54 protein-coding genes and 1 pseudogene (1 of these 55 only partly in view) are annotated in these 57,433 nt (G+C 43.1%); 38 read left to right on the top strand and 17 right to left on the bottom strand.

The features are described from left to right. On the bottom strand, positions 1–722 hold the 5' portion of the coding sequence (htpX, locus tag ACTF5Q_RS02230) for a zinc metalloprotease HtpX (protein WP_438953068.1). 154 nt of this gene lie to the left of the window's left edge; 722 of the gene's 876 nt are visible here — the first part of the coding sequence; its start codon is at positions 720–722; its stop codon lies beyond the left edge, outside the window. Positions 723–1,096: 374 nt separating this feature from the next. On the opposite strand from htpX, the gene ACTF5Q_RS02225 reads away from it, so the two are divergent. From ACTF5Q_RS02225 to ACTF5Q_RS02210, 4 genes are all read left to right on the top strand, one after another. Continuing rightward, positions 1,097–1,354 (top strand): DUF3303 domain-containing protein, encoded by a 258-nt coding sequence (locus ACTF5Q_RS02225; protein WP_438953067.1) that lies wholly within the window; start codon positions 1,097–1,099, stop codon positions 1,352–1,354. Between the two features lie 9 nt (positions 1,355–1,363). Continuing rightward, positions 1,364–1,528 carry a hypothetical protein gene (locus ACTF5Q_RS02220; RefSeq protein WP_153697382.1) on the top strand — a complete coding sequence of 55 codons (165 nt, stop codon included), beginning with the start codon at positions 1,364–1,366 and terminating at the stop codon, positions 1,526–1,528. Positions 1,529–1,843: 315 nt separating this feature from the next. After that, entirely contained in the window at positions 1,844–2,029 is a 186-nt protein-coding gene (locus ACTF5Q_RS02215) for a hypothetical protein (RefSeq protein WP_438953066.1), read from the top strand. A 92-nt stretch (positions 2,030–2,121) separates the two neighbouring features. Then, positions 2,122–2,442, top strand: a complete 321-nt coding sequence (locus ACTF5Q_RS02210; RefSeq protein ID WP_438953065.1) for a hypothetical protein — start codon at positions 2,122–2,124, stop codon at positions 2,440–2,442. A gap of 43 nt (positions 2,443–2,485) precedes the next feature. Here ACTF5Q_RS02210 and ACTF5Q_RS02205 read toward each other — a convergent pair whose 3' ends face one another. The 3 genes from ACTF5Q_RS02205 to ACTF5Q_RS02195 form a co-directional block, all read right to left on the bottom strand. Continuing rightward, complete coding sequence (locus ACTF5Q_RS02205; RefSeq protein WP_438953082.1) at positions 2,486–3,094, bottom strand: amino acid synthesis family protein; 609 nt, start codon at positions 3,092–3,094, stop codon at positions 2,486–2,488. A gap of 147 nt (positions 3,095–3,241) precedes the next feature. Beyond that, positions 3,242–4,045, bottom strand: coding sequence for an alpha/beta fold hydrolase (locus tag ACTF5Q_RS02200; protein ID WP_438953064.1), 804 nt, complete (start codon positions 4,043–4,045; stop codon positions 3,242–3,244). Beyond that, positions 4,042–4,443 (bottom strand): RidA family protein, encoded by a 402-nt coding sequence (locus tag ACTF5Q_RS02195; RefSeq protein WP_438953063.1) that lies wholly within the window; start codon positions 4,441–4,443, stop codon positions 4,042–4,044. Before ACTF5Q_RS02195 ends, ACTF5Q_RS02200 begins: the two co-directional genes overlap by 4 nt. A gap of 141 nt (positions 4,444–4,584) precedes the next feature. Between ACTF5Q_RS02195 and ACTF5Q_RS02190 the strand changes: the two genes are divergently transcribed. From ACTF5Q_RS02190 to ACTF5Q_RS02175, 4 genes are all read left to right on the top strand, one after another. Continuing rightward, positions 4,585–6,066, top strand: a complete 1,482-nt coding sequence (locus ACTF5Q_RS02190; RefSeq protein ID WP_438953062.1) for an aldehyde dehydrogenase — start codon at positions 4,585–4,587, stop codon at positions 6,064–6,066. A gap of 70 nt (positions 6,067–6,136) precedes the next feature. Further along, positions 6,137–7,183 carry an LLM class flavin-dependent oxidoreductase gene (locus tag ACTF5Q_RS02185; RefSeq protein WP_438953061.1) on the top strand — a complete coding sequence of 349 codons (1,047 nt, stop codon included), beginning with the start codon at positions 6,137–6,139 and terminating at the stop codon, positions 7,181–7,183. After that, entirely contained in the window at positions 7,183–7,986 is an 804-nt protein-coding gene (locus tag ACTF5Q_RS02180) for a carnitinyl-CoA dehydratase (RefSeq protein ID WP_438953060.1), read from the top strand. Before ACTF5Q_RS02185 ends, ACTF5Q_RS02180 begins: the two co-directional genes overlap by 1 nt. Further along, a complete protein-coding gene (locus ACTF5Q_RS02175; RefSeq protein WP_438953059.1) occupies positions 7,986–8,933 on the top strand; it encodes a 3-hydroxyacyl-CoA dehydrogenase NAD-binding domain-containing protein in 948 nt (315 codons plus the stop codon). The genes ACTF5Q_RS02180 and ACTF5Q_RS02175 overlap by 1 nt, the downstream gene beginning before the upstream one ends. Here ACTF5Q_RS02175 and ACTF5Q_RS02170 read toward each other — a convergent pair. Next, complete coding sequence (locus tag ACTF5Q_RS02170; protein ID WP_438953058.1) at positions 8,915–9,985, bottom strand: GlxA family transcriptional regulator; 1,071 nt, start codon at positions 9,983–9,985, stop codon at positions 8,915–8,917. The genes ACTF5Q_RS02175 and ACTF5Q_RS02170 overlap by 19 nt on opposite strands. A gap of 116 nt (positions 9,986–10,101) precedes the next feature. On the opposite strand from ACTF5Q_RS02170, the gene ACTF5Q_RS02165 reads away from it, so the two are divergent. From ACTF5Q_RS02165 to ACTF5Q_RS02110, 12 genes and pseudogenes are all read left to right on the top strand, one after another. After that, positions 10,102–10,992 carry a 3-keto-5-aminohexanoate cleavage protein gene (locus ACTF5Q_RS02165; protein ID WP_438953057.1) on the top strand — a complete coding sequence of 297 codons (891 nt, stop codon included), beginning with the start codon at positions 10,102–10,104 and terminating at the stop codon, positions 10,990–10,992. A 32-nt stretch (positions 10,993–11,024) separates the two neighbouring features. After that, a complete protein-coding gene (locus ACTF5Q_RS02160) occupies positions 11,025–12,179 on the top strand; it encodes an acyl-CoA dehydrogenase family protein (protein ID WP_438953056.1) in 1,155 nt (384 codons plus the stop codon). After that, positions 12,176–14,269, top strand: a complete 2,094-nt coding sequence (locus tag ACTF5Q_RS02155) for an acetate--CoA ligase family protein (protein ID WP_438953055.1) — start codon at positions 12,176–12,178, stop codon at positions 14,267–14,269. The genes ACTF5Q_RS02160 and ACTF5Q_RS02155 overlap by 4 nt, the downstream gene beginning before the upstream one ends. Before the next feature lie 261 nt (positions 14,270–14,530). Beyond that, a complete protein-coding gene (locus ACTF5Q_RS02150) occupies positions 14,531–15,505 on the top strand; it encodes a glycine betaine ABC transporter substrate-binding protein (protein ID WP_438953054.1) in 975 nt (324 codons plus the stop codon). A gap of 70 nt (positions 15,506–15,575) precedes the next feature. Then, on the top strand, positions 15,576–16,607 hold the full coding sequence (locus ACTF5Q_RS02145; RefSeq protein ID WP_438953053.1) for an ABC transporter permease: 1,032 nt from the start codon (positions 15,576–15,578) through the stop codon (positions 16,605–16,607). A gap of 12 nt (positions 16,608–16,619) precedes the next feature. Then, positions 16,620–17,669, top strand: a complete 1,050-nt coding sequence (locus ACTF5Q_RS02140) for a quaternary amine ABC transporter ATP-binding protein (RefSeq protein WP_438953052.1) — start codon at positions 16,620–16,622, stop codon at positions 17,667–17,669. A 146-nt stretch (positions 17,670–17,815) separates the two neighbouring features. Next, a complete protein-coding gene (locus ACTF5Q_RS02135; protein WP_438953051.1) occupies positions 17,816–18,403 on the top strand; it encodes a LysE family translocator in 588 nt (195 codons plus the stop codon). Positions 18,404–18,593: 190 nt separating this feature from the next. Beyond that, a complete protein-coding gene (locus ACTF5Q_RS02130) occupies positions 18,594–19,556 on the top strand; it encodes a carbohydrate kinase family protein (RefSeq protein WP_438953050.1) in 963 nt (320 codons plus the stop codon). A gap of 171 nt (positions 19,557–19,727) precedes the next feature. Continuing rightward, positions 19,728–20,642, top strand: coding sequence for a pirin family protein (locus tag ACTF5Q_RS02125; RefSeq protein ID WP_438953049.1), 915 nt, complete (start codon positions 19,728–19,730; stop codon positions 20,640–20,642). A 14-nt stretch (positions 20,643–20,656) separates the two neighbouring features. Next, a pseudogene (locus ACTF5Q_RS02120) lies at positions 20,657–20,812 on the top strand (glutathione S-transferase family protein); the annotation flags it as partial. 103 nt (positions 20,813–20,915) lie between these two features. Continuing rightward, positions 20,916–21,302: a carboxymuconolactone decarboxylase family protein gene (locus tag ACTF5Q_RS02115; protein WP_438953048.1), complete on the top strand. Its 387-nt coding sequence runs from the start codon at positions 20,916–20,918 to the stop codon at positions 21,300–21,302. A gap of 151 nt (positions 21,303–21,453) precedes the next feature. Further along, a complete protein-coding gene (locus tag ACTF5Q_RS02110) occupies positions 21,454–22,659 on the top strand; it encodes a multidrug effflux MFS transporter (protein WP_438953047.1) in 1,206 nt (401 codons plus the stop codon). Between the two features lie 14 nt (positions 22,660–22,673). Here ACTF5Q_RS02110 and ACTF5Q_RS02105 read toward each other — a convergent pair whose 3' ends face one another. From ACTF5Q_RS02105 to ACTF5Q_RS02095, 3 genes are all read right to left on the bottom strand, one after another. After that, complete coding sequence (locus ACTF5Q_RS02105) at positions 22,674–23,342, bottom strand: hypothetical protein (protein ID WP_438953046.1); 669 nt, start codon at positions 23,340–23,342, stop codon at positions 22,674–22,676. Positions 23,343–23,356: 14 nt separating this feature from the next. Then, the gene (locus ACTF5Q_RS02100) at positions 23,357–23,962 is read right to left on the bottom strand and encodes a hypothetical protein (protein ID WP_438953045.1); all 606 of its coding nucleotides are present in this window, start codon (positions 23,960–23,962) and stop codon (positions 23,357–23,359) included. Between the two features lie 261 nt (positions 23,963–24,223). Beyond that, entirely contained in the window at positions 24,224–25,561 is a 1,338-nt protein-coding gene (locus tag ACTF5Q_RS02095; RefSeq protein WP_438953044.1) for an aspartate aminotransferase family protein, read from the bottom strand. 96 nt (positions 25,562–25,657) lie between these two features. Here ACTF5Q_RS02095 and ACTF5Q_RS02090 point away from each other — a divergent pair, with 96 nt between their 5' ends. The 8 genes from ACTF5Q_RS02090 to ACTF5Q_RS02055 all read left to right on the top strand — a co-directional run bounded on the left by ACTF5Q_RS02090 (position 25,658) and on the right by ACTF5Q_RS02055 (position 33,338). Beyond that, positions 25,658–26,824, top strand: a complete 1,167-nt coding sequence (locus ACTF5Q_RS02090; RefSeq protein WP_438953043.1) for a CaiB/BaiF CoA transferase family protein — start codon at positions 25,658–25,660, stop codon at positions 26,822–26,824. Further along, positions 26,824–27,699, top strand: a complete 876-nt coding sequence (locus ACTF5Q_RS02085; RefSeq protein ID WP_438953081.1) for an SMP-30/gluconolactonase/LRE family protein — start codon at positions 26,824–26,826, stop codon at positions 27,697–27,699. Before ACTF5Q_RS02090 ends, ACTF5Q_RS02085 begins: the two co-directional genes overlap by 1 nt. 8 nt (positions 27,700–27,707) lie before the next feature. Beyond that, positions 27,708–28,607: a dihydrodipicolinate synthase family protein gene (locus ACTF5Q_RS02080; protein WP_438953042.1), complete on the top strand. Its 900-nt coding sequence runs from the start codon at positions 27,708–27,710 to the stop codon at positions 28,605–28,607. Beyond that, a complete protein-coding gene (locus ACTF5Q_RS02075; protein WP_438953041.1) occupies positions 28,604–28,894 on the top strand; it encodes a (2Fe-2S)-binding protein in 291 nt (96 codons plus the stop codon). The genes ACTF5Q_RS02080 and ACTF5Q_RS02075 overlap by 4 nt, the downstream gene beginning before the upstream one ends. A gap of 3 nt (positions 28,895–28,897) precedes the next feature. Beyond that, positions 28,898–30,319 carry an FAD-dependent oxidoreductase gene (locus ACTF5Q_RS02070; protein ID WP_438953040.1) on the top strand — a complete coding sequence of 474 codons (1,422 nt, stop codon included), beginning with the start codon at positions 28,898–28,900 and terminating at the stop codon, positions 30,317–30,319. After that, positions 30,316–31,410, top strand: a complete 1,095-nt coding sequence (locus ACTF5Q_RS02065) for an NAD(P)/FAD-dependent oxidoreductase (RefSeq protein WP_438953039.1) — start codon at positions 30,316–30,318, stop codon at positions 31,408–31,410. The genes ACTF5Q_RS02070 and ACTF5Q_RS02065 overlap by 4 nt, the downstream gene beginning before the upstream one ends. Before the next feature lie 2 nt (positions 31,411–31,412). Further along, a complete protein-coding gene (locus ACTF5Q_RS02060; protein WP_438953038.1) occupies positions 31,413–32,198 on the top strand; it encodes an SDR family NAD(P)-dependent oxidoreductase in 786 nt (261 codons plus the stop codon). A gap of 135 nt (positions 32,199–32,333) precedes the next feature. After that, on the top strand, positions 32,334–33,338 hold the full coding sequence (locus ACTF5Q_RS02055) for an aldo/keto reductase (protein WP_438953037.1): 1,005 nt from the start codon (positions 32,334–32,336) through the stop codon (positions 33,336–33,338). Between the two features lie 17 nt (positions 33,339–33,355). On the opposite strand, the gene ACTF5Q_RS02050 is transcribed toward ACTF5Q_RS02055, so the two are convergent. Together ACTF5Q_RS02050 and ACTF5Q_RS02045 are read right to left on the bottom strand one after the other, a co-directional pair. Next, positions 33,356–35,323 carry an FAD-dependent oxidoreductase gene (locus ACTF5Q_RS02050; protein ID WP_438953036.1) on the bottom strand — a complete coding sequence of 656 codons (1,968 nt, stop codon included), beginning with the start codon at positions 35,321–35,323 and terminating at the stop codon, positions 33,356–33,358. Positions 35,324–35,370: 47 nt separating this feature from the next. Beyond that, on the bottom strand, positions 35,371–36,513 hold the full coding sequence (locus ACTF5Q_RS02045) for an aminotransferase class V-fold PLP-dependent enzyme (protein WP_438953035.1): 1,143 nt from the start codon (positions 36,511–36,513) through the stop codon (positions 35,371–35,373). Positions 36,514–36,940: 427 nt separating this feature from the next. Between ACTF5Q_RS02045 and ACTF5Q_RS02040 the strand changes: the two genes are divergently transcribed. The 5 genes from ACTF5Q_RS02040 to ACTF5Q_RS02020 all read left to right on the top strand — a co-directional run bounded on the left by ACTF5Q_RS02040 (position 36,941) and on the right by ACTF5Q_RS02020 (position 40,170). Beyond that, positions 36,941–37,099, top strand: a complete 159-nt coding sequence (locus ACTF5Q_RS02040) for a hypothetical protein (RefSeq protein WP_164377323.1) — start codon at positions 36,941–36,943, stop codon at positions 37,097–37,099. Positions 37,100–37,147: 48 nt separating this feature from the next. Continuing rightward, complete coding sequence (locus ACTF5Q_RS02035; protein WP_438953034.1) at positions 37,148–37,348, top strand: hypothetical protein; 201 nt, start codon at positions 37,148–37,150, stop codon at positions 37,346–37,348. A gap of 198 nt (positions 37,349–37,546) precedes the next feature. Continuing rightward, positions 37,547–38,215 carry a hypothetical protein gene (locus tag ACTF5Q_RS02030; RefSeq protein WP_438953033.1) on the top strand — a complete coding sequence of 223 codons (669 nt, stop codon included), beginning with the start codon at positions 37,547–37,549 and terminating at the stop codon, positions 38,213–38,215. An 82-nt stretch (positions 38,216–38,297) separates the two neighbouring features. Next, positions 38,298–38,711 (top strand): VOC family protein, encoded by a 414-nt coding sequence (locus tag ACTF5Q_RS02025; protein ID WP_164377320.1) that lies wholly within the window; start codon positions 38,298–38,300, stop codon positions 38,709–38,711. 94 nt (positions 38,712–38,805) lie between these two features. Next, positions 38,806–40,170, top strand: a complete 1,365-nt coding sequence (locus ACTF5Q_RS02020; RefSeq protein ID WP_438953032.1) for an MFS transporter — start codon at positions 38,806–38,808, stop codon at positions 40,168–40,170. Positions 40,171–40,445: 275 nt separating this feature from the next. Here the strand turns inward: ACTF5Q_RS02020 and ACTF5Q_RS02015 are convergent, their stop codons facing one another. From ACTF5Q_RS02015 to ACTF5Q_RS02005, 3 genes are all read right to left on the bottom strand, one after another. Further along, positions 40,446–41,723, bottom strand: coding sequence for a glycerate kinase type-2 family protein (locus ACTF5Q_RS02015; protein WP_438953031.1), 1,278 nt, complete (start codon positions 41,721–41,723; stop codon positions 40,446–40,448). Further along, entirely contained in the window at positions 41,710–42,687 is a 978-nt protein-coding gene (locus ACTF5Q_RS02010; RefSeq protein ID WP_153693980.1) for an HpcH/HpaI aldolase/citrate lyase family protein, read from the bottom strand. The genes ACTF5Q_RS02015 and ACTF5Q_RS02010 overlap by 14 nt, the downstream gene beginning before the upstream one ends. 103 nt (positions 42,688–42,790) lie before the next feature. Then, on the bottom strand, positions 42,791–43,429 hold the full coding sequence (locus ACTF5Q_RS02005; RefSeq protein WP_438953030.1) for a LuxR C-terminal-related transcriptional regulator: 639 nt from the start codon (positions 43,427–43,429) through the stop codon (positions 42,791–42,793). Between the two features lie 177 nt (positions 43,430–43,606). On the opposite strand from ACTF5Q_RS02005, the gene ACTF5Q_RS02000 reads away from it, so the two are divergent. From ACTF5Q_RS02000 to glyA, 5 genes are read left to right on the top strand one after another with little or no spacing between them, the layout of a single operon-like run. Next, entirely contained in the window at positions 43,607–44,854 is a 1,248-nt protein-coding gene (locus tag ACTF5Q_RS02000; protein ID WP_438953029.1) for an aminotransferase class V-fold PLP-dependent enzyme, read from the top strand. Between the two features lie 34 nt (positions 44,855–44,888). Continuing rightward, positions 44,889–46,088, top strand: a complete 1,200-nt coding sequence (locus ACTF5Q_RS01995) for a malate--CoA ligase subunit beta (RefSeq protein ID WP_020044192.1) — start codon at positions 44,889–44,891, stop codon at positions 46,086–46,088. After that, positions 46,085–46,975 carry a succinate--CoA ligase subunit alpha gene (sucD, locus tag ACTF5Q_RS01990; RefSeq protein WP_153692411.1) on the top strand — a complete coding sequence of 297 codons (891 nt, stop codon included), beginning with the start codon at positions 46,085–46,087 and terminating at the stop codon, positions 46,973–46,975. The genes ACTF5Q_RS01995 and sucD overlap by 4 nt, the downstream gene beginning before the upstream one ends. Before the next feature lie 31 nt (positions 46,976–47,006). Further along, the gene (locus ACTF5Q_RS01985; protein WP_438953028.1) at positions 47,007–49,652 is read left to right on the top strand and encodes a phosphoenolpyruvate carboxylase; all 2,646 of its coding nucleotides are present in this window, start codon (positions 47,007–47,009) and stop codon (positions 49,650–49,652) included. A 23-nt stretch (positions 49,653–49,675) separates the two neighbouring features. Further along, positions 49,676–50,971 (top strand): serine hydroxymethyltransferase, encoded by a 1,296-nt coding sequence (gene glyA / locus ACTF5Q_RS01980; RefSeq protein ID WP_438953027.1) that lies wholly within the window; start codon positions 49,676–49,678, stop codon positions 50,969–50,971. Between the two features lie 63 nt (positions 50,972–51,034). On the opposite strand, the gene ACTF5Q_RS01975 is transcribed toward glyA, so the two are convergent. From ACTF5Q_RS01975 to ACTF5Q_RS01960, 4 genes are all read right to left on the bottom strand, one after another. Next, positions 51,035–53,410, bottom strand: coding sequence for a DUF1989 domain-containing protein (locus ACTF5Q_RS01975; RefSeq protein WP_438953026.1), 2,376 nt, complete (start codon positions 53,408–53,410; stop codon positions 51,035–51,037). Then, positions 53,410–55,380, bottom strand: a complete 1,971-nt coding sequence (locus tag ACTF5Q_RS01970) for an ABC transporter permease (protein ID WP_438953025.1) — start codon at positions 55,378–55,380, stop codon at positions 53,410–53,412. The genes ACTF5Q_RS01975 and ACTF5Q_RS01970 overlap by 1 nt, the downstream gene beginning before the upstream one ends. Before the next feature lie 2 nt (positions 55,381–55,382). Then, on the bottom strand, positions 55,383–56,405 hold the full coding sequence (locus ACTF5Q_RS01965) for a quaternary amine ABC transporter ATP-binding protein (protein ID WP_438953024.1): 1,023 nt from the start codon (positions 56,403–56,405) through the stop codon (positions 55,383–55,385). A 70-nt stretch (positions 56,406–56,475) separates the two neighbouring features. Beyond that, on the bottom strand, positions 56,476–57,393 hold the full coding sequence (locus ACTF5Q_RS01960; RefSeq protein WP_438953080.1) for an ABC transporter substrate-binding protein: 918 nt from the start codon (positions 57,391–57,393) through the stop codon (positions 56,476–56,478). Between the last annotated feature and the right edge of the window lie 40 nt (positions 57,394–57,433).

Below are 57,433 nucleotides of genomic sequence, written 5' to 3'. Positions count from 1 at the left end.
AACATGTGAGCTGTTGATGGGTTTCTTTCAGCATTATAGTTGTCAATTTTTTTTGCAAAGCCTTCGATGCGTTGTAATGCAGATGCTAGCCACATTGGATTGCCGCATATCTCAGCCCCAACCCTGTCTGCTTCATATTCTCGGCTACGACTAATAGCCATTTGAATAAGAGAAGCTGCTAATGGGGCAAGGATCATCATGGCTAAAATACCTAAGAAGCCCATCTGATTATTTCTTCTGTTTCCGAAGAACATCATAAAATTAGCAAGTAAGGAAATAACACCCGCAAACGTGGCTGCAACAACCATAATGGTGGTGTCTCTGTTCTTAATATGGGCTAACTCATGTGCCATCACGGCTGCTATTTCCTCTTTTGTAAGTTGGGAAAGCAGACCTGTAGTGGCCGCAACTGCAGAGTTTTCGGGGTTTCGTCCAGTTGCAAAAGCGTTGGGCTGTTCGCTTGGAATCTCATAGATTTTAGGCATAGGTAGATTTGCATTTTCAGCCAATTGTGCAACCATTTTATGTAATGGATCAGAGGATGGCAAAGGCGCTGCTTTATACATCCTGAGAACCATTCGATCTGAATTATACCAAGCAAATGCATTCATCGCTACAGCAAATAAAAGTGCTACTATCATGCCTTCTAGGCCGCCCATGGACACACCTGCGAAAGCAAATAGAGCTGTCATTGCAGCCATTAAGATGAAGCTTTTCATCATTGCAAATTCCTTGAAACTAATATCGATAGTTAGATATGAAGCTTTAAAAAGTTTTCAATCCTTAATATTATTTTGCCTTTGAAAGCTTCTTTTAGCAGAAACTAAATGACGGCCATTCTGGAATAGATTAGTAGGAACAATGCAGACATGGTAAAGGCGATTAATAAAAACTCTGTTACAAAAGGGTGTGGACTTTGCTCCGTCAAACTTGGAAAGAATGACTGAGTGAATAAGCAGTATCTTTCAATGAACGGACAAGTTTTTTCGCCACGTGTCGTCATATAGCCGCAACGCTATATGCGTAAACAAAAGTAGTTAACAAATTGTTATATTTAGCTGCTACGCTCCAAGCATAAACAACAGGAGTTAACAAAATGTTATTCATGATCCAGCACACGCACGACTATTCTACTTGCCACACTCATCATCCAGAAAAAGGCCAAGTGTTTTCTGACACTTTGGCAAACCTTGGTGATCATGGCGTTAGGGTACATAAGATGTACGGCAATCGTTTAGAGCATACACTTTTTGTTATCTGTGAAGCCGACAGCATGGAACAGCTTGATACCGCTTTCGACCCAATATTAGAAATGGGCCAGTACACAATTACGCCTGTGATGGAACGCAAATAGGAGAACTAAATGGATAGCTTTTCAAAAACTTGTTTACTTGTTCTGACTATATCGGTCGTAGCACTTGCGCTTGACGCATGGATTTGGACTTTCATTGATCTCTTTGCTGATCACCCGATGGAAGAATATTTAGAGGAAATCGAAGAGCGTTTAGAAGCATTAGAAGGGAAGTAAATTATTAATCCCAAGCGAACTATCCTAGCAATCATATTTATGACATTTGCAACTACAAGCTCGTAATTGCTTGGTTCGCCCTTCGCAAAATGATAACCCGCTGAAGTCTCCCAAAAGAAATCAGCGGGTTTTACACGGGAACTACACAACTAATATTGAACTAATTGAATTTTCCACGAAACAATATGTTTGTAACAAGCGCATAAAGGTTTTACGAAAGATTAGCAAAACTAACCCCTTGTATTACCCCCCAGCTTCATTTTTTGATCCAGTTCCTGACTGCTGGCGTACATCCATGCAAAAAGGAGACGAGCAATGTCCGCATCAAAGATTTCAAATGACTATGAGGCAGTACTGGCATATTGCTGTGACAAAACTATGAACGGCTACGAACAAGCACTTCATTACGGACGGTTGAGTGGTTATTTCACTAAAGATAACAAACTTACTGCAATGGGTCACAAAGTTGCTCGATTGATCGAAGACGATCTGGCTGCGTAATTAGTCTACGCTTAGATGTTTAGAGTCAACAGGCCATATTGCATGATTTTCATCCTCAGTTATGCTGAATCCAAAACAGGGGATATTTTACAATGACCATATCAGCAATAGACGCATTAAATAAGTGGAAAAACGCAATTGATAACGGAAATCTAGCTGGCCTTGATAATATGCTGGCAGATGACTTTATCTTCGAAAACCGCGCAGGTGATAAAGACGATAGAAATACAGTTCTGGAATGGGCAAACAATGCAGACTTTACCTGTAATGAGTTTATCGTTTACCACGAAGATGAAAATGTGATTTGTGGGAGGCATTCATTTGAAGCACCTGATGAACATAAGCAACAGGTTATGTTTTTTGCACGCTATGAAGGTGGCAAGTGCAAATTTTGGAAAGTTCACGGCAGTTGAACTTTACGCAATGCGTAGGCTGTATCCACTTTTATCCACTCGACTAATCCGTAACACCCGCAGGGTTTTCTACGCCACGCCCCAAAGCCTTTAGGTCCGAATATCGGTCTCCAATACGATGATGGGGGCGGCCGCGAGTTGCGGCACCCAGCGCTACGACCAATTCGTCAACCGCTGGCGCGTCATAAATCGAAAACTGAACTGTGAGGTAATGGGAGCGGCGGCCAGTGTCATGTTTGTCCATTAATGGAACTTGAATTTGAGTGTTTGCCGGACCGCGCGTGTTTGTGAAACCCAAGTAACTTTTCGCACCAACAGCCTCTCGATAGAAATTACCGAATTGCAAGGTGTGTATCAAAGCAGAGGCGTGTTCTATCTCGCAACTCGTACCCGCTATACAGGCCTTCCCATAAGCCTCTATGGCATCGCCAGATCCTGCTAAAAACATCAGCTTGTTTGTTATTAACTTTCCCAAATAAGGCGCCATCCGCTGAATTTCGGGTGATAGATCCTCAACAAACCCCCGCCCAAACCACGGGTTTTTGACAACTGCCGCTACGCCAATCATTCGCAGCGGAGGATCGGACGCACGCTCACCTTCAATGTAAATATCCTCATCAAAAGTAACAACTTTTCGTAATTCAGGAAGCACGGCTTTTCTCCAATCAATATGAATAATCAACCTTACCTATAAAGGCAGTGTCGACATAATCGCTGAGGTTCATAACATACATTAGTCTCAAAGGTCACTCGAATATAGTCCACTATTCAATGCTTGCCTAGTTAAGGATTTGTGTGCTCAGTTTAATAAATTCAAACTATCCATAAACGTCCTGACTGGTTTGTTTACTGCATGGGGAGCTTCGGCCAATGCCATGTGTCGCAGATTAGGTAAGACAAGAGATTTAGCGCCTGGTATTTCAGCTGCAATCGCAAATGTCATTTCCGGGCCATTGCCAAAATCTTGATCACCTGTAATTACAAGAGTAGGACAAATCAGAGCTGGGCTAGGTTTCACAATTTCGTCGATACCAGTCGCAAGAACCTTATAAATTGTGTGATAAACTTCTCTTCGATTGGCCGTTACCCATTGTCGAACTGTGGTCATTAGATCGGGGTTGGCATGCCGGAAGGGGTCCGTAAACCAACGCTCTAGAGCTGCCTCTACTGTTGATTCCGGTCCCATAGTGCGGGCCTGATCGACTCGTTTGAGAATGGCCAATTGTGCCGCGTCGCTGCGTTTGTGCGGAGAATGTAGAATGACCAGAGCTTGTGACTTATCTGGAGCGTCTTGGGCAAAGCGGCGAGCGATCATACCTCCCAATGAAAAACCGATAATTACAGCTCTTTGGATTTTACAGTAATCAAGTAGGTCACTTAGTTGTTTTGAAAAAAGTGACAGATTGGGCCCGGTTACAGGGTCACTAGATCCTCCATGGCCATATAAATCATAACTCAGCACACGATATGAATCTTTTAGATCTGGTATCATCCATTGCCAACAGTCCTTATTTAATCCTAGCCCATGAATTAATACTACAACTGGCGCTTTTTCAGGACCGTTGAATATAAAATCTGTGCCGTTTGGTGCAAGTACCGTCAAGAAATATCTCCTAAAGGACGATACGCAACTACTTCAACCTCCACTCTTGCATCCACTAGTAAATCACTCACAACAGCTGAACGTGTTGGAGGTTCAACTGGAAAATATTCACCGTATATTTCGTTAAATCCAGGGAAATCAGCACGATCGCGTAGCCATACCATAGCTTTGACTACATGTTCTCTGGTACAATCTGCCGTTGCTAGTGTTTCAGTAATATCGTCCAGAACTGCGCGCGTTTGCTCTTCGATTGAGCCGTCTGTCATTGGAGCGCCATTTCGCATTGGGATCTGTCCAGTTAAAAATACAAAATCGCCTGCACGAATGGCTCGAGATAACGACAGAACGCGACCGTTGATTTCAAGTGGACCACCGATGACTTGTTTTTTTTTCGCCATTATCATGCCTCCCTTTTTAAATACCGTGCCCTGACGACAGGTCATCAATTTCAGATTTTTCGCCACTATATGTCGCTTTTTCCTGAGCAATGGGATTCAAAGAGGCATTGAATAGGAATCAGCCGCAGAAGGATTTCCGAAATGAGGGACATTAAAAATTATCAAATGCTAATCAACGGTGATTGGGTCGATGCATCGGACGGGGGGGCGTTTGAGAGTATAAACCCAAGCACACAAAAAGTCTGGAGCCGTGTTCCTGAAGCAACTGAAGAAGATGTTAACCAAGCTGTTTCGGCTGCGCACTATGCATTTAGCGAAGGTCCATGGTCAAAGCTCACTCCGACAGAACGCGGAAAGTGCCTTCGGAAGCTGGGAGACTTACTAGCGGACCATTCTGAAAATTTGGGCCGCATCGAAACAATTGATACCGGTAAAATGCTAAAAGAAACACGATGGCAAGCAAAATATATTGCAGAATTCTTTCATTTTTCTGCTGGTTGTGCAGATAAAGTGAGTGGCGAAACTTTACCAATCGATAAGCCTGACATGTTTGTTTTCACGAAGCGAGAACCGCTTGGAGTTGTTGCCGCCGTAGTGCCCTGGAACTCTCAATTATTTTTAGTAGCAGTCAAAATAGGCCCCGCTTTAGCCGCTGGCAACACGGTGGTGCTCAAAGCTTCTGAACATGCCAGTGCTGCGATGTTAGAATTTGGTAAGTTAATTGAGCAAGCTGGTATCCCTCCAGGGGTCGTAAATATTGTTACTGGCCATGGAGAGCCTTGCGGACGGGCCCTAACTTCGCATCCAGACGTTGCTCGTGTTTCTTTTACAGGTGGTCCAAATGCGGCGCGTCACGTTTTAGAAAACGTCAAGCGAAATTTTGCAGAAGTTTCGCTTGAATTGGGTGGCAAATCTCCTTTCATAGTATTTGATGATGCCAATATTGAGAGTGCAGTCAATGCCTCGATCGCTGGTATCTTCGGGGCAACTGGACAAAGCTGTGTTGCTGGCTCTCGTTTGTATTTGCATGAAGATATTGCTGACGAGTTTCTTGAAAAGATGATAGCCCTAGCTCGTCAAATTATCATTGGTGACCCATTAGAAGAAGATACCCAAATGGGCCCGCTTTGCACACTGGGCCAGTTGAAAAATATCCAAGCAGAAGTGGAATACGCTGAACAGGAAGGCGCTAAGATACTTACCGGCGGTAAGCAACCGGAAGGTAAAGAGGGTCTATTCTACGAGCCCACAATTATAGAGTGTCCCAAGCAAGATTTGCGAATTGTAGCTACGGAGCTTTTTGGTCCTGTTTTATGCGTTCAACGTTTCAAAACAGAGGAGGAAGTTCTTTCTCTAGCTAATGACACGGAACATGGGCTAGCGGCAGGGGTGTTTACCCAAAATTCAGCGCGCTCTTTGCGAATGGCCGGGTCTGTTAGAGCTGGTATTGTTTGGGTCAATACTTACCGAGTTGTTTCTCCTATAGCAGAGTTTGGAGGTGTAAAGGGATCTGGCTACGGACGCGAAAGCGGGTTCCAAGCAATATATGACTATACCCGACCCAAGACGATCTGGATGAATACGTCAGATGATCCGATGTCAAACCCTTTTGTAATGAGATGACAACTTAAATTTTGCTTTAATAAATGCTCGAATGCTGCGGTGGCAATAAACTCAATAAGAGGAAACTAACATGAAATTTCAACTCGCTGTAAATCTTGAACGTTTGGACGATAGCCTTGCAATGGATGACGTGGCTCGCCACACGCTTGAGATGGTACAAATAGCGGAGGATGGAGGCTTCAACATAGTTTGGGCTGCCGAACATCATGCATTGGAAATGACGATTGCACCCAATCCTTTTCAGATACTTACCTGGTGGGCTAGTGAGACAAGTAAGGTTCGCCTTGGAACAGCCGTTGTGAACGCTGCTTATTGGCACCCTATAAAGCTTGCTGGAGAGGCAGCATTCCTTGATTTGATTAGTGGTGGCCGCTTGGAGTTTGGTCTTGGCTCTGGAGCTTATCAACGTGAGTTTGACCGAATGCGACCAGGTTTGCTACAGAGTGATGGATACAAGTATATGCAAGAAATGTTACCAGCAGTACTTGCGTTGTGGAAGGGTGATTATGCCCATGACGGGGAATATTGGAAATTTCCAACCTCCACCTCTGTGCCAAAGCCACTTCAGGCTAATCCACGTATTTGGGTAGCAGCTAGGTCTCCTGTCACGTATGATTACGCTGTTGCCAATAACGCAAACATAATGTGCTGGCCGTTCACTCGGCCGCATGCTGAAGCTGAACTGTATAAGCGGCAGCTAGATGAAGCTATTGCAAAACATGGCGGTAGCGCAGATCCAATTTTTGCGTTAATGCGACACACTGCTGTTTATGAAAATCAAAAAGATCGTGATGAAGCCATCAATGCAATTACGCGCGTTTTGGGGCAATTCGAAAATCTATACCGTAATTTAGATGACGTAAAAAATGGCTTTCCAAAAGAAATCCCATTGCAGGAGCTTGAGGGCCGTGAGCAGTATGAGCCGACGATGTTAGAACAGAATTTAATGTTTGGGTCTCCAGAAACTGTAATTGAAAAAATTAAAATTTATGAACAACTCGGGGTCGATGAATTTATTTACTATGCTTCGATGGGACTAAGTCATGCCAGTCAGAAGCGTTCACTTAAGCTATTCTGCGATGAAGTCATTCCCGAATTTCAGCAAGGAGGCCTCTGATGTCAGATGGAGTAACAACGCGTCGCGATGGGCATATATTAGAGGTTACGCTAGAGCGAGGCAAAGTTAATGCGATAGATGTACCAACATCACAGGCCTTGGCTGAGGCTTTTAAGGAGCTTCATGAGGATAAGAATTTACGTTGTGCAATACTTACTGGCGGAGGGGAAAAGATTTTTTCCGCTGGCTGGGATCTCAAGGCTTTAAATGACGGTGAAATGCAGCTCGATAATTGGTGGGAAGTTGATGAGTATGGGTTTGGTGGTTTCACCGGGTTAACCGAAAATTGGGTATTGAATAAGCCTGTTATTGCCGCTGTTAATGGCCTTGCAATAGGCGGCGGCTTTGAGATGGCCCTGGGATGTGATTTGTTAATTGCTGCTGATCACGTGGAATTTGGGCTCCCGGAGATGCCCTTGGGAATTGTGCCTGATGCAGGAGCGCTTCAGCGACTACCGCGTCGCATTCCCCATAATATAGCAATGGAAATGTTTTTATTGGGGCGCCGCATGACGGCTACAGAGGCTGCGCACTATGGTTTGGTCAATAAAGTTGTCCCAAAGGAGCAGCTAATGGATGCCGCGCGGGAATGGGCTGCTTCAATTGCCTGGTCAGCGCCCTTAGCAATGCAGTCTGTTAAAGAAGTGCAACGAGAAATAGAATGTGTGCCTTTGGAAAAGGCATTTCATAAAATGCGTACTGATCCAATGCCAACATATCGCAAGATGTTAAAGTCGGAAGATGCTAAGGAGGGCGTTGCTGCATTTGTGGAAAAACGTAATCCAGAATTTAAAGGTGAATAATGTATTCTGATCCCAATTCAGTAAAGCGCATTGCAAGTATTGGGGCAGGTCCAATTGGTGGAGGTTGGACAGCGCATTTTCTAGCGCGCGGGTATGACGTGACCGCATATTTGCATGATAAAAGCGAAGAAAAATCGTTCTTTTCTATTTTAAAGACAGCTTGGATTAGCCTAACTGAGTTAGGACTTGCGCAAGGTGCATCGATGGATAGGTTGCACATTGTGACTGATTTAGAGGAGGCGCTGGAGGGTGCTGACTTTGTGCAGGAAAGTGGGCCGGAGACCTTAGAGATCAAGCAGCAATTATACTCCGAAATGGGAAAAATCTTGCCCCGATCCATCATTATTGGATCTTCAACTTCAGGGTTAATGATGAGTGATATTCAGTCTGATTGCTCTACGCCAGAACGAACAGTTATTGGTCACCCCTTCAACCCACCTTACCTTTTGCCCCTCGTTGAGATCGTAGGCGGAAAGAAAACTGCACCTGAAGCCGTGGCTTGGGCTGGGGATTTTTATAGAGCTGCGGGCAAAGCCCCATTGATGATGAAAAAAGAAATCCCGGGATTTGTAGCTACTCGCTTGCAAGAAGCGCTATGGCGTGAGGCATTACACATGGTTGCAAATGATGAAGCTACGCCTGAAGATATTGATAATGCCCTTATGAATGGACCAGGACCGCGCATGGCTGCGCAAGGACAGTGTATGGCCTTTCATGTAGCATGTGGAACAGGAGGTATGGCAACAAATTTGGATCAGTTTGGACCTGCACTTAAATTACCTTGGACACGACTAGAAGCGCCAGAACTTACAAAGAATTTGAGGGACCGCATGGTAGATGGTTGCAATGCAGTAGCTAAGGGTCAAAAGTTTGAGGATATGGTTGCTCAGCGAGACCGCGAAATTGTTGGAGTTTTAAATGCCCTGCGTCAAGCTCGCCTAATCTGATCTTTTGGGGGGGTGCCGTTCAAGGTATCAAGAAAATCTGTAAGAGAACCCGGCCAACTGGGTGCAGGTTCTTCTTTAGGCCAAGCCTCCCTATAATCTGAAGGTCGTCTTCCAAAAAACTTTCCAAAAGAGAAAGCGAAGTGTGACATAGTATTAAACCCAGAAGCTGTAGCTATTTGCCGGATGCTCATATCCGTAGAAATTAACAGCAAGCGCGCATTTTGCAGACGCTTTAACAAACTAAATTGTATTACTGTGCATCCAACATTTTTCTTGAATTGTCTCTCCAGCTGTCGTTGTGAAATACCTAAAATTTTTGCAATCTGTGGTACGGTCAGCGGTTCTTCTATATTGTTTTCGATTAATGTCATTGCCTCGCGCAGTAGTGGGAGCATCGTTTCAGTACTCCGTCCCATTGTGCTGCGTTGGGGAGAAGTTGCAGATCGAATTGGGTGATGTAGCATCTGATCTGCGATTTCACCAGAGAAGCTACTACCGTTAATCTCTTCAATTATGCGTAACATTAAATCGACGCCTGCTAATCCTCCAGAACACGTCATTACTTTGCTATCTAGGGTGAATAGGCTCTCCTCCACTTCAACTCGATCAAAGTTTTCCTTAAACCCATTGAGCCAAGACCAGTGTATTGTAGCCGACTTTCCGTCTAACAAACCAGCGCGGGCTACAATGTAAGAGCCCAGCTCTACACCGCAAATCCGCTCGCCAGCGCGAGCACGTTTTCGGAGCCAGGCAGTTAATTTGGGGTTTCGATAGTGCTCAGTTCCCCAACTTCCTAGAATAAATACAAATTCTGCTGATCGTAAGTTATCAGTTGCAGTCTTAATTGTTGCGGTCATTCCATTGCTGGCTGTAATTTTCGAACCGTCGAAGGAAGCAACTTCCCAAGAATATGCAGAAGTAGGGGCCAAATAGTTGGCGATTCTTATTGTTTCAATCATGGTTATTAGTGTCGTAATGTTAAACCTTGGAACTACTATAAACACCATATGTATTTGGGCACGTTCCATTTTAGGTAGAATATCTATTTCCATGATTGCAGCTAATTTCCAATATCAGATTTTTCGTCACTTTAACCTAATCTGTGGCGTTTAATCGACAAAAATCTGCAAGGCTTTCCAGCCTAGTTAAAATCAACAAGGAGTTTGAGATGCAAAATGATATAGTTTTGACTTGTGCTGTAACTGGAGCCGGCGAAACTACTGGAAAGAGTGCCCACGTGCCAGTAACCCCAAAAGATATTGCAAAAGCTGCGATTAACGCTGCTAAAGCTGGTGCTTCAATTGCACATATTCACGCAAGAGATCCTGAAACTGGTGTGGGTTCACGTGATCCAAAATTGTTTAAAGAGATTGTGGATCGGGTGCGCGACAGTAATACCGATATTGTTATTAATATTACGGCTGGTATGGGCGGTGATTGGATTTCGGATGTTTCAGACCCAGCCCTTCCTGGGCCAGGGACCGATATGATCGGCCCTGAAGAGAGGCTCGCTCATATCAAAGAGTGCTTGCCTGAAATCTGCTCACTTGATTGTGGAACGTTAAATTTTTCTGACACAGATATGATCTATATTTCTACCCCTCCTACATTACGAAAAATGGCTGAAATGGCTCGCGATTGGGGTGTTAAACCTGAGCTGGAAGTATTTGAACTTGGACACATACGCTTTGCAAAAGCAATGATTTCTGAAGGATTAATTAATGATCCGCCTATGTTCCAATTGTGTTTAGGTATTCCTTGGGGCGCCGAGCAAACCGTAGAAACAATGGTTGCGATGAAATCACAATTGCCCGCCGGTGCGAGTTGGGCCAGTTTTGGTATTGGCCGAGGCCAGATGCCGATGATGGCGGCAGCAGTCGCTTTGGGAGGAAATGTGCGTGTCGGCTTAGAGGATAATATTTATCTTGAGCGCGGTGTGCTGGCGACAAATGCTCAATTAGTCACTCGCGCACGAGAGATAATTGAACGGATGGGATCGCGTGTAGCAACGCCGCAAGAGGCGCGTAATAAACTTAAGTTGAGGGGCGCTGATGCTTGAAGTATTGGACTTTAACTGAGGAAACTTGAATAATGGAAGCTAGCCAAGAAATTAATCTACTGATCGACACAGTTCGTCGATTTGTGGAGACGGAAATGATTCCACATGAAGATGAAATAGACCGTCTCGGTCATGTGCCAGAGGAAATAGGGCGCACAATTGAGGCCAAGTCGAAGGAATTAGGCCTATATGCTTGTAATTTGCCGGAAGAGGTAGGCGGTGGTGGTTTGGGGTATGGACCCATGTCTCTTATTGAGAGAGAATATGGAAAAACCAGCCACGCGCTTCAAAGTTGGGCAGCTCGTCCAACAGAATTACTGATGGCATGCGAGGGTGACCAACGCGAGCAATATCTATTACCAGCGGTGCGTGGTGAAAAGAGAGAGTTATTTGCTTTAACAGAGCCGGATGCCGGTTCAGACGTTATGGGCATGAAATCCAATGCGCGTCGTGATGGAGATGACTGGATATTAAATGGTTCGAAGCATTTTGTTTCCGGACCATGTATGCCTGACTTTGCTATTGTCTTCGCGGCTACTGGTGAGGATGAAACTCCTAGAGGGCCCCGTAAACGCATTACGGCATTTTTAGTCGATGTAGGCGCTTCTGGCTTTGTCTGCCGTCAAGGGACCCGATGCGTTAGCTATCGAGGTTATAATACCTATGAATTGCATTTTGATAATGTGCGCCTGAGTTCAGAGAAAGTTTTAGGCGAAGAAGGTCACGGTCTTGAGCTTGCAGGAAAATGGTTAGGCATGGGGCGAATTTGGGTTGGCGCTACGTGCTGTGGGAAAGCTGAGCGTATTTTAAGTATGGCGACAGACTGGGCTGCAAACCGAAAACAATTTGGTAAGCCTATCGGTGCATTTCAGGCCACAGGATTTCGTTTGGCCGATGGCGCCATAAATCTCAGAGCAGCGGATTTAATGGTCAAAGATGCTGTATCGCGCGCAGAGAATGGCTCTATGAGTGATGCTGATGCGGCTATGGTTAAGGTATTTTGTTCTGAGATGTTAAATAATATTGCTGATGATGCAGTCCAAATTTTTGGTGGTATGGGGCTGATGGAGGAAATGCCGATACAACGGTTTTGGCGTGATAGTAGGTTGGAGCGGATCTGGGATGGTACCTCTGAAATTCAACGTCACATTATTACCCGTTCAATTCTGCGACCGCTAGGTGCATGACACCTCAGCGTCGAGAAAATTTTAAAAGGCTTTTAAAGCCACGCCATATTGCTTTTATTGGCGGCCGTTATGCCATTATTGCAATTCATGAGGCCCGTCGCCGTGGTTTTGGTGGGGAAATGTTTGCCGTAAATCCTACGCGATCTGACCTTGACGGTGTTCCATGTGTAGCGTCCATAGAAGAATTGCCGGTAGCACCTGACGCTGTTTATCTAGCTATTCCTGCCAGTGATGTCGTTGGAGCAGTTCGCAGCTTGTCGGATATGGGGGCTGGTGGGGTGGTTTGTTTTTCGGCAGGTTTCAAAGAGGCAGGGAATAATCAAACAGAAGTAGACTTAATAGAAGCCACAGGAAACATGGCCTTAATTGGTCCTAACTGTTATGGTGTTATAAATTATATCGACAACTCAGCGCTATGGTCTTTTGAACATGGAGGATGGTCCCCTGGTTATGGCGCTGCGATTATAACTCAATCAGGTATGTTTTCTTCCGATATTACGATGAGCCAGCGCTCTTTGCCTCTAGCTTACATGGTTTCGGCGGGCAACCAGGCGGTTTTGGGGCCAGAGGATTTGCTTGAATTCTTTGCAGATGATCCGGCTGTACGAGCTATTGGGTTGCACCTAGAGGGCTTACAAAATATCCCAAAATTTGAAAAGGCGGCCATAAAAGCTTTAACCAAGGGTAAACCGGTGGTGGTACTAAAAACTGGAAGTTCTGCTATTGGATCGAACTTGACCGTAAGCCATACTGGTTCGCTCTCAGGCTCAGCCGAGCTTTATGAGGCTTTATTCCAGCGGGTAGGTATTATAAGCGTAACAAACCCGTCGCAATTATTAGAAACTTTGAAATTCCTCTGCGTAGTTGGAGCGCCTAAAGGGAAGCAGGTGGTTGGTTTTACGTGTTCGGGCGGCGGTGCGACGATGCTTGCAGACCATGCAGAAAAGATTGACCTAATTTTTCCGGAGTTAAAAAGTACTCAAGAAATGGAATTGTCAGCCTTGTTACCTGACATTGCCACAGTCTCCAATCCGCTTGACTACACAACACCAATTTGGGGACACGCAGAGATGACTTACCCAGTATTTGCAAAGGCAATTTCAGCGATTAAAGCTGACACTGCCGTGTTAGTACAAGATTACCCGGCAGCTGAGATTGACAGCTCTAAAGTTTATTACATAAATGATGCTATGGCTTTCGCGCGGGCAAGTAAGGAACAGGGTTTGCCAGCAATAATTTGTGCGACTTTGCCTGAAAATATCGACTTAGAAACCCGCGAACTCTTAATTACGAAAAGCGTTGCTCCTATGCAGGGTATTCATGAGGCATTGAACGCCATTCGGGACTCAGCCGATTGGAATCAAGCCCGCTCTCGTATTTTATCGGAGAAGCCTGAATATTTGTTACCATCGTACCCCAGCAGCGAGCAAAAAGTATTGTCGGAGAGTGATAGTAAGCGATGGTTAAAAAATTATAATTTTAATGTACCGCATGGGAAGACTGTATCGCCACACAAATTAGGTGAGGCGGCAATTGAGGTGGGATACCCAGTGGCATTAAAGATGATAAGTCCACGATTGGTACACAAAACCGAAGCTGGAGCAGTAGTGCTTAATCTAAAAGATGAAGAGGCGTTAAAGCTTGCAGTCGAAAAGATGAGAATTGATGTAACTGCCTATGATTCTGATGCCGCTAGTGAATTATTTTTAGTTGAGGCGATGTCGCCCAACCCCGTGGCTGAACTCATTATAAACTTGCGTCAAGATTCTCAATTTGGTGCTGCTTTGGTACTAGGCAGTGGAGGTGTTTTGGTCGAGTTAATGGCCGACACTGCTACATTGCTTTTGCCAACCAGCCCTGCTGATATAATCCGTGCACTCAAAAGTTTGCGAGTGAGGCGATTGCTTGAAGGATTTCGAGGTCGGCCAGCTGTAGATATCCCAAAGGCGGCTGAAGAAATATATAAACTGTGTATCGCCTATCAAGACAACGACAAAACTATAACCGAAATTGAAATAAACCCTCTTTTTATTTATCGAGACACAGTTTCCGCTATCGATGCATTAATCCAAGTTCCGGTCAATAAGTGACATAATTTTTAGCAAAAAAATTTATTTAAAAATTGGAGTAATCAATATTTTGAAAATATGTAGATTTATGCCTAAGTAAAATTTTTGAAACCATATGCGAAACGTCGACAAAAATCATTTGTTTAATTGGGGTAATGTCTTTTTAATCCAAATGTAAGTAATTATGACATTTGATTTATCGGAGAAATACCGTTACGTAATTGTAGACAAATTAAAAGCAAAATTGAACTTTTATAAAATAAACATAAACGGGAGGATTATATGTTAAATATCAAAAAGGTGGCACTATCTTGTGCTTTGTTAATAGGACTCAACGCGGGTTCTGCGCAAGCGCAGGATTGCGGTGAAGTTACGATTACCGAAATGGATTGGGGATCAGCTATTATTGTAACGCAGGTTGCTAAGTTTTTGCTGGAGCAAGGGTATGGTTGCTCGGTTACCATTGTGCCTTCTGCTTCCGTGCCAGCGCTTGCTTCAGTTAGTGAGACTGGTAAGCCTGATATAATAACAGAACTATGGACTAACGGAGCACCCGCTTATGTTCCACTTTTGGAAGCAGGAAAAATAAATGAACTAACGAGAGTTCTTTCCGACGGTGGCTTAGAGGGTCTATTCATACCAGTTTATTTGGCAGAGGCTCATCCTGAGTTGACGACAATTGAGGGTGTACTGGCCAACCCCGATTTAGTTGGAAACAGAATGCATAATTGCCCAGTTGGATGGAATTGTCAGACCGTGGCTACAAACGTAGCAAAAGGTGGCGGATTTGAAGCAGCTGGCATTGAAGATTTCGTGCATGGATCGGGTGAAACTCTTACCGCTTCAATTGGTGCGGCGTACGCTGCGAAAGAGCCTTGGTTTGGATACTACTGGACACCTAGTTTGGTAATGGGGAAATTTCCAATGGTCCAAGTGGACTTGGGCCCTCACGATCCTAGCAAGCAGGCTTGTAATTCAGACAAAGACTGTGCGTCGCCTACAATGCAATCATGGCCTAGTAGCGTCGTTACAACAGTTGTAACAAGTGAATTTGAGTCCTCACATCCAGCTGAGACAGACCTGATGCGAAATCTTTCATTCACAAATGAAATGATGAACAGTCTTCTGGCATGGCAAGATGCTGAAAGTGCTTCAGGTGATGAGACTGCTGTCTACTTCTTGTCAACTCAACAAGAACTTTGGGGTAGTTGGATCAATGATGCGGCGCGTGGCAAGCTAGCGGCATTGCTACAATAAAATAGTCGACAGTTACTAAGTAAACGAAGGCACAGTAAATTTGTGCCTTCGTTGTAATAGGGAATAAAAAATGGCCTTTTATGACAGTTTGTTTAACGCCTTTGGGTTAAGGGAATGGTGCGATGCATCTGCTGGCAGCGCAAAGATGACGATGGCGAGTTTGTTGGCGAAGACTAACCCAGACGCCGCAGACGAGGGCCCCCTTTTACCTTTTCCATCAATGGATGAACTTTATAAGGCATGCCCATCATTTCCGCAATCTAGAGAATTTACCGCTGGAGTAGAAGAGGCATTCCTAAACGCAAAAGACGTCTTAAAAACAGTCTTGGACCCATTAACGCAGCCACTCTCTTGGCTCTTAGAGGGTGCGTTATTTATATTTTTGGCTGCTCCATGGTGGATAGTTGTCCCATTAATATTATTGTTTGTGTGGTACGTTTGCAGGTCTGTTGCGGTGACAACATTTGTAACTGTTTCATTCGTATTTTTGGCATTTATTGATCATCTTGATGCAGCGTTACAAACGCTCGCAATTATTGCTGTTTGTACCGGAATATGTATTATATTGGGAGTGCCCATTGGAATTGCAATGGCCAAATCCAATCGCCTTCAACGAAGTTTACTTCCACTTCTAGATTTGCTTCAGACACTTCCAACATTTGTTTATCTAATACCACTGATTTTTCTGTTCAGTGTTACAGAGCCAAAGTTATATGGAATTGCAATAATTGTTTATGCGATTGTCCCAGTTATAAGGCTCACAGATCTTGGCATCCGGCTTGTAGATCAAGATGTTGTCGAGGCGGCAAACGCCTTTGGCATGTCATCCAGGCAAAAGCTTCTTGGTATTGAGTTGCCGCTCGCGCTTCCAAATATCATGGCTGGTGTAAATCAAACTATTATGATGAGCTTGGCTATGGTTGTGATCGCATCGTTGGTCTCGGCACCTGGTCTTGGTGTTTTGGTGCTTCGAGGGATTAGGAACCTAGAGTTGGGAGTGGGCTTGATAGCAGGATTAGGTATAGTTCTGCTAGCAGTAATTTTAGACCGAGTGTCCAAAGCAGCGATTGCTCGAGTATCTACTGATCAGACTTTTAAATAAATCGGGCACGTAATGGTAAATTCTCCTAAAATAGAAATTCGTAATCTGTACAAGATTTTTGGCTCGGACCCTAAAACTGCGCTTGAGAAAGTCAAAGCGGGTATGGGAAAAGAAGCCTTGTTGAATGACACTGGTCACGTTTTAGGCTTGCAGAATATATCAATAGATATCCACGAGAGCGCAATAACAGTGGTAATGGGACTGTCTGGCTCTGGCAAGTCTACACTTATTCGACACATAAACAGGCTAATTGAACCAACTGATGGTCAGGTACTCATTGATGGTGAGGACGCCCTATTATTAGATCAAGATGAACTTCGTGATAAACGTCGTACGGATATGTCTATGGTTTTTCAGAAATTTGCTCTTCTTCCGCACCGCACTGTGCTTGATAATTCGGCATTGCCGTTAGAAGTACGCGGGGTTTCTAAAAGTGAGCGTCATGCAGAGGCGCAAGTTTGGATCAACCGAGTAGGTTTAGGTGGTTTTGAAAAGCACTATCCCTACCAACTCTCTGGAGGAATGCAGCAAAGGGTTGGTCTTGCGAGGGCACTCACCTCAAATTCTGATATCATGTTGATGGATGAAGCATTTTCTGCGCTTGATCCTTTGATCCGCAGTGATATGCAAAAACTGTTGCTGGATTTGCATGTCGAGTTAAAAAAGACAATTATATTCATAACTCACGATTTAGATGAAGCACTCCGCTTGGCTGATCATCTCGTTATTTTAAAAGACGGAGCTGTTGTTCAGCAGGGAGATCCACAGAGTATTTTGTTAACTCCATCTGACCCCTATATCGAGGCATTTGTCAGCGATATTAATCGAGCTCGCGTTTTACGAGTGCGTTCAGTAATGACGCCAATGGATAAAAAATCTAAGTACGCTGGTGATGTCAGTCCATCGGACACTCTGGAGTCTTTAATAGCACGTGCCGAGGGGGATACTTCTTTTAAATTTAGGGTTCTCGATGGAGAAGAGCCCATCGGCCAGATTGATATGCAGGATTTGGTTAAAGCATTGGTCCCTAGAGTGTCCGAAGCGGTACAGCAGCATTTATAGCTATAACATTTGGGTGCTTAAGGATGGACTCTCGGGATTAATTGGTTAAGCACGAGTTTTGTGTTGATTACTACTTATGCGCTTGCACTTTAATTAATCACTTGGGAGCAATTGAATGTGAATGGAAATCGATTAAAAGCTATTTGATGTTAGTTTTTGCAACTGTTTCATTTTTGATGTTTGTAACGCCTGGTCCCGGCGTTTTGTCATTGGCAGGTGTCGGCGCGGCATTCGGTTGGAGGCAAGGTTTGTTATACATGGCTGGCCTGTTTTTGGGCCATGTCATTGTGAGTGTAGCAGTAGTTACTGGTTTAGCAGCTATTCTTTTGGCGGAGCCAGTTGTGCGCACAATTCTCTTATTTTTATCAGCTGCTTATCTTGGCTTTCTAGCATTTCGTATAGCTCTTGCTGGTTCAAAAATTTCCTTTATTGAAATGATCAATGCACCTGGTTTTATGACTGGAATGACCCTGCAGTTTATAAATCCCAAAGCGTATGCAGTACACACAACCTTTTTTACGGGCTTCGCATTTTATCCTGATAGTTTCACAATTGAAATTAGTTTGAAGTTCCTCATTATGAATTTTATTTGGATAATTTTACACCTTGCGTGGCTTTATGCCGGCTGTAAAATTCATGAGTTAAATCTTTCAAGTTCAGCGCAAAAATGGGTTAACCTTTTAATGGCTGCTAGTCTTTGTGGCGTTGTAGTTCTTTCTATTGGATCTATCTAGCGAAATAGATTAGCCGTTGCCAACTTAGAGGTGTTTAAAGGTCATTTTGTTAATCTAAGAATTAAAAGGCCTCTGATCAGTTTGAAGTAACATTATGAAAAGATTATGTTTTTTTATGGAAACCTATTAAACTTTTTGATAATAATAATTACAATTGCACATTTAGCGGTGTAAAACTTAAAGGTAAAAAATGATACTCGTTGGTGGTGAAAATTTAATGGATATGATCCAAATTGATAACCAGAATGAGAATGCTTTATATGAGGCTGTGCCCGGAGGATCTCCCTACAATTTAGCAATGGCTGCAGGTAGGCAGGGAGTAAAGGTAGGTTATGTTACCCCTATTTCTAAAGATAAAAACGGCGAGCAGTTGGCGCAAAACTTGTTAAACTCTAATGTTTCATTGCTTGGGCCAAGAGTTACGGCTCCTACCTCATTAGCAATGGTTAATATAGAGGATGGAATTCCGTCATACTCTTTCTACAGGGAAGAGACGGCAGAACGATTAGTAACTTTGGACACTCTCTCTAAAAATCTAACCTCGGAGGTGTCTATTTTTCATATTGGGTCGCTTGCATTGACAGGTGGGAAAGATGCTTTGGTTTGGGAAGAGTTTGTTAAGAGAACTAGGGAAAATAATGTAAAAGTCTCCCTAGATCCAAATGTTAGGCCATCGCTGATAGCAGAACCTGATGTCTATCGACGAAGAATTAAAAATCTTATGACTGAAGTCGATATATTAAAGTTAAGTGATGAAGATCTTTTCTGGCTTTTTGATGATAGTGCTGATGAAGCCGATGTACTGGCAGAATTGGCGGTGATTACAAACGCGGAGCTACTTATAGTTACAAGAGGGGCGCAGGGTTCTTCAGTGTTCCATGGAAAAAAGTGGCATGAATTACCGTCACATCCAGTAGAAAAGTTATCCGATACTGTGGGAGCAGGTGATACATTTATGGCATCGATTCTAGCTTGGCTTATTAAAAATGAAAAATTGAACCGACTAGCATTACTGGAGCTTAATGAAAAAACAGATTTGCTGCATTATGCCGGGAAGGCTGCAGCACTAAATTGTAAAAAGCAAGGTTGTAACCCGCCATGGGAAAACGAGTTGCTCAAGTATATGAAAAAACACCTGTGGGCCATCAGCTAAATGATACTTTTGAAACATTAGATATTTATATGCAGCACCTTAAATGTATCCAACGATTTCTATTTTAGGTGTCTAAAAATAAATATTAGGCTACCTTGTTTTAACATTTAGAACTCTTATTTATGTCAAAACTTACTAAATAGACCTTTTAGAAATCAGGAAGGAATTTTTATGTCTTTAAGACCTGCTATATCAACTGGCGCGGCAACCCCAACAATAGAGGGGGCTGGGGTTCATCTGCATAGAGCATTTGGGTTTCAAGATCCAAAAGCTCACGATCCGTTTTTACTTTTTGATGATTTTCGTAACGATAACCCGGAAGCCTATTATAGAGGGTTTCCCTGGCATCCGCATCGTGGCATCGAAACAATTACTTATGTTCTTAACGGAACCGTCGACCACAGCGATAGCCTAGGTAATACTGGCAGCTTGAAGGCTGGTGACGTGCAGTGGATGACAGCAGGATCAGGTATTATGCATCAAGAAATGCCAAGTGGTAATTCAATGGGTCAGATGCATGGATTTCAACTTTGGGCAAATTTACCGGGTAGCCTAAAGATGACCTCGCCGAGGTATCAAGATGTTGTTGCAAAAGAAATTCCAGAAATTATTGATGATGATGGTACTCGAGTACGGGTCATAACGGGCTCTTTTTGGGGACAAACCGGTCCGGTTGATGGGATAGCAGCAGACCCCCTATATCTCGATATATCATTGCCTGCTGGGCTTAGAAAAGCATTGAAAGTTGATACATATCGCAACACGTTTGCATATATCTTCGAAGGATCTGGTAAATTTGCAGATGCTTCAGACCCGCAGGGTGTTTTACTGGAAAAAGAAGTTCTTGGCCAAGAGCTTAATATTCGCGACCTGTCTGGCAATCGCACTTTGGTACGCTTTGGCACTGGTGACGAGATAGTAGTAAGGGCAGGTCCCGAGGGAATGCGGTTTCTGCTAGTAGCAGGATCACCTATTCGTGAGCCGGTAGCTTGGCATGGTCCTATTGTTATGAACACGCAAGAGGAATTACACCAAGCTTTCAATGACTTGCGTAACAATCAATTTATTAAACCGCAAGATCATTGAAGTAGGGAAAACCAATGGGATTACTGCAAGAAGGCAAATGGGCCGACAAGTGGTATGATACAAAAGCTTCCAATGGACATTTTGTTCGAAAGTCTTCGCAGTTTCGAAACTGGATTACGCCAGACGGTGCAGCTGGACCGACTGGTTCCAGTGGCTTTAAGGCTGAGGCTTCTACTTGCGGAAAATTATTATCTAGACTGAGTTTACGAGTTCAAATATGTGCTTTGCTGGTTTAACTGATATTTTTGCAATGATTAGAGAGAGTAATTGGCAATGAGCGTTTTTGATGAAGACTTATTTTTAAAAGGACTTGAACAGAGGAAGGCAACTTTGGGTGCAAGTTATGTGGAGAGTAATCTGGAAGCTGCAGACGAATTTACCCGCCCTTTTCAAGAAGCAATGACTGCCTGGTGTTGGGGCTTCGGTTGGGGTGATGACGTCATTGCCCCAAAAGTCAGATCTATGATGAACCTATCGATGATCGGTGCACTGGGAAAAATGCATGAATGGGAAATTCATTGTAGGGGTGCAATAAAAAATGGTGTGAGTCCTGAAGAAATTAGAGCCATTATACATGTTATTGGTATTTACTGTGGCGTGCCTCAGGCTTTAGAATGCTTCAGGGCTGCAAAGAAAGTAATGGATGGTTTAGAGGTATAAAAACTATGATTGTCCAAAACCTAAAAGTTGCATCCAAAATTTAGCTATTTTCTAATTCTTTGTGACTATCACATTCAAATGCTTTGCTGTAGAAAGCTGAAGTGCAAACTGTTGTCGGTATCAAGATTTGCACTTTAGCAGGAGTCCTTCGTTGCGAATTTCAACAGCCGAATTTGTTGCCATTATGGCAATGTTGGTAGCAACGGTAGCCATATCAATTGATGGAATGTTACCTGCTTTATCAATAATTGCAGATGAGCTTACGCCGCTGCGCCCTAATAATGCTCAAATGATATTATCGTTTTTTGTAGCTGGCATGGCGGCTGGTACTTTAATTGTTGGGCCGCTCTCAGATAGTTTTGGGCGTAAGCCGATTATCTACTACGGTGCGTCTTTATATATTTTTACCTCAGCAGTTTGTGTTTTGTCTCCAAGTTTGGAAGTGATCTTGATTTCCCGGTTCCTTCAAGGTGTTGGAGCATCGGCACCTCGTGTGGTTGCTCAAGCTTTAGTTCGAGATTTCTATAAAGGTCGTGAAATGGCCCGCATTTCATCTTTTATAATGATCATATTCGCTCTTGTTCCGGCTATAGCACCACTCCTAGGATCATTTGTAATGCTTGCATTTAATTGGCGCTTTATTTTTCTCATGTTCATAGCGTTTGTTGCCTTTAGCACAATGTGGATGACGTTCAGAATAGATGAGAGTGTTACAAAGGAAAAACGTATTGAATTTAATCTAAAACAGGTGGGTCTTGCATTTAAGGAAGTTTTATCTAATCAAATGATACTTGCCTCTATTATTACATTAGTTTTTGCATATGGGATACTTTTTATAGGTATATTCCTCATCCAGCCGGTCTTCGAACAAGTATTTGATCGCGCGTCAACTTTTCCATATTGGTTTGCAACAATAGCATTACTGGCCGCGTCGTCGAGTTATGTGAATGCTCGGCTTGTACGCAAATTGGGAATGCGAATGCTCACAAGCATTGCATTCAGAGCCCAGGTTTGCTTTAGCGCTATAGTTTTTTTCGTCTATTGGCTTGGGTATTTCGAAGGTCAATTTGGTTTTTTCTGTTTTTTGTTCTGGATGTTCAGTATTTTCTTTCAAGCTGGTCTGACAATGGGAAATCTGACTGCCCTTGCTATGGAGCCTGTTGGGCACATTGCTGGGACTGCAGCAAGTTTGGTCAGTGCGATTGCAACCATAGGATCTGTTCTTTTAGCCGCAATAGTTGGCCAGTTTTTTGATGGGACACCTGCTGCTATGATTGTAGGAGTTGCTTTGTTCGCCACCTTAGGAGCAATCAGCTCTCATCGTCTTAAACGGTATGATAGAGCCTCTAAGGCCTGATAATTATTGGAAAACTACTCAAAAAATGTTGCGTTCTTTCCACCTACGACAATATCAAAGTCGTAACCTTGATCCACTTCTGGAATTTTAGTTTCGTAGGGTTTCCCCAAGTTTCGGTCGAATGAATCGCCCATCAGTAGCGCCATTGGATCAGAGGCATTGTTCGGTTCATTTGGAAAGTACATTTGAGTTATTATTCGAGATGAACCGCAGCTAATTGACAAATGGATGTGCTTTGGTCGCCATCTCCCAATATCTGGTCTTGCAAGGTAAGCACCTGGGCTTATTGTCCAGAAGCGATAGTTTCCATATTCATCAGTAATTACACGACCGATCCCAAAGAAATTTTCATCAAGCTTTAGACCAGAATGATCTTCCACATGACGGTAACGACCGTGGTGGTTTGCGTTCCAAATTTCTATCAATGCACCCCTTAGTAGGGTGCCACTTTCATTGCGGACCGTTCCTTTTACTTCTATCGGAGATCCTTCAGCGCGAGGACGGTTTGGGGCTATTCGGGTAAGATCCCATTCATTTTGACGCTGAACGGCTCGGGCGGGGATGACTGGCACAAAACTTTCTCTTACATCGGCTGGTATTAAGCGAAGTCTTTTTCTTGGAGTGCGTTGATCCGAAGTATTATCTGTTTTCCCGATGCTTAATTGTCGTCCAATACTGGTCATAATTCCTACCTATGCTAGCTTAGAAAATCGTCAAAAAATGGCGTTTCGTTGTCGCCTGCCATAATGATATCAAGTGTATAAACGTCTGCACCATCTGGAGACGGTCCTTCATATTTGGCAGTAAGCCGCTTTCTGTCTTGGTCACTTAGGGTTTTTAACAGAGGATCTATTTCGTTTGCTTTCTGATCAGCAAAGAAAATTTGTGTTACTATACGATTAATTCCATCCGAAAAAATAGTTATGGTGATATTTGGTGCTCGATCTTTCGACGCACCAGGGAAAATTGTTCGATAAGTATATTCACCAGTCGTACTGCGTAGGCGACCATATCCGTCAAACCATGGGTCTAAACCTGGATGGTTCTCAGACGAGGGATTGCGATAGATACCCTTTGCATTTGCCTGCCAGAATTCTAGCAGAACCCCATTTGCAAGTTTACCATTGCGATCAAGTACCCTGCCTCGCAAAATTATGTTTTGCCCCGAAGGACCTGCAATAACACCGGAATGAATTTGTGTAAGATCTTCGTAGCTCTCATCGCTGAAATAGGTTGGGAAGTAGGGTCCCGTAGTGTCTTCATTAGTCGGTAATAATATATTGGTTTGCTGCTTGTTAGTCATTAGTATTAAACCTTGGGTCTGCCTCTCTTCAGCCGTTGCAGATAACTAGATTTATTTGAGAGTATTAGCTTGCTCTTTGAAATATGGTTGGGATTATTTATAATTTGGGTGTTATTTATCAGTATCATGTTTTTTATCTTGGGGTTTGCCATTGGGTTTACCTCGGCCAAGTGTTTAAGACGGCTATGTATACCTGATATGATCCAGTACAGATATAGTGCTATTAGGGGTAAAATTTGTGCCGCTGATACTTTCATTTTGTCAAGTAACCTCTGATAGAGCCATACTAATTGCCTTAGTGGTTATTTTTGCGATCAAATCAATTTCCGTGCTTGTAGAATTGTAAGCCGGTGCTAACAAAACATGATCCCCATTTTCACCATCTGCACACCCTTGGGCAGGATAACACATTAATCCAAGCTCTTTAGCTATTATTTGTATCCTTTGTGCTACTTTCAAATGGGCGGAGAAAGGTTTCTTGGTTAGCGTATCTGCAACCAACTCAACAGTCCAAAACAGTCCACGGCCGCGTATATCGCCAATATTTTCTTTTGCATCTAATTGCTTCTTAAGTGCAAGAGCTAACTGGTCTCCGCGCATTTTGACATTTTCAAGCAAGCCTTCATCTTCAATCACTTTTTGAACCGCTAGGGCACCAGCGGTTGCAACTGAGTGCGACATGTAAGTATGTCCATTCCATAAGGTTCCACTGCCTTTTTTAATAGCGGAAACTACACTCTCTGACGCCATGACGGCAGCTATTGGCTGATAACCTGCCCCAAGTCCTTTTGCCAATGTGGTAATATCAGCAAATATTCCTTCCTGCTCTAACGCAAAAAGAGTGCCGGTTCGGCCCATGCCGCACATTACTTCATCAGCGATATACAAAACACCGTAATTATTACATATGTCCCGTATTCGTTTGAAATATCCTATTGGTGCAGGCTGCGATCCGAGAGATGCGCCTACTACCGGTTCTGCGACGAATGCCATTACTGTTTCAGGGCCCAGATCACGAATTTTTTTCTCAAGTTGATTGGCCATACGAAGCGCATACTCGTCTTCGCTCTCGTCCTCTAACTTCATTCGGTAGCGGTATGCGGCATCAATGTGGTGTACTTGCATAAGCATCGGCTGGAAAGGAGCGCGCCTGCCGGCGTGGCCACCTGTAGCGAGTGCCCCAAGAGTGTTACCATGGTACGATGGGGTTCGTGCAATAATGTTTACCCGTTTTGTATCTTTTCTCTCTAAATGGAACTGTCTCGCGAGTTTTAATGCTGCTTCCATAGCTTCTGATCCGCTACCTAAAAACATAACCCGCCCTGCACCAAGGCCGGAAGGAGCACGGTTAATTAAAAACTCAGCTAGTTCCTCAGTGGGCTCATTTGTAAAGGAGCCAGAGTGAGCAAATGCCAATTTATCAATTTGATCCTTTAGCGCTGCTCGTACCTTAGCATTGTCATGACCTAGGCATGATACTGCCGCCCCACCGCATGCGTCTAGGTAGCGTTTGCCGTGTTCATCTATCAGGTAATTCGCGTCCACGCTTTTGATAATCGGTAGAGTGGAGTTCAAAGATCGGTGAAGCACGCTAGACATTATACTACCGTTTTGCATATGAAATTTTGTTTTGTATAGTAACCATTAATAGTTAACTTAATATAATTTTCAATATCCAAATATGGGAGAGTAAGTTTGCAAGGCGCGTTGCAGGGAATAAAAGTGATTGAGGTATCTCAGGTTCTAGCAGCACCCTTCTGTGGTTATCAATTCTCTTTGCTGGGAGCAGAAGTTATTAAAGTTGAGATGCCCGAAGCTCCTGATTGCGCCAGAAACCGGGGCCCAATAGCTGAACTGAACAAAAATGGACTTGGCCTAACTTATCAAGTTCAAGGTGGTAATAAGAAATCTCTTGCTATTGATTTACGTACTGATGCAGGCCGTGAAACTCTTTTAAGAGTAGTAGAGAGTGCTGATGTATTTCTGGAAAATTATTCAACAGGCGTGATGGAGGAGCTAGGTTTTGGGTACGATGAATTACGCGTTCGTAACCCTGGTATCGTTTATTGTTCTATGACTGGATATGGTGATGAGGGCCCAAAATCTTTTAAAGGCGCCTACGATAATACAATTCAGGCTGCTTCAGGTATAATTTCGCAGTCAGATGGCAATAAACCAGGACTATCTTTCGTTGATTATGCTGCTGGTTATTCCGCTGCTTTTGCCATATCAGCAGCGTTGTTACAAAAGTCTAGAACGGGAAAAGGATGCTACATAAGTGCTTCAATGCTCGAGGTTGCGCTTAGCTTAATGGCTCCAGAAGTAGCTGCAAAACAATGCTCGCCTTTGCAGGAGAAACCTAGAGAGGCAGGCATTTCGCCATTTGCTACTGCTGATGGAATTATTATGCTAGGAGCCTTTAAACCATCTCAGTATCGCAAACTTTCGCAATGCTTAAAGGAACAGGGTTTTGAAATATGCTCATTGTCTGGTGTGGAAGTATGGGATGATGTTTGGTCAAATTCTGAGGATATTTATAAAGAACTCAAGAATGTCTTTATCCAGGAACCGACAGAGAAGTGGCAGCAGCTACTGGATAAATGGGATATTCCCGCTGAGCCTATTTTGACTCTTGAGGAGGCGATCAAGGATGAACAAATCATAACTCGAGGTTATTATACAAGCACTTCTGAAAATTCAGAGATACGTTTGCCTTCTGCCCCCTTTCAAATGAGCCAAGGTGGACCAGTAATTAACAAAGCCCCACCGACCTTAGGTCAAGACAGTAGAGAAGTACTAAAGGCGATCGGCATGAATGAAAATGAAATTGATCTGCTTTTTTTGGAGAGGATAGTGGAGTGATGCTCGAGTTAACTGCCGTTCCCTTGTACACACTTCCAGAATCTTTTCGACATCGTGGCAAACCGTCTCCCTGGGCAGAGATGACGCGGCCAGGACATAAAATGCATTCATTTCTTGAAGGTGCATTCTTTGACGTAGACCAAAATCTTTGGCTTTCCGATGTGCCCTACGGGCGCGTTTTTCGAATATCACCAGAAGGTCACTGGGAGGTGATGCATGAAATAGATGGAGAGCCTCACTCGATGCGGATTACTAAAGACGGGAGGCATATTGCCGTCGATCACAGGCATGGCCTGATCGAATTTACGGGATATGATAGTTTCAAGGTTTTGAGTAATGGTGTTGATAATCAACCGTTTCTAGGTCTCTCAGATATGTGCCTTGATGACGATGGAAGCTTATGGTTTACAGATAGTGGCAGGAGTTCAATTAGTAATCCAAGTGGTCGGGTTTATCGTCGATGTCCAAAGGGAACTCTAAGATTGTTAATTGATTGTGTACCTTATTCGAATGGTATTTGCCTATCGAGTGACAGAAATTTGGTTTACGTAGCTGCTACCCGTGCAAATCAGGTTTGGCAATTTTCCTCAAGCCTTTCAGAAGCTGGCCAACCTATGGTGGGTACTTTCATTCAACTTTCTGGTGGTTTAGGTCCGGACGGTTTGGCTAGCAACTCTTTGGGATGGTTAGCAGTTGCTCAAGCACAAGCAGGGCGTTCCTATTTGTTTGATAAAGTTGGAGATAGACTTGCTGAGATCAGATTGCCCGAAGGACTTTGGACAACCTCAGTAGCATTTCATCCCAATAATGCTCGGTTATTATATATAATTGATGCGGAGTATGCTTCAGTTTTCAGTTGCGTAATTCCAGTTTGAGTAGGGAAATGAAAAAAGAAAATTTATTTGGGTATGTACCGGCGATAGCCACACCATATAATAAAAAGGGTGAAATAATGGAAGATGCTTTCATTGATTTATTCGAATTTCTTATAAAACGCGGTGCGACATGCGTCTGCATTGCAGGTGATAATGGTGAAAGCTGGGCACTTTCCGCTGAAGAGCGAGGGCGCCTCGTCCGCCTGGCAAAGGATACTTCTCGGGGCCGTGTCCCAATTATGATGGGCATTTCTGCAGCGACAATCGATGCTTCACTATCCTATATCAGAGCCGCGGAAGAAAACGGCGCAGATGTGTTGCTATCTATGCCGCAAACCTACGTCTTAAAAGCTTCTGAGGCAGAATTAATGGCGAGATTTGATAAAGTATCCGAGGCAACTAATAAGCCTCTTGTTCTATACAATTCACCGCGTCGAATGGGTTTCTCACTAACAATCGAACAGACTGAAACCCTACTGAATAATCACCATGTAATAGGGATTAAAGAGAGCCAGCGCGATTTTTTCTATCATACGCATTTACTTGAACGACTTGGTGATAAGATGTCGGTAATGACGGGGCCATGTCATTATATCATGCCTGCTTTCGGTTTAGGGGCGAAAGGTTTTATCGCCACTGGTCCTGAATTTACAGATTTGCTTCCTTCAGAAATGGCATCTGTTGGGCTTGGTAAGCCAGGTAAAATCTATCGTAAAACACATTATCAGTTAACGGTACTTTATGAGCTCTTGATGGGTACTGCAACTTGGCCAGCCGCATTTAAAGCAGCACTCAATTTAATTGGTCAGCCAGCTGGTGTGCCCCGTGATCCGGTGCTCCAAGCAACAGATGCCGATATTGATAAAATCAAGCGCTGCTTTGACAGCTTAGGTATTCACTACGTATGATACGCCTTATTCCAAATAGCGCCAACCAGATTAAGCGCGCTGAAGAGATTTGTTTCAAATTTGATGATCAACTAATAAAAGCCCATAAAGGCGAAACAATTTTGGTTGCGCTGATGAAAAACGGTATACACCATTTGCGTGATGCGCCAACCGATGGCAAGCCCCGCGGAGCTTTTTGCTGTATGGGTCTATGTCAGGAGTGCGTTGTTGCAGTCGGTGGAAAGTTAGTCGAAAGTTGTGAGACGATAGCGACCGATGGACTGATTGTCCAATCTTTGAGGCACTAGATCATGATTAAGACCTGCGATGTCGCAATAATTGGTGCTGGTCCTGCCGGAGCAAATGCAGGTATTATGGCGGCTAGCCAGGGTTGCCATACAATCATCATAGACGAGCAAGCAATGCCTGGTGGCCAGATTTGGCGTGCCAAAAGTGAGGCTATTAAATCGGCTCCTATGACGCCTGAAATTATCGATGGCGATAAACTCCGGGTATCCATCGCCGAAAGTAATTTAACACATATTGCTAACGCTAAGGTTTGGCAAATAGAGCGGGAATTGGACGAATGGGTTCTTCATTTCATTATAAATGGGCGCTCAGAAAAGATTGGAGCTAAGGTGCTCATTTTAGCCACGGGAGCAAGAGAATATGTCCAACCAACACCGGGATGGACCTTGCCTGGCGTTATTGGATTGGCGGGGGCAACCGCATTGATGAAACGAGATCTGCTCACACCTGGCAAAAGAACTGTTGTCTCTGGAACGGGACCATTGGTGTTCTTTGTAGCAAGCGAGATACGACGTCTTGGTGGTGAGGTGGCCGCAATTGTAACGCCAAATAGTCGTGCTGACTGGCTTCGTGCGTTGCCTTCCATGTCGTATCGTACAGACCTTCTAAGGCGTGGTTTCGTTTGGGTTGCAGATCTTCTGCTAGCCGGCATTCCAATCTTTTGGCGTCATGCTATAAAACAGATTGATGGAGAAACCAAAGTTCACTCGGTGAAAGTCAGCAAGGTAAGCAGTGATTGGTCACCGAAAGGTCCGGCCCGTTTAATAGAAGCAGACAGTGTTTGCACAGGGCATGGTTTGCAAGCTGCAAGTGATGCCTCTCAACTTTTGGGTATCGATGTAAAATATCAACTTGAACTGGGTGGGTGGGTGCCAGAAGTTGAGGAAGACGGTATTACGAAAATTAACGGATTATTTATCTGTGGTGACGGAGCTGGTATCAGAGGTGCGGCGGCTGCAGAAATTCAAGGGAAATTAGCAGGACTTTCTGCTGCAAAGTCTATAAGGCCTGAGGTCAATTCCTCAAATTCGACACTGCTTAATAGCTATCGACGAGCATCAAGGTTTGGAATGGCCATGACTCGTTTAAGTATACCGCGGAAGGGCTTTCAAAAATTGATAACGCAAGAGACAATCGTGTGTAGATGTGAGAGTCTGCGGCGCTGTGATATCGAAAACGAGATTGAAACAGGCGCGGCTACAACCAATGCCGTCAAATCTGGATCGAGAGCGGGGATGGGGCCGTGCGGTGGAAAATACTGTCAGTCAACTATAGCCAAAATAATAGCTGATAGGGAAAATCAGTCTGAAGAAAAAATTGCACCACCCACACCTAGACCTCCTTTGCGGCCTGTTTCGGCATCTGCGCTTTCAGGCGAGTTTGAATATACAGATTTGCAAATACCGAAACCCGCTCCGCTATGACTAAGACTTATGATTTAGCCATCGTTGGCGGTGGAATTATGGGCTGCAGTACCGCATTACGACTCGCTGAAGATGGTATGAAAACAATTGTTCTAGATCAGGGGGATTTAGGGCAGGGTGCATCAGGGGTAAATGCGGGAACACTATCGCTGCAGATCAAGCGTGTTAAGCTTATGCCATACGCGCTCAAAGGTCATAGTGAATGGGAAGCCATGGGCGAGGCCGTTGGATTTAAAAAGACGGGAGGTTTTACGCTTGCTTTTACGGAGCATGAGGCTGAACTTTTGTACGAACGTCAGGCTTTGAAGGCCGATGCGGGCGCACCGATTACATTTGTGTCCAATAATGCACTGCGAGCTGCGGAGCAAAATCTCAGCCATAAAGTTCTGGCTGCAAGTTACTGTCCTGAAGATGGTTACGCAAATTCATCACTCACCGGTCAATATTATCGCATTCGTCTAAAAGAGAACGAAGTACAATTTCGTGAGAAATGCAATGTTAAATTAATCACTAGAAATAGCTCTGGCTTCAATTTAACAACTTCCTGTGGCACTGTCCACGCAACGCGTCTGCTTTTAGCAGCAGGGGCCTGGCTTAAACCCATAGCTGCTGACCTAGGTGTTGATTTGCCGGTCCGTGCGCGTGTCAATACTGTGTCTGTGACAGAGAGAATGCCTCCTCTTATATCCAGTATCGTCGGTCACGCAACTGGACTTTTAACCATGAAACAGAAAAGCAATGGTGCAATTCTCATTGGTGGCGGATGGCAGGGACAGGGAGTTCCGCAAGACGGACGCGGGAATGTTACAGCAAAAACGCTAATCCCAAATTTATCCCTTGCACAACATGTGTTACCAGAGCTTTCAAATGCGCGCGTGACACGTAGCTGGGTTGGCTTCGAGGCAAATGTACCAGATTTTTATCCACTTGCTGGTGCTTTGCCGGGCATTGAAAATGCTTTTGTTCTGGGATGTGTAAGGGGAGGTTATACAATTGGCCCTTACATGGGTAGATTAATGGGTGACTATATTCTTGGGCAAGAGCCAGAATTGCCTTTGTTTGACCCAGGACGTGAGTTTAGTGAGGTATGATTATGAAGAATAGAGTTGAAGAACTGTGCCGTTTAGATGGGAAGGTAGCTATTGTTACTGGTGGTGGATCTGGGATAGGAAAAGCTACTGCAAAGGTTTTTGCAGATGCAGGTGCGAAAGTAGTTGTAACTGGACGTCGTAATGATCTCTTAAAAAGTGTGGCCAACGAAATAAATGGACACCCTATAGCTTGCGATGTTTCAAATCATGCACAGGTTAAACACGTGTTCACTGAGGCTCTTAAAGTCTTCGGAAAGGTGGATGTGTTAGTGAATAATGCCGGTGGCCCAGGTCCAATCGCTCAGGTAGCAGATGTGGACATGAATGCTTGGGTTGAGTGTCTCAACATCAACTTAGTTGGAGCCATGCATTGCCTTCAAGAAGCCGCTAAAATTATGATTGATCAAGAAGCGGGGTCCATAATAAATATGTCATCGCTTATGGGAGTGCAGGGTTATCCAATGCGCTCTGCCTATGTAGCAAGTAAATTTGCTTTGGTTGGCGTAACGGAAACAATGGCCAGAGAGCTTGGTAAACATAATGTTCGCGTAAATGCTTTGTTGCCAGGTGCAGTTGCTGGAGAGAATATGGACGGCGTATTAGAACGTCGCTCATTAGCTGAAGGTCGCTCGGTAGAAGAGATTGCGCGTGATAACTACACTGAAGTAGCTGCCTTAAAACGCTGGGTTTATCCAGATGAAGTGGCACGGGCTGCTCTATATTTGGCATCCGATCTCAGCTCTGCAATTACAGGTGATAAAATTAAGGTTGATTGTGGCCGTTTTTGATCTCAAATAACTTTCAGTACACCTTTTGTGTTTGTTTTGGCCCCCGAGGCCACTTGAATTTTTGTCCATTCTTTTTAATTTAGGGACAGTAGTTTTGGTAAGAATGTTCCATGACGTTTAAAAGGATTTTTACTTATGGAAAAAAGAAAGCTCGGTAAATACGGTGCTGACGTATCTGCTATCGGAATAGGTGCCATGTCTTTTAGTAATTTTTATGGCCCTACGAATGAACAAGAGTCACATAAGATATTGGCTGAGGCTTTGGATCAGGGGATTTCGCATATAGATACGGCAAACGTTTATGGAGGTGGAGCATCAGAGGCTGCGATTGGTAGTTTTCTCGCCAAACAAGGCTCAAAACGAAACACTCTTTTCTCGATTGCGACCAAAGTAGGAATTAAAGGCAATATTCAAACTGGCAAAACGGAATTCGACAACAGTCCCGATTATTTGAAAAAAGAATTGGATGGCAGCTTAAAACGCTTGGGAGTTGAAAGCATTGATCTGTACTACATCCATCGCCGCGATCAGAATACTCCTATAGAGGAGGTAACTGAAACCCTTGCAAGTTTTGTAAAAGCAGGGAAAATTCGGTCATTTGGATTTTCAGAAATTGCGCCATCCTCACTGCGGCGAGCGGCATCTATTCATCATGTCGCGGCCGTTCAGTCCGAGTACTCCCTTTCAGTACGAAGTCCAGAATTAGGTTTAGTGCAAACTACTGCAGAGCTTGGCACAGCACTCGTTGCATTTTCGCCGTTGGGCAGATCCTTGCTTACCGACAGACCGCACTCATCAGTTGAAGTAGAGAAAATGGATTGGTTAAGTAAAAATCCACGTTTTAATGAACCCAATCTTACCTTTAATATTGAAGCTACGGGAAAATTCAGGGATCTTGCAGCTCAAAATGGGGTTGCTGCGGCCACACTTGCGATTGCATGGCTTTTGAATAAGAACAAACATATTATTCCAATCCCAGGAACCCGTTCCGTTAAACATTTCCGAGAGCATTGTGATGGCGCCCGGTTGAAACTCTCAACTAAACAGATGTTGCAAATTGAGGAAGTAATTCCAGTTGGGTGGGCACAAGGTGATAGATATTCTGACAAACAGTGGATAGGTCCTGAGAAGTATTGCTAACTGTTTAAGTACTGTGTTTATATTTTGGCTGAGGTTTTGAGGCCATCGAGAATAGCTTCTTCTACGCTTCGCGGGCTCAATGCGTCACCAATCACATACAGCTCAGATTGAACTTTGTTTCTGAGGTCTTTTTCGAGAGTATTTTTGGCTTTACTACCAAATGCAGTCACAAGGGTATCAACATCATTTAAAATAACGGGCTGCTCACTCAAAGTGTGTTGGAAATAAGTATCGTCAGAGTCAACGCCACGTAACCTCAAGTGAGTGAGTGTTTCTACATTTAGTTTATGTAAGGTGCCTAGCCAATTATCACGGACATACTGATTAATAGTTTGCCCCGGAACCATACCGTTGCATGCTAGCCTTACATGACAGCCTTGGCGTGCTAATAGCTCAGCCACTCCCAAACCAACCCAGTCACAACGCCAATCGGCAATTACTACTCGTGAGCCTACATTAGCTTTGCCCTCTAATAGTTGCCAAGCAGTAACTACGTGAGCACTTTCTTTGCCCTCTATTTTTGGTTCAAATGATTTTCCACCTGTTGCCAAGATGATAACTTCTGGTGCCTCTTCTCTAATAAGCTGTAAAGATGCTTCTGTATTCAGCTTAATTTCAACGTCCTTTGTACGTAACATATTTTCCAAATTTGTCGTTATGCCTCCAAATTCGGATCTACCGGGTAGCCGTTCTGCCAAATTTACCTGACCGCCTAACTTAGAGGTGGCTTCAATCAATTTTACTGAATGCCCCCGCGAAGCTGCAACTGCAGTTGCTTTCATTCCTGCTGGGCCGCCTCCTATTACGAGAATTTTCTTTTTTTCAGGGGCCGGGCTCAAATGACTAAAAGTCAATTCACGACCGGTTTCAGGGCGTTGAATACATGAAATAGGCTGCCCATTAAGCATATGTCCTATACATGCTTGATTACATCCAACGCACGCAATGATCTCATCAAATCTACCAGTTTCTGCTTTGAGGGGCATTTCTGGATCTGAAATTATTGCCCTTGTCATGCCGCACATGTCTGCCGATCCTTGTATCAATGCTTTATCTGCAAGTTGGGGTGTGTTAATGCGGCCTGCTACAAAAACTGGTTTGTCTGAGACATCCTTAATGGCTTGTGAAAGCGGTAATGTATATCCTGGTTCAAAACGCATTGAAGGAACTATATGCGTTGATCCTTTTAATCCTGCAGAAGTTCCCGCTGTTACATTAATGTAGTCTATGCTTTCATTCTTGTTTAGTTCCTCAATCAGCTCGAGTGTTCCCTTTAATTCCATCCCTTGGAATTCTTTTTCATTTCCCGACAATCTTACGCCAACTAACATGTCATGGCTTGAGCCATCTTTAACGGCGTCAATAATTTGATCTAAAATTCGGTACCTGTTTCTAAAATTGCCGCCATACTTGTCTTTTCGCTGATTTACGTTTTTATTTAAAAATTGACCGATAAGATAACCGTGAGATGCAACAATTTCTATACCATCGAGCCCGGCTGTTCTTAAATTTTGGGCTGAAATTTTATAACCTGTTACAATCTCATCAATCATTTGTTCTGACATTTCACGAGGCATGATATGAAATCGTTCGTTCGGGCTTGCAGATGGAGCATATGCTACTGGAATAGTTCCATCTTCCAAATTTGTCATTTCTCGGCCAGGATGTGTGAGCTGACCAAAGACAAGACAGTCATAATTATGGCACTTGGTTACCAATTTTTTATATCCAGAAACACATCTAGGGTCGTATGCGCGTATTGCGGGTCGTCCAGAATTTCCCGATGGGTGTACGCGCGCCGCTTCTATAATTGTTAGAGCTGCTCCACCTTTTGCCTTTGATTCATGGTACGCAATCATATCATCGGTTGGGAAGCCCTCTTGAAGCATCACAGCCATATGCCCAGTCGAGAAAATTCTATTTTTAAAAACCTTTTGTCTTATATTTAAAGGCTCAAATAATTTTTTCAGTTGGTGTTGTGTCAATTCTTTTCCTGATAAAAATTACAGTTATAAATTGTAGCCACTAGTGATTATTCACGAAGTAAATAGGCCCCCAGTTGTTCAATGTCGTTACTGTCATTATAATGAGAAATTGATACTCTAAGGCGGTCATTTCTTATTCCGCAAATCAAACCTTCTTCAGATAAATATTCAAACTTGCGTCTGATTGTATGGCTAGATGGATGCATTAGTGAAACAATATGGGAACTGGATCCTTTTGATTTCGTTGGTCTATATGCTTTCCAGTCGCTGTTAGCTATAATTGCGAATAAATGCTCTGCTAGTTTGTCAGAGTGGTTCATTATTTCTACAACTCCAATCTTCAAAAGTTGTTCTATCGCAACATCCAAGCCTACAACCGAAACATATGATAAAGTTGATTGAGTATATTTTGCTGCTGTTTTCGATAAGTTCAACTTGGTTGCTTCCATGTCAAAAGGGTTTTCGTTACCGAACCAGCCGATTGCAGGAGGATCTAGTTCTAAAATTTCGTCTGAAAACCATCCAAAGGCAATACCCCCGTGGCTTCCCAACCATTTGTAGCCACTGCATACCAGAATATCTACGGCCCAGTCATTTATGCTTATTGGCACTGCGCCCGCGGCCTGAGTAATATCAATAACTAATTTTGCTCCAACTTCCTTCGTATGCTGGCTTAATTTTTCTACGTTGATCTGTGTCCCAGAGGCAAATTGCACGTAACTAAGGCATACAACAGATGTGTTGGAATCAACTTTTTCGATAATAGCATTTGTGAGATCAGTCTCTGGTACTTCATGAATAAAGCAGACTTCAAAATCGCTCGTCTTAGCCTTAAGTAGCCAAGGTCGTGTAATTGCTGGAAAATCTGTAGAAACAAGAATAACGTTACTTCGTATTCTTGGCTTACACAACTCGGGGATCTGAGACAATATCTCGCTGGCACTCGATACCAGTGCTATATTTTTTTGTTTCGCCTGCACTAATCTTGCTACTTTTCCCCTTAAGGGGTTTAGAAAATTTGCTTCCTCTCTATCTGTCATTTTAAGGTTACCGTACCTTGCGACAGTACTGAGAAATTCTGTCATTTCATTTACTGTTTCATCACTCAGTAAGCCTAGTGATGCTTGATTAAGATAAATATTTTGGTCGAGGCAGGGGTAAGCTGAGCGATTTGAAAGTGCATTAATCATTAATAGTCAGTCTACAGATTGTGAGATATTTCAATAAAATGAGCTTAATCCGGAAGAGAGATAAAGATCAATTAGGGAGTTATCACTTATTACAGACGGTGTACCAGGAGCTTTGTCTTATGGCATACATTTGAATACAAATTTAGTGTACTGAATTTTCTAGATATTTTATGTATACTATTGTATTTATTGACTTTTTTTTCTTGGAAGTTATTTATAATATATGGAAAATTTTAGCTGTAAGAAATGTAATGTCATTGCTAATTCGCTGAGCAGTTCGTGCCCCAGTTGCGGCGACAAATTTTATTCTATGGATGATAGGCAGCGAATTTTAGGCATCGCTACACTCGTATGTATTGCGATTGCCACGGGATTCTTCACTCTTGTACAGAGCGTGCCGGCAATCGCTAGTTAGAAGGGGCGTGAAATGGAAATGGGACTAACATGGAAGAAACTTCTTGGCGAGGGTATGTCTAACCAGCAGATTGAAACTATGTTATTGCTTGGCATAGTGCCTATAATACTTTTAACAATCTGGTTCATGGTATTTCTCTACAATAATCTTGCTCCTGAACTGGAGAAGTAGCGCTTCGACACGCGGGGTAAAAGTAGAAAGAATTATAGGATTTTTTAGATGACCGCTGTAAACGAGAGTAAGAAAAAACAGCTAGTTCTGGACTATTGCCGGTTGAGAATGGGCCAAATAACCCGTGGAGACGTGCACGAGATCGCTATTCGTTGTGGGTATTTGACGACAAATGGTGACTTATCAGATTCTGGGCGTTCTTTATCACAAGTTCTCGCAGCTACCGACCGTGTGTTGAAAGTAGCTTAACAACTAGCTGTAATTGGCATTAATTTTAAACTGTTTCTTCGAAATTGATTGCGTTTGCAAAAGCTACAGTGAAAATTCTAAAACAAAAAATAATCGTTTTAGTTAGCAATTTCATGGGTTAAAAGAAATCTATGTAATGCCTCTCTTTTTTTTGAAGAGCGTTAAGACCAATAGTTACAAAAAAAAGAAAATAACATTTTGCATAATAATAAGCCGCATAGGAACTTACTTTATTTTAGGGGTTTCTGCTTTGTGATTGCCATACTTTATTGGTTTTATCAGTTTTATGTGGCAAATTATAAAGGGTTCGGACTCCAGTTTAGATATCTTACTATTTGGGGACTTACTGGTAATGTAATTGTGACTGGAATGTTATTTCGGCGCACTTTTTACGAACAAAAAGAAAATCACTTTGCGATTGTTTCTGCTGTATGTGTTTTGAATGTATTGGTTGTTTTTCTTTATTGGCGGTTATACTTCATTGATCCCAAATTAGTGAATTATTCTGGTAGTATTGTCTGGTTTCAAGAATACTACTTACATTTGTTGGGGCCACTACTACTTTTTCTAGACTCGATCCTTCTAAACAGGTCTTTCAGGCAGTTTAAGTCTGGAATTATATTGGCTCTGTCAATCAGCTTCTCTTATGTGGGCTGGACTGAGTTTGTCACTGGTCCTTTAAATAACTCGCCAGCTGGGTCAAAGGCGGCTGGGTTTCCATATCCTTTCCTTAATGACATGGTGCTTGCCGATAGACTAGAGTTTTACGTTATTTCTATATTAACTGGCGTATTTTTCTATGCTTTATTCTGGTTAATTGATAGGATCTGTCTTTCTCATTTTTGGGGCTTGGCAAAGGGTGGCTAGCAAGAATCTTTCTCGATACGAGTTCCAATATTAGCTGATTAGTGCATCTACTTGGTAAAATTTTTAAAAATAGGATCAAAATATGCGACTTGAATTTCATCACATTAATTTCGTTTCGACCGATGTTAATAAAATGCATGAATTTTATACGGACGTCTTGGGCTTAGAAAATGTTCCCATAGCAAATTTTCCAAGACCATCTGAAACTGAAGAGAAAGGTTATAGCGGTGAAATAAAATTTGCGACCGATGGGGTCATGCAAATGCATCTTGCAGAAAGAAACCTTGATGTTGCCCACAAGCATAATAAGCACATCAATCCAGTGGAAAGAGGTCACATAGCTTTCAGAACAGACGATATAAATTCGTTTATTAAACTTTTGGATGATAGAAAAATACCATATTCCGACTATGGGACAACATTTGCAAAGGAATGGCATCAAGTCTTTTTTCACGATCCCGAAGGCAACATTGTAGAAGTGCATCAGAAAGTCTAATGTGTTTTTAAATAAATTTTAACAAAGCCTGTGATGCTGGTCGAACATACTAATTTCACTTAAATATAGATTATTAGATTTGAGGTAACTAAAAATGCTAACGCATACTCGGACATTATCGGTTGGTCAAAAAGCCGGCTGGGGTCTGGCTGATATGGGTATCGTAGTCTTTGTTATAGTAAAACAATTATTAGTTTTATCATTTTTAACAAATTATCTTAACGTTCCTGTTGGAATTGCTGGTCTACTGACCACAAGTGTTTTGATTTTCGACATAATTACTGATCCAATAGTAGGTTATCTTTCTGACCGAACTCACTCGCGTTGGGGAAGAAGAGTGCCGTGGATGGTCATCGGTGCGTTAATTCTTTCTGGGGGTATCATTGGATTATTTGGGGTGCCCCAATCATTAAGCCTTTTAGGAACTCTCATTTGGGTTGGCGGTTTCTTTGCATTGGCCACAGTTGGCTTTACCATGGTAGCAATTCCATATGGAGCCACGGCCGGTGAGATGACGCAGGATCCCAAAGAAAGATCAACAATGATGGGTTTCAGAATGGCTTTTGCAAGTGTGGGGATACTACTTGGTGGTGCGGTAATTCCTCAGCTCGCCGGAGGTACACGAGATGGCCATTTTACAGCAGCAATATACGTTGCTCCAATTATAATTTTATCCATCTGGGGATCCTTATGGTCAACTCGTACAGCACCAAGGATATTATCGCCTTCGGCTCGGGGATTTATGTCAACCTGGCTATTGGTGTTTAAGAACAAACCATTTGTTATTTTAGTTTGCCTTTATGGAATCATGACCCTAGCAATTGCACTAATAACCGCTGGGCTCCCTTTTGCTGCAATCTATTTAATCTTTGATAGTGGGAATTCCTTATTGTCGCCCGCATCTAGTGCGCTTGGAATACTGTCATTACTGTTCGCTTGCTTTGTGTTTGGGTCTATTCTAAGTCAGGCTTTCTGGGTTTGGATGTCAGCTCGCTTAGGAAAAGTTAGTGCATTAATTTTTGGGCTCGTTATTTATATAATTTTACTTATTGCGATTTTTTTAAGTTTACCATCTGTAGACATCATGCTGATAGCCATCTTGTTTGTCGTCGCGGGAATGACAAATGGCGCATACCAACAGATCCCATGGGCAATTTATCCCGATCTCATGGATATAACTCGCAGCGAGTCTGGAGATGCTATCGAGGGTGCATTTAGCGCGATTTGGTTATTTGGGCAAAAAGTCTCAAACGCAATTGCACCATTAATACTATCGCTCATTCTTGCTCTGTTTGGGTGGAGAGAATCTGGTGAGGGATTTACGGACCAAGTTCCTGGAGCACTCAGAGCTTTGCAAAACTCAATAACCATTCTACCGGCTTTTATCTTAGCGCTTGCTATTCTAGGTTTATTTTATTTTTCTCGATACCTTAGTAAGTATCCGCCAAGGACAAATTAAAAAAAACCCTTTGGGAGGCTATTCCCAAAGGGTTTTTTTATTTTTTATAGTCTCTTAATACATACCAACGATAAAATACATTCCATGCATATCTTTGGTACTCCAATTCAGACCGAAGTCTGCGTAGCGCTCCAGCCATTAAAGTGTCCCTTCTCTAGTTGGCTTTGGAGTGTTTATCACAACTTTCAAAAATAGCCAAATAAAAGTATTACCAAAATTTAATTTTGTAAGCGCGAGTAAAAAACATAATAAAAAAGTTATGAAATTAGAGCGTGCTACTGAGAAACTATAAGGATCTGCACATCTGCTACATTAGTACCAGTGGCTCCAGTATGCAGGAGGTCATTGGATATTTTCAGAGCTTTGTTACTGTTATTTTCTGCTAAGAAATCATAAACTTGATAACCTTCGCTAAGAATACGTTTACATGTTTCTTGATCAACAATAGCCCCGGCTGCTTCGGTTGGGCCATCTCGTCCGTCTGTGCCTCCTGACAGAAAAGTCCATGATTTTCTGATCGGGTCTTGATGAGCTAATTCAGCAACAATTAACGCGAGTTCTTGATTGCGTCCCCCTAGGCCAGAGCCTTTGATTTTAACAGTTGTTTCACCACCCCATACTATGGCGGTAGGTTTAGTACTCGACTCAATTTCTTTTAATTTTTGATGAATTTTTTTTGCTGCATCGTTTACATCGCCAATCAATGGCTCGTCTTCAACAAATGTCACAAAGCTTTTGCTTAAAAACTCCGCTGAAGCGTGAATACTTTCTCGGTTATCGCCGATCAAATAATTAACTGCATCATTGCTTTTTCGTTCAGATGTTTTTGCTTCGAAGTGGTTTAGTATATTTTTTGGAATTAACTTCAATAGGTTGTTATTGGCAAGAATGTCTAAAGCGCTTTTTTTAGTACCTAGCGGGCTTACGGTTGGTCCGCTTGCAATCACCCGTAGGTCATTCCCAATCACATCCGAAAGAATATAACTTGTTACTGGAGCTGGATCCGCATAATGCAGCAAGCCACCGCCTTTCAACTTTGAAGTTTGTTGTCTAACATGATTCATCTCATCAATACTTAATCCACTGCTTAATAGAATTTCATTGAGGACTATTTTGTCCTCTAGGTTAACTCCATCGACAGGCGCTGGCATCAAAGCAGATCCCCCCCCGGATACTAGGAAAAGAACTTGGTCATCTTTACCGACCTGTTCCAGTGCAGCGATCACGCGTTTTGATCCTAATTCTCCTGTCTGGTCAGGCACGGGATGTCCAGCCTTAAACATCTCACAATTTTCAACATTTTCTCCATTTTCTTTGTGAGTTATGCAAATACAGTTATTTGGTCTATCCAGTAGCTCTCGTAGACCTTTGATCATTGCTGGAGCTGCCTTACCAACGCCTATAACTAGTGTCTGTCCGCCGTTTTTTGGTTTTGGTATACCATTTTTTTTGATGCAAGATTGAACTGCTGTAAAAGGGTTTGCCCTTTCAACAGCAGCTCTATAGGCTTCTACAGCGTTGGCTTTTAATGCGTTAAGGTCATCGACCGGCAATTTGCTTTGCTTTCTCAACAAGGACTTCAGCCTGCTTTATAGATGCGTAATCTATAAGCCGTCCATCAAGAGATACCGCACCTTTACCACTTGCTTCCGCATCAGCCATAGCTTCTAAAATCCGGTTTGCTTTAAGTATTTCGGCATCTGATGGGCTCATTACTTCATTTGCTAATGCAATTTGACTCGGGTGAATTGCCCATTTCCCTTCGCATCCTAAAACAGCAGCCCTCTTTGCGGCTGCTCGGAAACCATCCGGATCTTGGAAATCTCCAAAGGGTCCATCTATTGGCCTTAACCCATTTGCACGAGCCGCAACGACCATACGTGCTATAGCATAGTGCCACATATCACCCCAGTGAGTATCCCGTTCCTCACCCTCTACTTTATCTGTTAGCACTGAGTAATCCGGATGCACACCACCAATACTAGTTGTACGAGCTCGGGTAGAAGCGGCGTAGTCAGCAACTCCAAAATGTAAGCTTTCATTGCGTTTCGAAGCCGCTGCAATTTCGGAAACGTTTTGCATGCCTAATGCCGTCTCAATTATATGTTCAAAGCCAATCCGCTTTTTATAGCCCATTGCATCTTCAACTTGGGTTACCATCATGTCGACGGCGTATACATCAGCAGCGGTTCCTACTTTTGGGATCATTATTAGGTCTAATCTTTCTCCCGCTTGCTCGACAATGTCGACTACATCTCGATACATATAGTGAGTGTCTAGTCCATTAATTCTGATGGACATGGTTTTGGTGCCCCAGTCTATTTCATTCAAAGCCTTAATGATGTTTTTACGTGCTTGCTCTTTCTCATCTGGAGCTACTGCATCTTCTAAATCTAGAAAAATAATATCTACATCGGAGTCCGCTGCCTTTTGAAACATATTAACTTGAGAGCCCGGAACCGCGAGTTCGGATCGGTTCAATCTGGCTGGCGCCTGCTCAATTGGAAAAAAAGACATTTTATGGTTCCTCCTACATATTAAATTGTCTAATCGTGCTCATTGACTATAAAATTTTTACTGTCAATAAAAAATTATGCATGCCAGTGTACACAACGTTCTTTCATTCATTTAGTTTAGACTTTGACTTGTAATAGTGTGCGATGGCTTGGGCTCTATTTTTTACGTTAAGCTTGTCAAATATGTTTGATATGTGAAACTTTACCGTATTGGCTGAAATTTCCAGTCGAGTAGATAGCTGCTTATTTGTCAACCCTTCAGAAAGTGCTTCGATTATTACTCGTTCTTTACGGGATAGTGTGTTGATTGGATCATTTCGTAATTCCCTTACATCTAAAAATGGAAATACCATTTTACCATTGGCGACGTCCAAGCAAGTTTGAATAAGGGTTTCTATTGGAGAGGATCTTGATACAAACGCAGCCGCTCCAGCTCCCATTGCCTGTCTTGCAATATCCGGATCACTCCCATCGCCATATATTATTGTTTTTGGTGGAATACTTTGGCTTCGTAATACATCTATTAATTTTTCTGCACCAAGGTCTCTTATATTCCAATCGATAATGCAGAGCTGTACATCGATGCGTAAAATCGTTGCTAAAAATCCTTCGGAAGTGCCACTGGTCGCTACGAGAGAGAATCGCGAATCCTCCTCAAAAGTTTCAGACATTGCTGAGAGTACTAATGGATTGCTATCACACAATATTATATCAATTGGCTTGGTATTATCTAAGTTTGACATCTTGTCCTTCTGCAAAAACTACCCATTAAGGTGGTTATTTCTGGATACATTTGTATATATAGAAAAATGGGTAGGTAAAATCCTATACCTAAAGTTACCCAAAAGCAATAGTTAGAGGTGTTTTCTTTTTTATTGAATGATCTAAATAGCCCTGCAGAACAGTTGCAAGGAGTAGTCATGTCAAACGAAAATATTTTTCCAAAACTAGAAATACCTCAAACAATAGCTGCTGGCCCAGGGCCGGGTAACACGGACGCGAGAGTGTTAGCTGCTTTTTCAAACGCTGGCTTAGCGGACCACATGCATGCAGACGTTTTGCGAGGAATGATAGAATGTAAAAAAATGTTGCGTGACGTTTGGGGCACAAGCAATATCCATACATTTGGAGTCGCTGGCACTGGATGGAGCGGTCTTGACATGATGTTTAGTGGTGTTCAGCCAGGCGACAAAGTTGTCATGTTCGTAAACGGGACTTTTTCTGGTATTGATGCTTTATCGGCTCGAATGAAAGCAGCGACTGCGGAAGAGATGGCTCAAAATTCTCTCAACCCTGAAGCATCGTCAGTTATTACGATCAATGTTCCACATGGACAGTCGGTTTCGGGTGACATCATTGAGAAAGCTTTAAGTGAGCACAAACCAAAATGGGCAGCAATGGCGCATTGGGAAACTGGCTCAGGACGAATTAATGACATAGAGGGCTTCAGCGCCGCTTGCGAAAAGTATGGCGTTCTTGGCCTTGTTGATGCTGTATCTTCCCTTGGTGTTTCAAACTTTAGAATTGACGACTATCCGGGTATCCATGGTTGGGCTTCGTGTCCCCAGAAGGGTATCTGTTGTTTGCCAGTAACCTATGCTCCAGTGTCTTTCAGCGATCGTTTTATTGAAACGGTTCTTGCATCTGGTGCTCGTTCATTTGTTCATCACCCTGTAATGGAAGCTCGTCATTGGGGGATCGTCGAAGGCAAAGATGTTGAGAAAGGTACATACCATCGAACCCATTCTGCTTATGCAATAGCTGCCTTTCACGAGGCATTGCGGATAACTCTGGCGCAAGGTTTAGCTGCACGCTCTGCAGAATATGAATACCATGAGAATGCACTTCGGTCAGCGGTAGAGGCTATGGGGTGTGAAGTAACATCCAATATGACTTCTTTAGTTGTATTAAATCTGCCAAAGGACTTGGCCGGTAGAGAAATGGAACTTGTACAGCATTGCCGAGCGCAGAATTTTGGAATTTGGCCGACTTTATCTGAACCTGTTCAAGTTAGGATCGGTATTCTAAATCTACTGACACGCGAGTCTGTGACTGAGATAGTAGATCGGTTTGCGCAGGCGATACGTGATTTAGGTGGCAATATTGATGACGCTTTTGTCAAAGAGGCTCTGAATTCCTCGTATAATGTAGCCGTTGCAGCTGAATAAGAGAAAAATTTAAAGTTTTAGTTGGAGAAAACAGATGGATATCCACGAATATCAAGCAAAAGAAATACTGGCAAACTTTGGTGTCGGCGTGCCTCCGGGAGCTCTCGCATATAGTCCAGAACAAGCTGCATACCGGGCTCGAGAGCTTGGAGGCGATACATGGGTTGTAAAGGCGCAGGTGCACGCAGGAGGTCGCGGCAAAGCCGGCGGTGTTAAGGTTTGTCACAGCGACACAGAAATTGTAGAAACATGTGAAAACCTATTTGGAAGCAAATTAGTCACTCATCAAACAGACTCCAACGGTAAAGGTGTTTACCGTGTATATGTGGAAGGTGGTGTGCCAATTGATAGGGAAATTTACCTCGGATTTGTTCTAGACCGATCATCCCAAAGAGTAATGATCGTAGCCTCTGCAGAAGGAGGCATGGAAATTGAAGATATATCGGCGGAGAAACCCGATAGCATCGTGCGCTCAACCGTTGAGCCAGCAGTTGGCTTGCAAGATTTTCAATGTAGGCAAATAGCTTTTAAACTAGGTATTGATCCGGCTTTAACTCAAAGCATGGTTAGGACGCTGCAAGGTTGTTACCGTGCGTTCAGAGAGCATGATGCAACCATGGTTGAAATAAACCCTCTGGTAGTCACTGGGGATAGCCGGATCCTGGCATTAGATGCTAAAATGACATTCGATGATAATGCCCTGTTTAGGCACCCTCATATTTCGGAATTACGTGACAAAAGTCAGGAAGATCCAAGAGAAAGCCGTGCCGCTGATAGAGGGCTTAGCTATGTTGGATTAGAAGGCAATATTGGCTGCATAGTAAATGGTGCTGGGCTAGCTATGGCAACGATGGATACGATCAAGCTAGCCGGTGGTGAGCCAGCTAATTTTCTTGATATTGGAGGTGGAGCTACTCCTGAGCGAGTTGCTAAAGCTTTTCGTTTGGTAATGTCGGATGACAATGTACAAGCGGTCTTAGTAAATATCTTTGCCGGTATAAACCGTTGTGACTGGGTCGCTGAGGGTGTTGTTCAGGCACTGCGTGAAGTCCAAGTTAATGTTCCAGTTATCGTACGTTTGGCGGGCACGAATGTGGAAGAAGGACAGAAGATTTTAGCAAAGTCTGGGCTTCCAATTATCAGAGCGACAACATTGATGGAGGCAGCTGAACGATCAGTCCAAGCTTGGCAGAGTGATTCCATTGGAGAACCTAAATTGAGGGCAGTAAAATGAGTATATTAATTGATAGAAATACCCCCGTGATTGTTCAAGGTATTACGGGCAAGATGGCCCGTTTTCATACCGCAGATATGGTAAAATATGGCACTAACGTTGTTGGTGGAGTTGTTCCGGGGAAAGGTGGTATGGAAGTAGAAGGTTTGCCAGTATTCGATACTGTTGCTGAAGCCGTTGAGAAAACTGGTGCAGAAGCAAGCCTAGTATTTGTTCCTCCACCCTTTGCTGCTGACAGTATAATGGAAGCTGCTGATGCTGGCATAAAATATTGTGTGTGCATAACTGACGGCATTCCTGCGCAAGATATGATACAAGTAAAGCGGTATATGTATAGATATCCAAAAGAAAAACGTATGGTCCTGACCGGTCCTAACTGCGCTGGTACAATTAGTCCAGGCAAGGCCTTACTTGGAATTATGCCTGGTCACATTTACCTGCAAGGTAATGTTGGCATCGTTGGTCGCTCAGGTACCTTGGGCTATGAAGCTGCTGCACAGTTGAAGGCACATGGTATTGGTGTATCTACATCTGTAGGTATCGGCGGTGACCCAATTAATGGTTCATCTTTTAAGGATATTTTGCAGCGTTTTGAAGAAGATGACGATACTCACGTGATTTGTATGATTGGTGAGATAGGTGGGCCACAGGAGGCAGAGGCTGCGGCATACATAAAAGATCATGTTAAAAAGCCCGTTGTTGCCTATGTTGCCGGGTTAACTGCACCAAAAGGCAGAACTATGGGACATGCTGGTGCAATAATTTCTGCGTTTGGCGAAAGTGCCAGCGAAAAAGTAGAAATTTTGTCAGCTGCCGGTGTGACCGTTGCTCCTAATCCTGCAGTAATAGGAGACACAATTGCAAAAGTAATGAAGGAAGCAGCTTAGATCAAAAAAGCACGCTAAGATAGGTCAAACCATGTTATCAGTTGCAGAACAGGCCCACTCTATTCAAGATAAATCCTATGCAAGCGCTCTACAAAAGCGCTTGCATGATTCATGGTTTAAAGTTTTGGATAATCGTGCTCCTGACGTTTCTAAGGAAATAAGGTCTGGTAATTATCTTTGTAGGTCTGATCAGTTTTGTGACATGTTTCAAGCGGTGACAATCTGGTTTCACCTGTCTCAAATACTGGATGAAATTCTAAACATTCGAAGGTCTAGGCGCTCAGGCTATAAAAGTTCCACCGGTGTTGAACCTACGCAGTATGATTTTAGGGGAATTTTATCAGAGAGTGACCCAGAAAATAGAAAACATCTTTTAGGGATCGTTCGAAAAAATAAACTTTCGATTGGGCCTACAATAACGGCTCATCCCACTGAGGCGAAACGTGTTTCAGTACTAGAGATTCATAGGCGTATCTATCAAACTTTGGTTAAATTTGACAGCTTTAGATGGGGCCCAAAAGAAATACTGCAACTAGAAAAAGACCTTGAGGGAGAAATAGATTTACTGTGGCTAACGGGAGAGTTGCGATTAGAAAGACCTTCATTAGAGGCAGAGATCGAATGGGGTTTACAGTTTTATAAAACCAGTATTATCAAGGCGTTGCCACGTGTATTCGAAAGTTACGATGATGCTGTTAAATCTGTTTTTGGAAGGCAAGATATTGATCATTTTGACCTTCGTTTCCATTCTTGGATTGGTGGAGACCGAGATGGCAATCCCAATGTTACCTCAGAGAAAACTTTGTTTGCTCTCGAGTCTGCAAAGGAAATGGTTCTATCTGTTTATTCAGAAAGTTTAACTGAAATTGCATCCCAACTGAGCATTTCTAATAAGATTATGCCCTTATCTGAAAGTAATTTCATGACTTTGAATGAAATAATCAGAGTGCGATCAAGTGATCCAGAGAGCTTAATACGCCGAAATCCAAATGAAACTTTTCGCCAAGCGCTGACGGGAATGAACCAATGTTTGGACGATGGCAGATATAAATACGTTAAAGATTTCATTGCTGATTTAAGAGCTATTGAGGCTGCATTACATTCAATTGGGGCTGTTAATATTTCAGATAAGCTTGTTCGACCTCTCAGATGGCAAGTTTCTGTTTTTGGTTTTAGCGCCCATACGTTGGATGTTCGGCAAAACTCGGAAGTCGTCACTAGAGTGCTTGAAAATATTTGGAGCACTCTTGGGACATCAATCGAGCCTGAGTCCGAAAGCTGGCTAAAACAAATAAAAACAGAGCTAGTGCAACCTAACCTTCCAAAATTAGACAAATCCCAATTAACTGAAGAGTCTTTGGAATTGATTTCTCTTTTAGAGTTAATATTGACAGTACAAAATGGATCCGACCCAGAAGCTGTTGGACCATTTATTCTTTCTATGACCAGGTCAGCTGCAGATATTTTGTCCGTTCTTCTGCTTGCGCGTTATGCAGGTTTTGGTTCGGAAAAACTATCTTTGAAGGTAGTACCACTGTTTGAGACCATAGAGGATCTTGATAAGGCGCCTGAGATTTTGAGGCAAGTTTTTGAATTTCCAATCGCAGCCCGAAGTTTGAAGGATGCCGACGCATTTATGGAGATTATGCTAGGCTATTCAGACAGTAATAAGGACGGTGGCTTCCTATGCTCATCGTGGACACTTGATAAAGCACAAAGAGCTATAACCCGCGCACTTTCAGAAAATGGTGTAAAGCCAAAATTTTTCCATGGAAGAGGCGGGTCGGTAAGTAGGGGAGGTGCTCCGACTGATCGAGCAATTGCAGCTCAGCCCAAGGGAACGCTTAATGGTACGCTTAGGCTGACTGAGCAAGGCGAGGTTGTTACCTCAAAATATGCTAATATCGGTACGGCTGCAACTCAGTTAGAACTTCTTTCGTCTTCAGTTTTGCATCATTCTACTCTGCCGAATGTTTCAGCTGTAGATCCAGAGGCAGAAGACGTTATGGAAGCGCTTTCAAGTTTAAGCCAACTTTCGTATCTAAATTTAGTTAACCACAGTGATTTTGTATCTTATTTTAATCAAGCAAGTCCGGTTGATGAATTGTCACTGTTGAAAATTGGTTCTCGACCTGCAAGGCGATTTGGGGCGTCCAGTTTATCAGATTTGAGGGCGATACCGTGGGTTTTTGCATGGAGCCAAAATAGACATTTGATTAGCAGCTGGTATGGATTTGGAGAGGCTGTTAAGAAGTTTTGTGAAATAAGAGGGTCATCAAGTAAAAAAGTTCTGAGAAAGGCCTTTAGTAGAGTGCCACTTTTCCATTTATGCATTGATGAAATCGAAAAGTCTCTATTATTGGCAAATATGGAAATAGCGCTACTTTATAGTGGGTTGGTGGATAATAATAAAGTTGCCGAGGTAATATACAGTAAGGTTAACCAAGAATACCGATCTTGTATTGAAGTAGTAGAGGAATTAACTGAATGTAAGATTGGCTTCAGATTTCCAAATATAGTCGCGAATATAGAAAAGAATGCTGGTCAATTAGACTGGGCTCATAAGACGCAGGTAGAATTGTTGCGGCAAGTGAGGAAAAATGATGTTAATGAGCACCGAATACAGCTGATGCAAAGTATGAATTGTATTTCAGCAGGGCTGGGTTGGACAGGATAAAGAGTAAAGGTAAGGAAACGCAAATGAATGTACTTCACAAACAAGATGGATTTTTTACTGAACAGTTGGATAGCAGTGATAATGATTTATTCAATGCGATCAGGTCTGAATTAGGGCGTCAGAGAGAAGAGATTGAGCTTATTGCGTCGGAGAACATAGTTTCGCGCGCCGTGTTAGAGGCTCAAGGTTCCGTGATGACAAACAAGTATGCTGAGGGTTATTCGGGCCGCAGATATTATGGTGGTTGTGAATATGTCGATATTGCTGAAAATCTTGCAATTGAAAGAGCTTGCAAACTGTTCAATTGTAACTTTGCAAATGTTCAGCCGAATTCCGGTAGCCAAGCTAACCAGGGTGTTTTCCAGGCCCTTTTAAAACCAGGTGATACAATACTTGGAATGAGCTTGGACGCAGGTGGACACTTAACACACGGCGCCAAACCGAACCAGTCTGGTAAATGGTTTAATGCTGTTCAGTATGGTGTTCGTAGAGATACACTTGACGTAGATTATGACGAAGTGAAGCGGCTAGCTTTAGAGCACAAGCCTCAAATGATAATTGCCGGTGGTTCTGCTATTCCCCGTAAGCTTGACTTCAAAAAATTCCGTGAGATTGCTGATGAGGTCGGTGCATATTTACTAGCTGATGTAGCACATTTTGCTGGCTTGATTGCAGCTGGAGTTTATCCATCCCCATTCCCCCATGTGCATGCTGCTACTAGCACAACACACAAAACGTTGAGGGGCCCAAGGGGTGGTATTATTTTGACTAATGACGAAGCGATAGCTAAAAAAGCAAATTCAGCTATTTTTCCTGGTATTCAAGGTGGTCCATTGATGCATGTGATTGCTGCGAAGGCTGTAGCATTCGGTGAAGCGCTTCGACCAGACTTTAAACTCTATCAACAGCAAGTTATCAAAAATGCGAAAGCTCTGGCAGACACCCTCATGACAGGGGGTCTGGATATCGTCACTGGTGGTACTGATACCCATGTCATGCTTGTAGACCTAAGGCCTAAAGGTGTAAAAGGGAATGCTACTGAAAGTGCACTCGGTAGAGCTAACATCACGTGCAACAAAAATGGGGTACCATTTGATGATGAAAAGCCGACCATAACCTCAGGCGTTCGATTAGGTAGTCCAGCCGGAACCACTCGGGGTTTTGGTGAGGTCGAGTTTCGGCAAATTGGTGAATGGATTATTGAAGTTGTGGACGGTTTGGCGGAGCATGGTGAAGGAAACAACGGAGCAGCCGAAAAACGTGTAAAGGCGGCTGTAAAAGAGCTCTGTGCAAATTATCCATTGTATCCAAACCTATAATAAAAGTTAATTTAACAGGTTAACTTTACACAACAGGAAACTTATAAAATAGCATTAAGGTAACTATGTCCCATAGTTACCTTTTACTCTCTCCTTGGATGGGTCAAAATGCGGGAATGGACAAATACTCGCCTTTATCCTCTTTTGGTGACCATCCAGTTGGCCGACCTCAACATTTGTTCCAACTAAAGAGTGCGATGCAGAGACACGACCTAATGCTATCACTTTACCCAAAATAGGGGATTTCATAGCCGAGGTTACTTCCCCAATTTGCGCCTTTCCTATTCGAATGCAATCCCCGGGAGAGGGGACTAACCCCCCAGTAATTTCTAACCCTACCAATTTTCTGTGGGGATGTTCTTTGCGCTCTTCTATAGCTGCTCTGCCAATGAAATTATCTGTCTTTGATTTTAGCGGTACAGTAAAACCAATTCCTGCTTCATATGGATCGGTTTGATCATCAAACTCGCTGCCAGCAAAAATAAGACCACCTTCTATTCTGAGCATATCCAACGCTTCTAAACCGAGCGGTGTAATTCCGTATTCTTCCCCTGCTTTCCAAACACAATCGAAAATCTCTGTGGCATCTTTTGGATGACAGAAGATTTCATATCCTAATTCACCGGAATATCCAGTTCTAGATATTACAACGACTTTTCCGTGTACATCGCCAATGCGAGCAATCGAAAGCCTAAACCATCCTAATTCATCTATAGTTGGTTGTTTAGGAGGGGTCCAAAATACTTTTGATAATACCGCTTTCGAATGTCGGCCTTGTAAGGCTATGTTATGCAACTGATCAGTAGAATTCCTCACCCAAGCGTTTAAGTTGTTTTTCGCAGCCTGTTCTTTAAGCCATAATCCTGATGTATCATTGCCGCCAATCCAACGGAAATTTTCATTTCCCAGACGGTAGATCGTGCCATCATCGATCATGCCACCGTGTTCGTAGCACATCGCCGTGTAAACAACTTGCCCAACACTAAGCTTCTTTACGTTTCGAGTTACACAAAGTTGCATTAGTTCTTCAGCGTCTGGTCCTGTAACTTCATATTTTCTAAGAGGAGATAAGTCCATTATTGCTAAGCCATCTCTGCAGGCCCAATACTCTTGGATAGCGCCGTGGTTCGTCATTGTATTTGGTAACCAGTAGCCATTGTATTCTACAAAATCTCTTGTGTGTTTCGCGAAGCAATCGTGAAATCCGGTCTTTTTTGTTTCTTCCACCGCGGCCTCCGTTGATTTTCTGTATCCAATTGATTTCTTGAAAGTTTCTTCACTTTTGTATGTGCGCACCTGAATGTCTGTTGGGACCCAACCATTTGCCGGATCTATGTCGCACGGGCAAGCGGTTGAAACGCATACTAAGTCAGTCAATGCGCGAAGCATAACGTAGTCACCAGGTCTGGACCAAGGCTCATCCATTGTTATTGCATTAGCGTCGTCTAAAATCGTGTTAAAAAAGAAATTTATAGCAGGCCATCCTGCTCGTGGATGTACGTTATAAGAATTGAGTTTTTCAGTTATATTATCCGAACAATTCAAGTGACCTGGATAACCGAGGTCTTCGTAATAACGCGCGGTACACGCTAAACCGAATGTATCGTGCCGTCCACAGGTGTCTTGCACTATTTCAACTAATGGTTCCTGGTCTACGCTCCAGTATTTACTGAATATTCCAGGAGCGGGATAAAGGTTACCCATAAGTGAACGGGTAGTGGTCGGATCGATATCTCTTTCCAAACCTTGGTCAAGTGCTCTCAGTGAAAAGGCTTGAAAATCACTACACTCTCTTCCCTTTACATCTAGTACCTGAATAAACTGCCCTTTTTTAACTTCGTAAGTTTCAGCTACACCTGGTTGAATATTTATATCTAGGATCGGATTTGCCAGCGGTTCCGGTGGTAAAATTTCTTCCTCTGATAATTTAAGTTCATTTCGTTTTATGTAGACAATTAAATCTGTTAAAGTTTTTTGAGAGTCAGCAGGCATATAATTACCAACCGTTGCAACAATCAAAAGACCATCACACTCGGCTGTAAATTGTACCATATCCCCAGGATATGAGCCTTCAGAAAAAACTTTAATGCCGTCCCCGATGGAAAGATCAAAACCAGACTTTTGAAGTGCATTTAAAACTTTATGGCCTGATTCAGAACCATTGGCTAGCGTATCGATGATGCCTTTGGGTTTTCCACTGCCTTTTGCTCCCAGGTAACCGGCACTTGAGGTCTTATCTGGTGCAAAAAATACTAGCTCGCCAGGCTGCAAGCCATCAAAATCCAAGACGCAAATTTGATCGCCTGCATAGATTGCTAAGGCTCTGGAACCTCCTCCAGGTATTGGGTGGCGTTCCGTACCTTTCGGTAAGATGGGAACACCAGGCGTTATGATGCCCTTTCTTTCAAATGGAGTTTCAAAAATTGGTTTCACGTTCATTAGCCCAAACCCAATGCTTGTTTTCGAGTTTCGGTCCATTTGGTAATTATAAAGTCGAAGCTGAGTGCCATAAGAGAGACATTCATGCCCAAAACAAAGTTTTTACCGAGTTCTGTGCCTGCTAATGTTCTTTGCAACTCTTGACCTAAGTCTTGAGTCCCAATGAACGCGGCGATGATAACCATGAAAAAGGCAAAATTAATGGCCTGATTGAAACCCACGCCCATTGTCGGCAATGCTAGAGGAAGTTGTACGGTCAAAAGTTTCTGGAAGCGTGTTGCCCCCGACATATCGGCGGCCTCTACCATTTCTGGAGGAACTCCCCGTAACCCCTCGATTGTATATCTTGTTAGTGGAACCGCCGCAAAAATTAGTATTGAAAATACGACAGCAACATCATTGACACCGAAGAGCATAATCGCTGGAATAAGGTAAATAAAACTTGGAAAAGTTTGTGCAGTGTCACAAGCAAGCAGTATTCTTGATGACCATTTGGTTGATCTTGCCGCGACTATCCCCAGTGGTATGCCAATAAAGGTAGCCAGCACCACAGCGGAGATTACTGTATATAAAGTGATTACTGAGCGGTCCCACCATCCCGTGATTGCGACAATCGTAAAGAAAAGCCCGGCTATTAGTGCCTCTTTTTTGCCCGCAAGATACCATCCCAAGCCCATTATAATTAGTATAAACGCAGGTGTGGGTATCCAAAGTAAAGAGTTACGAAATGGTATCAAAACCTTAACGTTTAGGAACCAGCGCAACCACTCTGTGGTATTCTTTATGCTGTCAATCGCTAAAAACCCCTTTATGATTTTGTCTATTTCTTTGCCCTGAGAGAAACTTTGTTTGCGTGTGACTTCTGCTAAGATTGGAATAAGTTGTGACAGCAGCAAGAAAAATACGAAAGCTAGAAGCGATAGCAAAAAATATTTATGTCTCTGCCACCACTGGGTGCCTCGGTCAAAATGGACCGGCTGTTTCATGACCCATGCCTTAGACATTCGGTCTAGCATAATAGCGAATAAAACTATTGTTATTCCGATTTCAAAACTACGGCCAATTTTGAATGAACCCATCATAGCTAATAGTTTAGCCCCTAAGCCAGGCATTCCTATAAACGCAGTAAGAACTACCATTGCAAGGCACAACATAATAACTTGGTTAACCCCAACAAGTATCTCTGTTCGTGCTGCGGGTATGTAAACTCGGCGAAGCATTTGCCATCGAGTGCATCCACTCATGTGCCCAGCTTCAACTATTTCGGTTGATACCTTTCTTAAACCAAGTGTCGTCATTAAAATCATTGGCGGTACAGCAAACATTATTGTGGCTACAGCACCAGCAGTTGGCCCAACTTTAAAAAATATGACCGCTGGAAGTAGGTAGGTAAAAAAGGGTAGTGTTTGGAGAACACTTAATATTGGCCGAATAGACTTATCAAATGTTCGAAATTTCCAGGCAGTGATGCCCAAACCCAGGCCTATTAGAACAGCGAAAGGTGCGGCTAGGGTCAATACGGACATCGTTTGCATCGCGATCTTCCACTGACCAATAAGCGCGGTCCATACGAAGGTGACCAGGGCAAGTAGTGCAAGTCTCACTCCGCCTAAATAATAAGCCAAAACAACAAAAGACGCACATACAGCGGCCCATGGAATAGGTCCCAATTTAGGCCATCGGTTCCTTCCGTACAAAAGATTAGCTGTAATGTCTAATAGGACTTCTAAGCCGCCTGAGATGGCGCGAGTAAGATCAATAAGATGCAAGTCATCTTTTATGAAATTGAAAATCAGATCCAACCAAACCGCTAAGGGAGGGACCAAAGCCTCTGGAATGCGTATTAACCAAGCTGGTAAAATTCCTCTTGATAATAAAAATGCAAGGGCAACCAGTAAAAATAATGATGCGATACCTGTGTTCGTATCGATCGCTTTTAGGTCCATGCCATTTTGGTTAAGTTTTTTCATAGTTATTCGCCAAACACTATATCAAGTGCTATTTTTCTATTTATTTGACCAACTAGTTTATCATCAGTGTCTTTCACCGGAATAAATTCCCGTGTATCTGATGCGAGAATTTTAGCTACGTCTCTTAATTTCTTATTTCCGTAAAGTGCGTTTTTGGATGATCGGGGTTTCCCCGTTGGCTCCATAATAGCTTCAACGTTAACAACGCGTGCTTTTTCAACGTCTTCTGTGAATTTTCGTACATACTCCGTTGCTGGATTAAGTACTATTTGGTCGGGTGTAGAGCATTGTTCTATCATTCCATCTTTCATGATTGCTATTCGATCGGCCAACCTGAGTGCTTCATCGAAATCATGAGTTATAAAAACAATTGTTTTTCCAAGAAGGCCCTGCAGTCTGAGAAATTCGTCCTGCATTTCTCTTCTAATTAACGGGTCAAGTGCGGAAAAGGGCTCGTCTAAGAACCAAATATCTGGTTCAATGGCTAAACTTCTAGCTATGCCAACACGTTGTTGTTGTCCTCCTGATAATTCTCTTGGAAAATATTCTTCTCTTCCCTCTAATCCAACCAGCTTTATTACCTCTAATGCCCGCTCCCGGCGAGTATATTTATCCTGTCCACGCATCTCGAGTGGAAATGCAACATTTTCTAATACGGTTCTATGTGGAAGCAGCCCAAAGGATTGAAAGACCATGCCCATTTTTGAGCGGCGTAACTCTATAAGTTCCTTTTCTGTTAGGGACATAATATCTTGATTATCAACCGATATTGTGCCGCCGGTTATATCATGCAGTCTGGAAAGGCATCTAACCAAAGTGGACTTACCTGACCCAGATAACCCCATGATGACTAACATTTCACCTTTATGGACATCGATTGAGACATCCTTGACGCCAGCTATATATCCATCTTCCTTTATCTGTTCAAAAGAATAATCAGCCGAAATTTGTGATAGATATTTTTTCGGGTTTGCACCAAAAATTTTCCACACATTCTTAGCCGATATTACAGGTTTTTTGGCCATCAGTTACCCCAGAAAGTAGTAAGCTCCCAGATTTTTGATCTGGGAGCAGTGATTAATTTAATTAATCGTCTTATTTACAAGCGTTAATCCAAGGATCAATTGTTGCTCGGTTTGCAGCTAACCACTCCACGGCTGCTTCTTCTGGCTCTAGTTCGTCAGTGTCGACAAGCTTTGCCATTTCAGCAATTTGTGGGTTGGTAAATGATATTTTTGTTAGCGCACAATATGCATGAGGCCATTTATCCTTCATGCCATCCCAAGCAGCTTTCTTAAGGTAACCTTTTGCAGGATTCCCGCAGTCATACAGAGCATTCGGGTTTGGACCAACTGATGGATCAGTGTCACAGCCATCAACCCACTCTGGGAATTCTACAAACTCACCTGGCCATACCGCTTCAGCAAAGTTTGGCGTCCAATTGAAAACAACTACTGGCTTTTTATCTGCCTCAGCTGCGCCAATTTCTGCCCACAGAGCAGCGGCTGAACCCGCATTAACAACTTGGAAGTTCATACCTAGTGCAGCTACTCTTTCTTGTCCGTGTTTCAACCAGTCAACAGGGCCATCGAGATATCGGCCTTTGCTACCGGTTTCGGCTGTTGCAAACAATGCTGCACAATCGTTAAGAGCTTCCCAGCTAGGTAAGCCTGGGCACGCGTCTTTAGTCCACATTGGGTACCACCAGTCCTCTCGAGTAACCGCGTCGTGGTCTCCTGCATCATGAAGTCCACCTTTTTCAAGAGCTGTACGGAATGAAGCGCCAAATGCACCTTCCCATACTTCAAGTTCCAAAGCTACGTCTCCAAGCCTAACTGACTCATAGACGGCTTGGCTGTCAGTCGTAATGTATTCAACATTATTACCCATTTCTTCAAACATCTGACCAACCACGTTGCTCATTACAATTTGGCTAGACCAATTGTGTATTGGTATCACAATTGGGTCGCTGCTATCAGCAGCAATAACACCAACTGGCGCAATCGCTACCATTGATGATAGCAAAAAACTTTTCGCTATATTTGACATTAAT

Source organism: Candidatus Salinivivens marinus (assembly GCF_965655845.1).
GTDB lineage: Bacteria > Pseudomonadota > Alphaproteobacteria > Rhodobacterales > Rhodobacteraceae > Salinivivens > Salinivivens marinus.
The sequence above is the reverse complement of the archived record's forward strand: the minus strand, read 5'-3'. Positions and strand labels throughout refer to the sequence as shown.

What these genes read in the sequence shown, in the direction of transcription:
- ACTF5Q_RS02175 (WP_438953059.1), top strand. Translation starts at nt 7,986, where the DNA reads ATGTATTCTGATCCCAATTCAGTAAAGCGCATTGCAAGTATTGGGGCA.
- ACTF5Q_RS02065 (WP_438953039.1), top strand. Translation starts at nt 30,316, where the DNA reads ATGACTAAGACTTATGATTTAGCCATCGTTGGCGGTGGAATTATGGGC.
- ACTF5Q_RS01970 (WP_438953025.1), bottom strand. Translation starts at nt 55,380, where the DNA reads ATGAAAAAACTTAACCAAAATGGCATGGACCTAAAAGCGATCGATACG.
- ACTF5Q_RS02080 (WP_438953042.1), top strand. Translation starts at nt 27,708, where the DNA reads ATGAAAAAAGAAAATTTATTTGGGTATGTACCGGCGATAGCCACACCA.
- ACTF5Q_RS02170 (WP_438953058.1), bottom strand. Translation starts at nt 9,985, where the DNA reads ATGGAAATAGATATTCTACCTAAAATGGAACGTGCCCAAATACATATG.
- ACTF5Q_RS02185 (WP_438953061.1), top strand. Translation starts at nt 6,137, where the DNA reads ATGAAATTTCAACTCGCTGTAAATCTTGAACGTTTGGACGATAGCCTT.
- ACTF5Q_RS02045 (WP_438953035.1), bottom strand. Translation starts at nt 36,513, where the DNA reads ATGATTAATGCACTTTCAAATCGCTCAGCTTACCCCTGCCTCGACCAA.
- ACTF5Q_RS02085 (WP_438953081.1), top strand. Translation starts at nt 26,824, where the DNA reads ATGCTCGAGTTAACTGCCGTTCCCTTGTACACACTTCCAGAATCTTTT.
- ACTF5Q_RS01995 (WP_020044192.1), top strand. Translation starts at nt 44,889, where the DNA reads ATGGATATCCACGAATATCAAGCAAAAGAAATACTGGCAAACTTTGGT.
- ACTF5Q_RS02115 (WP_438953048.1), top strand. Translation starts at nt 20,916, where the DNA reads ATGAGCGTTTTTGATGAAGACTTATTTTTAAAAGGACTTGAACAGAGG.
- ACTF5Q_RS02035 (WP_438953034.1), top strand. Translation starts at nt 37,148, where the DNA reads ATGACCGCTGTAAACGAGAGTAAGAAAAAACAGCTAGTTCTGGACTAT.
- ACTF5Q_RS02180 (WP_438953060.1), top strand. Translation starts at nt 7,183, where the DNA reads ATGTCAGATGGAGTAACAACGCGTCGCGATGGGCATATATTAGAGGTT.
- ACTF5Q_RS02000 (WP_438953029.1), top strand. Translation starts at nt 43,607, where the DNA reads ATGTCAAACGAAAATATTTTTCCAAAACTAGAAATACCTCAAACAATA.
- ACTF5Q_RS01975 (WP_438953026.1), bottom strand. Translation starts at nt 53,410, where the DNA reads ATGAACGTGAAACCAATTTTTGAAACTCCATTTGAAAGAAAGGGCATC.
- ACTF5Q_RS02070 (WP_438953040.1), top strand. Translation starts at nt 28,898, where the DNA reads ATGATTAAGACCTGCGATGTCGCAATAATTGGTGCTGGTCCTGCCGGA.
- ACTF5Q_RS02150 (WP_438953054.1), top strand. Translation starts at nt 14,531, where the DNA reads ATGTTAAATATCAAAAAGGTGGCACTATCTTGTGCTTTGTTAATAGGA.
- ACTF5Q_RS02155 (WP_438953055.1), top strand. Translation starts at nt 12,176, where the DNA reads ATGACACCTCAGCGTCGAGAAAATTTTAAAAGGCTTTTAAAGCCACGC.
- ACTF5Q_RS02025 (WP_164377320.1), top strand. Translation starts at nt 38,298, where the DNA reads ATGCGACTTGAATTTCATCACATTAATTTCGTTTCGACCGATGTTAAT.
- glyA (WP_438953027.1), top strand. Translation starts at nt 49,676, where the DNA reads ATGAATGTACTTCACAAACAAGATGGATTTTTTACTGAACAGTTGGAT.
- ACTF5Q_RS02210 (WP_438953065.1), top strand. Translation starts at nt 2,122, where the DNA reads ATGACCATATCAGCAATAGACGCATTAAATAAGTGGAAAAACGCAATT.
- ACTF5Q_RS02075 (WP_438953041.1), top strand. Translation starts at nt 28,604, where the DNA reads ATGATACGCCTTATTCCAAATAGCGCCAACCAGATTAAGCGCGCTGAA.
- ACTF5Q_RS02010 (WP_153693980.1), bottom strand. Translation starts at nt 42,687, where the DNA reads ATGTCTTTTTTTCCAATTGAGCAGGCGCCAGCCAGATTGAACCGATCC.
- ACTF5Q_RS02055 (WP_438953037.1), top strand. Translation starts at nt 32,334, where the DNA reads ATGGAAAAAAGAAAGCTCGGTAAATACGGTGCTGACGTATCTGCTATC.
- ACTF5Q_RS02160 (WP_438953056.1), top strand. Translation starts at nt 11,025, where the DNA reads ATGGAAGCTAGCCAAGAAATTAATCTACTGATCGACACAGTTCGTCGA.
- ACTF5Q_RS02005 (WP_438953030.1), bottom strand. Translation starts at nt 43,429, where the DNA reads ATGTCAAACTTAGATAATACCAAGCCAATTGATATAATATTGTGTGAT.
- ACTF5Q_RS02225 (WP_438953067.1), top strand. Translation starts at nt 1,097, where the DNA reads ATGTTATTCATGATCCAGCACACGCACGACTATTCTACTTGCCACACT.
- ACTF5Q_RS02130 (WP_438953050.1), top strand. Translation starts at nt 18,594, where the DNA reads ATGATACTCGTTGGTGGTGAAAATTTAATGGATATGATCCAAATTGAT.
- ACTF5Q_RS02125 (WP_438953049.1), top strand. Translation starts at nt 19,728, where the DNA reads ATGTCTTTAAGACCTGCTATATCAACTGGCGCGGCAACCCCAACAATA.
- ACTF5Q_RS02195 (WP_438953063.1), bottom strand. Translation starts at nt 4,443, where the DNA reads ATGGCGAAAAAAAAACAAGTCATCGGTGGTCCACTTGAAATCAACGGT.
- ACTF5Q_RS01965 (WP_438953024.1), bottom strand. Translation starts at nt 56,405, where the DNA reads ATGGCCAAAAAACCTGTAATATCGGCTAAGAATGTGTGGAAAATTTTT.
- ACTF5Q_RS02190 (WP_438953062.1), top strand. Translation starts at nt 4,585, where the DNA reads ATGAGGGACATTAAAAATTATCAAATGCTAATCAACGGTGATTGGGTC.
- ACTF5Q_RS02140 (WP_438953052.1), top strand. Translation starts at nt 16,620, where the DNA reads ATGGTAAATTCTCCTAAAATAGAAATTCGTAATCTGTACAAGATTTTT.
- sucD (WP_153692411.1), top strand. Translation starts at nt 46,085, where the DNA reads ATGAGTATATTAATTGATAGAAATACCCCCGTGATTGTTCAAGGTATT.
- ACTF5Q_RS02060 (WP_438953038.1), top strand. Translation starts at nt 31,413, where the DNA reads ATGAAGAATAGAGTTGAAGAACTGTGCCGTTTAGATGGGAAGGTAGCT.
- ACTF5Q_RS02100 (WP_438953045.1), bottom strand. Translation starts at nt 23,962, where the DNA reads ATGACTAACAAGCAGCAAACCAATATATTATTACCGACTAATGAAGAC.
- ACTF5Q_RS02040 (WP_164377323.1), top strand. Translation starts at nt 36,941, where the DNA reads ATGGAAATGGGACTAACATGGAAGAAACTTCTTGGCGAGGGTATGTCT.
- ACTF5Q_RS01985 (WP_438953028.1), top strand. Translation starts at nt 47,007, where the DNA reads ATGTTATCAGTTGCAGAACAGGCCCACTCTATTCAAGATAAATCCTAT.
- ACTF5Q_RS02020 (WP_438953032.1), top strand. Translation starts at nt 38,806, where the DNA reads ATGCTAACGCATACTCGGACATTATCGGTTGGTCAAAAAGCCGGCTGG.
- ACTF5Q_RS02215 (WP_438953066.1), top strand. Translation starts at nt 1,844, where the DNA reads ATGTCCGCATCAAAGATTTCAAATGACTATGAGGCAGTACTGGCATAT.
- ACTF5Q_RS01960 (WP_438953080.1), bottom strand. Translation starts at nt 57,393, where the DNA reads ATGGTAGCGATTGCGCCAGTTGGTGTTATTGCTGCTGATAGCAGCGAC.
- ACTF5Q_RS02135 (WP_438953051.1), top strand. Translation starts at nt 17,816, where the DNA reads ATGTTAGTTTTTGCAACTGTTTCATTTTTGATGTTTGTAACGCCTGGT.
- ACTF5Q_RS02220 (WP_153697382.1), top strand. Translation starts at nt 1,364, where the DNA reads ATGGATAGCTTTTCAAAAACTTGTTTACTTGTTCTGACTATATCGGTC.
- ACTF5Q_RS02105 (WP_438953046.1), bottom strand. Translation starts at nt 23,342, where the DNA reads ATGACCAGTATTGGACGACAATTAAGCATCGGGAAAACAGATAATACT.
- ACTF5Q_RS02165 (WP_438953057.1), top strand. Translation starts at nt 10,102, where the DNA reads ATGCAAAATGATATAGTTTTGACTTGTGCTGTAACTGGAGCCGGCGAA.
- ACTF5Q_RS02145 (WP_438953053.1), top strand. Translation starts at nt 15,576, where the DNA reads ATGGCCTTTTATGACAGTTTGTTTAACGCCTTTGGGTTAAGGGAATGG.
- ACTF5Q_RS02095 (WP_438953044.1), bottom strand. Translation starts at nt 25,561, where the DNA reads ATGTCTAGCGTGCTTCACCGATCTTTGAACTCCACTCTACCGATTATC.